The sequence below is a fragment of the Pedomonas mirosovicensis genome (assembly GCF_022569295.1).
In the GTDB taxonomy this organism is placed as follows: Bacteria; Pseudomonadota; Alphaproteobacteria; order Sphingomonadales; family Sphingomonadaceae; genus Pedomonas; species Pedomonas mirosovicensis.
Genome location: NZ_JAKFIA010000001.1, coordinates 2444341 through 2499759, shown reverse-complemented (window position 1 = coordinate 2499759; position 55419 = coordinate 2444341). Strand labels below are relative to the sequence as shown.

General features: G+C 66.1%; 53 protein-coding genes and 3 pseudogenes (1 of these 56 only partly in view). 24 read left to right on the top strand and 32 right to left on the bottom strand.

Going from position 1 to position 55419, the window contains the following annotated elements:
* Positions 1-22 precede the first annotated feature (22 nt).
* The 7 genes from L0C21_RS11930 to L0C21_RS11900 all read right to left on the bottom strand — a co-directional run bounded on the left by L0C21_RS11930 (position 23) and on the right by L0C21_RS11900 (position 5597).
* Positions 23-352 (bottom strand): SEL1-like repeat protein, encoded by a 330-nt coding sequence (locus L0C21_RS11930; protein WP_259278565.1) that lies wholly within the window; start codon positions 350-352, stop codon positions 23-25.
* A 337-nt stretch (positions 353-689) separates the two neighbouring features.
* Positions 690-1868, bottom strand: coding sequence for a GNAT family N-acetyltransferase (locus L0C21_RS11925; RefSeq protein ID WP_259278564.1), 1179 nt, complete (start codon positions 1866-1868; stop codon positions 690-692).
* 10 nt (positions 1869-1878) lie between these two features.
* Complete coding sequence (locus L0C21_RS11920; protein WP_259278563.1) at positions 1879-2691, bottom strand: glycerophosphodiester phosphodiesterase family protein; 813 nt, start codon at positions 2689-2691, stop codon at positions 1879-1881.
* Positions 2692-2773: 82 nt separating this feature from the next.
* On the bottom strand, positions 2774-3235 hold the full coding sequence (locus L0C21_RS11915; protein WP_259278562.1) for a RidA family protein: 462 nt from the start codon (positions 3233-3235) through the stop codon (positions 2774-2776).
* A 102-nt stretch (positions 3236-3337) separates the two neighbouring features.
* Positions 3338-4666 carry a DNA polymerase IV gene (locus L0C21_RS11910; RefSeq protein ID WP_259278561.1) on the bottom strand — a complete coding sequence of 443 codons (1329 nt, stop codon included), beginning with the start codon at positions 4664-4666 and terminating at the stop codon, positions 3338-3340.
* A gap of 24 nt (positions 4667-4690) precedes the next feature.
* Positions 4691-5296, bottom strand: a complete 606-nt coding sequence (locus L0C21_RS11905; protein ID WP_259278560.1) for an HAD family hydrolase — start codon at positions 5294-5296, stop codon at positions 4691-4693.
* A 19-nt stretch (positions 5297-5315) separates the two neighbouring features.
* Complete coding sequence (locus L0C21_RS11900; RefSeq protein WP_259278559.1) at positions 5316-5597, bottom strand: DUF3572 family protein; 282 nt, start codon at positions 5595-5597, stop codon at positions 5316-5318.
* Between the two features lie 114 nt (positions 5598-5711).
* Between L0C21_RS11900 and L0C21_RS11895 the strand changes: the two genes are divergently transcribed.
* The 3 genes from L0C21_RS11895 to L0C21_RS11885 all read left to right on the top strand — a co-directional run bounded on the left by L0C21_RS11895 (position 5712) and on the right by L0C21_RS11885 (position 7364).
* Positions 5712-6074, top strand: coding sequence for a response regulator (locus L0C21_RS11895; protein ID WP_259278558.1), 363 nt, complete (start codon positions 5712-5714; stop codon positions 6072-6074).
* Positions 6075-6312: 238 nt separating this feature from the next.
* Complete coding sequence (locus L0C21_RS11890; RefSeq protein WP_259278557.1) at positions 6313-7044, top strand: hypothetical protein; 732 nt, start codon at positions 6313-6315, stop codon at positions 7042-7044.
* 71 nt (positions 7045-7115) lie between these two features.
* The gene (locus L0C21_RS11885) at positions 7116-7364 is read left to right on the top strand and encodes a hypothetical protein (RefSeq protein ID WP_259278556.1); all 249 of its coding nucleotides are present in this window, start codon (positions 7116-7118) and stop codon (positions 7362-7364) included.
* 46 nt (positions 7365-7410) lie between these two features.
* Here the strand turns inward: L0C21_RS11885 and L0C21_RS11880 are convergent, their stop codons facing one another.
* The 5 genes from L0C21_RS11880 to motA all read right to left on the bottom strand — a co-directional run bounded on the left by L0C21_RS11880 (position 7411) and on the right by motA (position 13595).
* Positions 7411-9432 (bottom strand): elongation factor G, encoded by a 2022-nt coding sequence (locus tag L0C21_RS11880; RefSeq protein ID WP_259278555.1) that lies wholly within the window; start codon positions 9430-9432, stop codon positions 7411-7413.
* 219 nt (positions 9433-9651) lie between these two features.
* Entirely contained in the window at positions 9652-10860 is a 1209-nt protein-coding gene (locus L0C21_RS11875; protein ID WP_259278554.1) for a DUF418 domain-containing protein, read from the bottom strand.
* 137 nt (positions 10861-10997) lie between these two features.
* A complete protein-coding gene (locus L0C21_RS11870; protein ID WP_259278553.1) occupies positions 10998-11522 on the bottom strand; it encodes a gamma carbonic anhydrase family protein in 525 nt (174 codons plus the stop codon).
* Positions 11523-11541: 19 nt separating this feature from the next.
* Entirely contained in the window at positions 11542-12591 is a 1050-nt protein-coding gene (gene argC / locus L0C21_RS11865; RefSeq protein WP_259278552.1) for an N-acetyl-gamma-glutamyl-phosphate reductase, read from the bottom strand.
* A gap of 131 nt (positions 12592-12722) precedes the next feature.
* Positions 12723-13595, bottom strand: a complete 873-nt coding sequence (gene motA / locus L0C21_RS11860) for a flagellar motor stator protein MotA (RefSeq protein ID WP_259278551.1) — start codon at positions 13593-13595, stop codon at positions 12723-12725.
* Positions 13596-14063: 468 nt separating this feature from the next.
* Between motA and L0C21_RS11855 the strand changes: the two genes are divergently transcribed.
* On the top strand, positions 14064-14939 hold the full coding sequence (locus L0C21_RS11855; RefSeq protein ID WP_259278550.1) for a THxN family PEP-CTERM protein: 876 nt from the start codon (positions 14064-14066) through the stop codon (positions 14937-14939).
* A 145-nt stretch (positions 14940-15084) separates the two neighbouring features.
* On the opposite strand, the gene L0C21_RS11850 is transcribed toward L0C21_RS11855, so the two are convergent.
* From L0C21_RS11850 to L0C21_RS11810, 11 genes and pseudogenes are all read right to left on the bottom strand, one after another.
* Positions 15085-15633 carry a hypothetical protein gene (locus tag L0C21_RS11850; RefSeq protein ID WP_259278549.1) on the bottom strand — a complete coding sequence of 183 codons (549 nt, stop codon included), beginning with the start codon at positions 15631-15633 and terminating at the stop codon, positions 15085-15087.
* A 146-nt stretch (positions 15634-15779) separates the two neighbouring features.
* A complete protein-coding gene (locus tag L0C21_RS11845) occupies positions 15780-16388 on the bottom strand; it encodes a thioredoxin family protein (protein ID WP_259278548.1) in 609 nt (202 codons plus the stop codon).
* Between the two features lie 95 nt (positions 16389-16483).
* Positions 16484-16951 carry a thioredoxin family protein gene (locus L0C21_RS16915; protein ID WP_374940262.1) on the bottom strand — a complete coding sequence of 156 codons (468 nt, stop codon included), beginning with the start codon at positions 16949-16951 and terminating at the stop codon, positions 16484-16486.
* Positions 16952-17077: 126 nt separating this feature from the next.
* A pseudogene (locus L0C21_RS16910) lies at positions 17078-17686 on the bottom strand (cytochrome c biogenesis protein CcdA); the annotation flags it as partial.
* A 531-nt stretch (positions 17687-18217) separates the two neighbouring features.
* Positions 18218-18667, bottom strand: a pseudogene (locus L0C21_RS16905) (protein-disulfide reductase DsbD domain-containing protein); the annotation flags it as partial.
* A 123-nt stretch (positions 18668-18790) separates the two neighbouring features.
* Complete coding sequence (locus L0C21_RS11835) at positions 18791-19849, bottom strand: acyltransferase family protein (protein ID WP_259278546.1); 1059 nt, start codon at positions 19847-19849, stop codon at positions 18791-18793.
* Between the two features lie 531 nt (positions 19850-20380).
* Positions 20381-20863, bottom strand: a complete 483-nt coding sequence (rpsI, locus tag L0C21_RS11830) for a 30S ribosomal protein S9 (protein ID WP_259278545.1) — start codon at positions 20861-20863, stop codon at positions 20381-20383.
* On the bottom strand, positions 20863-21327 hold the full coding sequence (rplM, locus tag L0C21_RS11825) for a 50S ribosomal protein L13 (RefSeq protein WP_259278544.1): 465 nt from the start codon (positions 21325-21327) through the stop codon (positions 20863-20865). Before rplM ends, rpsI begins: the two co-directional genes overlap by 1 nt.
* A gap of 157 nt (positions 21328-21484) precedes the next feature.
* Complete coding sequence (locus tag L0C21_RS11820) at positions 21485-21877, bottom strand: DUF2237 family protein (RefSeq protein ID WP_259278543.1); 393 nt, start codon at positions 21875-21877, stop codon at positions 21485-21487.
* Between the two features lie 42 nt (positions 21878-21919).
* Positions 21920-22255 carry a divalent-cation tolerance protein CutA gene (gene cutA, locus L0C21_RS11815; protein ID WP_259278542.1) on the bottom strand — a complete coding sequence of 112 codons (336 nt, stop codon included), beginning with the start codon at positions 22253-22255 and terminating at the stop codon, positions 21920-21922.
* Positions 22256-22295: 40 nt separating this feature from the next.
* Entirely contained in the window at positions 22296-23363 is a 1068-nt protein-coding gene (locus L0C21_RS11810) for a COX15/CtaA family protein (protein WP_259278541.1), read from the bottom strand.
* 176 nt (positions 23364-23539) lie between these two features.
* Between L0C21_RS11810 and L0C21_RS11805 the strand changes: the two genes are divergently transcribed.
* The 10 genes from L0C21_RS11805 (at position 23540) to L0C21_RS11760 (ending at position 32971) form a co-directional block, all read left to right on the top strand.
* The gene (locus tag L0C21_RS11805) at positions 23540-23992 is read left to right on the top strand and encodes a MerC domain-containing protein (protein WP_259278540.1); all 453 of its coding nucleotides are present in this window, start codon (positions 23540-23542) and stop codon (positions 23990-23992) included.
* A 76-nt stretch (positions 23993-24068) separates the two neighbouring features.
* Positions 24069-24533: a Fur family transcriptional regulator gene (locus L0C21_RS11800; RefSeq protein ID WP_259278539.1), complete on the top strand. Its 465-nt coding sequence runs from the start codon at positions 24069-24071 to the stop codon at positions 24531-24533.
* 129 nt (positions 24534-24662) lie between these two features.
* The gene (locus L0C21_RS11795; RefSeq protein ID WP_259278538.1) at positions 24663-25526 is read left to right on the top strand and encodes a mechanosensitive ion channel family protein; all 864 of its coding nucleotides are present in this window, start codon (positions 24663-24665) and stop codon (positions 25524-25526) included.
* 158 nt (positions 25527-25684) lie between these two features.
* A complete protein-coding gene (dxs, locus tag L0C21_RS11790; protein WP_259278537.1) occupies positions 25685-27601 on the top strand; it encodes a 1-deoxy-D-xylulose-5-phosphate synthase in 1917 nt (638 codons plus the stop codon).
* A complete protein-coding gene (locus L0C21_RS11785) occupies positions 27598-28341 on the top strand; it encodes a TlyA family RNA methyltransferase (protein WP_259278536.1) in 744 nt (247 codons plus the stop codon). Before dxs ends, L0C21_RS11785 begins: the two co-directional genes overlap by 4 nt.
* Before the next feature lie 5 nt (positions 28342-28346).
* Entirely contained in the window at positions 28347-29588 is a 1242-nt protein-coding gene (locus L0C21_RS11780) for a class I SAM-dependent RNA methyltransferase (RefSeq protein ID WP_259278877.1), read from the top strand.
* A gap of 47 nt (positions 29589-29635) precedes the next feature.
* A complete protein-coding gene (locus L0C21_RS11775) occupies positions 29636-30007 on the top strand; it encodes a hypothetical protein (RefSeq protein ID WP_259278534.1) in 372 nt (123 codons plus the stop codon).
* Positions 30008-30831: 824 nt separating this feature from the next.
* Entirely contained in the window at positions 30832-31404 is a 573-nt protein-coding gene (locus tag L0C21_RS11770; RefSeq protein WP_259278533.1) for a TetR/AcrR family transcriptional regulator, read from the top strand.
* Positions 31405-31637: 233 nt separating this feature from the next.
* Positions 31638-32369 carry a class I SAM-dependent methyltransferase gene (locus tag L0C21_RS11765; protein WP_259278876.1) on the top strand — a complete coding sequence of 244 codons (732 nt, stop codon included), beginning with the start codon at positions 31638-31640 and terminating at the stop codon, positions 32367-32369.
* A gap of 86 nt (positions 32370-32455) precedes the next feature.
* On the top strand, positions 32456-32971 hold the full coding sequence (locus L0C21_RS11760; RefSeq protein WP_259278532.1) for a hypothetical protein: 516 nt from the start codon (positions 32456-32458) through the stop codon (positions 32969-32971).
* An 11-nt stretch (positions 32972-32982) separates the two neighbouring features.
* Here the strand turns inward: L0C21_RS11760 and L0C21_RS11755 are convergent, their stop codons facing one another.
* From L0C21_RS11755 to L0C21_RS11745, 3 genes and pseudogenes are all read right to left on the bottom strand, one after another.
* A complete protein-coding gene (locus L0C21_RS11755; protein WP_259278531.1) occupies positions 32983-34503 on the bottom strand; it encodes a tetratricopeptide repeat protein in 1521 nt (506 codons plus the stop codon).
* 203 nt (positions 34504-34706) lie between these two features.
* A complete protein-coding gene (locus tag L0C21_RS11750; RefSeq protein ID WP_259278530.1) occupies positions 34707-35762 on the bottom strand; it encodes a 1,9-bis(guanidino)-5-aza-nonane synthase in 1056 nt (351 codons plus the stop codon).
* Between the two features lie 150 nt (positions 35763-35912).
* Positions 35913-37111 (bottom strand): annotated as a pseudogene (locus tag L0C21_RS11745) (type III PLP-dependent enzyme).
* Positions 37112-37283: 172 nt separating this feature from the next.
* Between L0C21_RS11745 and L0C21_RS11740 the strand changes: the two are divergent.
* Together L0C21_RS11740 and L0C21_RS11735 are read left to right on the top strand one after the other, a co-directional pair.
* Positions 37284-38288 (top strand): threonine ammonia-lyase, encoded by a 1005-nt coding sequence (locus tag L0C21_RS11740; RefSeq protein WP_259278529.1) that lies wholly within the window; start codon positions 37284-37286, stop codon positions 38286-38288.
* 272 nt (positions 38289-38560) lie between these two features.
* Complete coding sequence (locus tag L0C21_RS11735; protein WP_259278528.1) at positions 38561-38911, top strand: EF-hand domain-containing protein; 351 nt, start codon at positions 38561-38563, stop codon at positions 38909-38911.
* 164 nt (positions 38912-39075) lie between these two features.
* Here the strand turns inward: L0C21_RS11735 and greB are convergent, their stop codons facing one another.
* The 3 genes from greB to L0C21_RS11720 all read right to left on the bottom strand — a co-directional run bounded on the left by greB (position 39076) and on the right by L0C21_RS11720 (position 41943).
* Positions 39076-39537, bottom strand: coding sequence for a transcription elongation factor GreB (gene greB, locus L0C21_RS11730; protein WP_374940261.1), 462 nt, complete (start codon positions 39535-39537; stop codon positions 39076-39078).
* Between the two features lie 275 nt (positions 39538-39812).
* Positions 39813-40361, bottom strand: coding sequence for a lytic transglycosylase domain-containing protein (locus L0C21_RS11725; protein WP_259278875.1), 549 nt, complete (start codon positions 40359-40361; stop codon positions 39813-39815).
* A gap of 703 nt (positions 40362-41064) precedes the next feature.
* The gene (locus L0C21_RS11720) at positions 41065-41943 is read right to left on the bottom strand and encodes a hypothetical protein (RefSeq protein WP_259278526.1); all 879 of its coding nucleotides are present in this window, start codon (positions 41941-41943) and stop codon (positions 41065-41067) included.
* Between the two features lie 134 nt (positions 41944-42077).
* Here L0C21_RS11720 and dapA point away from each other — a divergent pair, with 134 nt between their 5' ends.
* The 7 genes from dapA (at position 42078) to L0C21_RS11685 (ending at position 50433) form a co-directional block, all read left to right on the top strand.
* Positions 42078-42953: a 4-hydroxy-tetrahydrodipicolinate synthase gene (gene dapA, locus L0C21_RS11715; protein ID WP_259278525.1), complete on the top strand. Its 876-nt coding sequence runs from the start codon at positions 42078-42080 to the stop codon at positions 42951-42953.
* A 171-nt stretch (positions 42954-43124) separates the two neighbouring features.
* Positions 43125-43610: an SsrA-binding protein SmpB gene (gene smpB, locus L0C21_RS11710; RefSeq protein ID WP_259278524.1), complete on the top strand. Its 486-nt coding sequence runs from the start codon at positions 43125-43127 to the stop codon at positions 43608-43610.
* Between the two features lie 665 nt (positions 43611-44275).
* A complete protein-coding gene (locus L0C21_RS11705) occupies positions 44276-44842 on the top strand; it encodes a PEP-CTERM sorting domain-containing protein (protein WP_259278522.1) in 567 nt (188 codons plus the stop codon).
* 171 nt (positions 44843-45013) lie between these two features.
* Positions 45014-45673 (top strand): sulfite oxidase-like oxidoreductase, encoded by a 660-nt coding sequence (locus L0C21_RS11700; RefSeq protein WP_259278521.1) that lies wholly within the window; start codon positions 45014-45016, stop codon positions 45671-45673.
* Between the two features lie 236 nt (positions 45674-45909).
* A complete protein-coding gene (locus L0C21_RS11695; RefSeq protein WP_259278520.1) occupies positions 45910-47973 on the top strand; it encodes a M13 family metallopeptidase in 2064 nt (687 codons plus the stop codon).
* Positions 47974-48166: 193 nt separating this feature from the next.
* The gene (locus L0C21_RS11690; protein WP_259278519.1) at positions 48167-48598 is read left to right on the top strand and encodes a BlaI/MecI/CopY family transcriptional regulator; all 432 of its coding nucleotides are present in this window, start codon (positions 48167-48169) and stop codon (positions 48596-48598) included.
* A complete protein-coding gene (locus tag L0C21_RS11685; RefSeq protein ID WP_259278518.1) occupies positions 48598-50433 on the top strand; it encodes a M56 family metallopeptidase in 1836 nt (611 codons plus the stop codon). The genes L0C21_RS11690 and L0C21_RS11685 overlap by 1 nt, the downstream gene beginning before the upstream one ends.
* A gap of 124 nt (positions 50434-50557) precedes the next feature.
* Here L0C21_RS11685 and L0C21_RS11680 read toward each other — a convergent pair whose 3' ends face one another.
* Complete coding sequence (locus L0C21_RS11680) at positions 50558-50977, bottom strand: flagellar export protein FliJ (RefSeq protein WP_259278517.1); 420 nt, start codon at positions 50975-50977, stop codon at positions 50558-50560.
* Between the two features lie 14 nt (positions 50978-50991).
* Positions 50992-52308 (bottom strand): flagellar protein export ATPase FliI, encoded by a 1317-nt coding sequence (gene fliI, locus L0C21_RS11675; RefSeq protein WP_259278516.1) that lies wholly within the window; start codon positions 52306-52308, stop codon positions 50992-50994.
* A gap of 245 nt (positions 52309-52553) precedes the next feature.
* On the opposite strand from fliI, the gene ctrA reads away from it, so the two are divergent.
* Positions 52554-53267, top strand: a complete 714-nt coding sequence (ctrA, locus tag L0C21_RS11670; protein ID WP_259278515.1) for a response regulator transcription factor CtrA — start codon at positions 52554-52556, stop codon at positions 53265-53267.
* Positions 53268-53345: 78 nt separating this feature from the next.
* On the opposite strand, the gene L0C21_RS11665 is transcribed toward ctrA, so the two are convergent.
* On the bottom strand, positions 53346-55419 hold the 3' portion of the coding sequence (locus tag L0C21_RS11665) for a hypothetical protein (protein WP_259278514.1). It continues 473 nt past the right edge of the window; only the last 2074 of its 2547 coding nucleotides appear in the window; its start codon lies beyond the right edge, outside the window; the stop codon is at positions 53346-53348.

Sequence of the window (55419 nt, the reverse complement as noted above, 5' to 3'; positions counted from 1 at the left end):
CTTGGCAGAAAATCAAAGAGCCTCAGTTCCCGATCGCCGCGAGCCACTCGCGGGCGCGGCGCTGGGCTTCGGCGATTTCGGCGGGGTTCATGTCCGCGGCCAGCGCGGCGCGTTCGGCCTGTGCCTCGCGGAGGCCCGCCATGGCGGCGAGGTTGTACCAGCGATGGGCTTCGATGAGGTCGATATCCACGCCCTCGCCCAGCGCGTAGGCCGTGCCGAGGTCGTAATAGGCCTGCGCCTCGCCGCGCTTTGCTGCGGCCAGCAGGCGCTCGACCGCGTCGCTGCGCTCGGCATTGGACTGAAGGTGGGAGGATGTGGTGCTGGCAATGGCGGATGGGGTCATCCCTGGCATTGCGCGTCTCCGTTGTTGCGTTACCCGTGTGAACGAACGCCTCACAACCGTGCGGCCGGGCGCGGCCGCATGCGGTATCGTTTTGGCGGATGGTTCAGAATAAATGGTTAATGCGGCCGGAAGCATAACCCGCAACGCGGCGTGCCCCAAGACGGGGCCCGGCAATAACCTTGGTATTTTCCCCAAGGCGCAGCGGGGGAAGGAAAATATTCCGCCGCATTCCACATCCGGCAGAGGTGCCGCCGTTCATGCAGGGCGCGGCCCGATAAAATGAATGGGAGTGCAGAGGCTCCAGGACCCTCTGCAAGAAAATCCCAATGAAAAAATAACACCCCGCTCAGTCGTGGTCGCCACCCTCGCCGCCGCCGAGCGGGCCGCGGCGGAAGGGCGTGAACTGGCCGAGGTATTCCATGCCCTCGGCGACGGCCTCGCGCTCCTGCTTCAGGAAGGCGGCGACGGCGCGGCGGAAGGCCGGGTGGCTGATCCAGTGGGCGGAGTAGGTGGGCGTGGGCTCGTAGCCGCGCGCCAGCTTGTGCTCGCCCTGGGCTCCGGCCTCCACGCGGGCGAGGCCGTGGGCGATGGCCCAGTCGATGGCCTGATAGTAGCACACCTCGAAGTGCAGGCAGGCGTGGTGCTCGGTGCAGCCCCAGTAGCGGCCGTAGAGCGTATCCGCGCCGATGAGGTTGAGCGCGCCCGCGATGGCCGCGTCGCCCCGGTAGGCCAGCACGAGCAGCACCTTGTCGGCCATGGTTTCGGCCAGCCGGGTGAAGGCGTCGCGGGTAAGGTAGGGGCGGCCCCACTTGCGCGCGCCGGTATGCTGGTAGAAGCGCCACATGGCGTCCCAGTGTTCTTGCCTGAGGTCGGGGCCGGTAAGGCAGCGGATATCGAGCCCGGCGCTCACTGCCTCCTCCCGCTCCTTGCGGATGGCCTTGCGCTTGCGCGAGGCGAGCTGGTCGAGAAATTCCTGAAAGCTGCGGTAGCCCCGGTTTCGCCAGTGGAACTGCTGGTCGGTGCGGAGGAGCCAGCCCGCCGCCTCGAACACAGGCACCTGTTCGGGCGCGATGAAGGTGGCGTGGGCGGAGGAAAGCCCGGCCTCCTCCACCGCCGTGGCAGCGGCGGCCAGCAGCAGCGGCCCGGCTTCGGAGCCCGCTTCCGACTCCGGCAGCAGCAGGCGCGGGCCCGGCACCGGCGTGAACGGCACGGCGCACTGGAGCTTGGGGTAATAGTCTCCCCCGGCGCGCTCGAAGGCATCGGCCCAGCTGTGGTCGAACACATATTCGCCGTTGCTGTGGGATTTGAGGTACGCAGGCAGGATGCCGGCGATGTCGCCGTTTTTCCTGCGCGCCACGATATGCTGGGGCCGCCAGCCGGTCCTGGCGGTGGCGCTGCCGCTTTCCTCCAGCGCCAGGAAGAAGGCGTGGCTAACGGTGGGGTTGGCGCTTCCCGCGCAGGCCTGCCAATCGCTTGCTGGAATGTCGGCAATCCGCTCGACGATTTCCAGCGTCCACTCCGCCATGCCGCCTGCCTTACGACCGGGCCGCGGCGGCGGGCCGGCTGGCCTGCGGCCTTGCCTTGGGCTGCGCGGTCGCGACGGCGAGGTCGGGCTCCTGAATGATGTTGTCGGCGTGGTCGATGGCCGCGACGCGATCTTCCTCGGTTCGCACCGGCCAGGCGAGCACGGGCTTGCCCTGCTGGCGCAGTCGCGTCGCCAGGACGGACGGCAGCGAGGCTACGTCGAACACGGCGAAGTCCGGGTGGGTTCGGCGGATGGCGTGGTTGCGCCACAGGCTGGAGCGCGTCCGCCAGGAGGACCACTCGGGCCTGTCGCTGATGACCAGCCCGCGGGCGACACGGCGGGAATGCTCGCCGAACCAGCCGATGATGCGCGGATGGCGCGCCAGGATGCCGATGGGGCCGCCATAGCCCTCCAGCGCGCGGCGGATGGCGAAGCACAGCGGCAAGGGGTCCTTGGGCGCGTTGCAGGCGTCGATGAGCACGGGAGTGCGCCCGGCGATTTCCGGCAGCAGGCATGAGAGCGAGCGCAGGGGCTCATTCGTGCCCTTCAGCTTTTGCGCCTGAAGCTGGGCCGAGCTGTACTGCCCGACCTCGCCGCTGAGGTCCGTCAGTCGGTCCAGCCTTGCCTCGCCGAATACCACGGCGTCGCCGTCGAAGGTCAGCTGCGCTTCCAGGACGACGCCGAGGCCCGCCTTGATGGCCCGCTCTATGGCGGCCAGCGAATGCGGGACAGCGCCGGCCACGCCTCCGGCCAGCCCACCGCGCACGAACGGTTTGGCCTTGAGCCACGAAGCATAGTCCTGAAGCAGACGCTGTTTTGTCATCAACCCTACTTGACTGTTCTGCTCGCCCGATCGAGGGCCCCGCCGCCCGAGGCGGCGGGGTCTCGACAATCACACGGTAAGATCAGGCGATTTCTACCATGGCATCGATTTCAACGGGAACATCAAACGGCAGGACGTTGGTGCCGACGGCCGTACGGGCGTGCTTGCCCTTGTCGCCGAAGACGGCGACCATCAGGTCGGACGCGCCGTTGACCACCTTGGGCTGGTCCACATAGGTATCGACGCAGTTGACGAAGCCGCCGAGCCGCACCACGCGGGCCACGCGCTCCAGGTCGCCGCCCAGCGCCGCCTTCATCTGGGCGATGAGGTTGAGCGCGCACAGCTTCGCCGCCTCGGTCGCCTGCTCGGTGGTGACGGTGTCGCCCACCTTGCCATGCACTGCGATTCCTTCCGGGCCGAGCGGAAGCTGCCCGGCGATCACCAGCAGGTTGCCGGTGATGACGTAGGGCACATAGTTCGCCGCCGGCGCAGCCGGTACGGGCAGGGTCAGTCCAAGTTCGCTCAGCCGTTGCTCAACGCTCATGCCATCCTCCAAAAAGATGTTACGTCCCCTGTCTATAGGGGAACAACTGGGCCGGGGGCTAGCAGATGTCTTGGCCTGCCGCCAGATCGGCGGCGCGCCTGCTCATTTCCCCCGGTCCGGCTTGCGGGCGGACGGCGGCGGGTCCGCCTTGGGGTTCGGGGCCTTGAGCCCCAGCACCTTGGACCCGAAGCGGGCGCGCACCTGATCGAGCGCCGACTCGAGCTTCAGCCGTCTGTTGTCCGGCGGCGGGCCGAAATCCAGTCCCGGTTCCTGGGTTTCCTCCGGCGGACAGACGGCAACGCCCAGTCCCACAAGGCGAAAACGGCGACCATCGGCCTCGGTTGCGAGCAGCGGCAGGGCAATGTCCAGAAGATCGCGGGCGGTCTGGGTGGGCCGGGCGAGACGGCGGGAGCGGGTAACGAGCTGGAAATTGGCCGTTTTCAGCTTCAGCACCACGGTGGCGGCGGCCAGTTTTTCGGCGCGCAGCTGGCGGGCGACCGTATCGGCGGCCTCGCGCACGTGGCGCTCCAGCACGGCGGGGTCGGAGATGTCCGTGGAAAGGGTGGTCTCGGATGAAAGACTCTTGCGCTCGCGGGACGGCGTGACGACCCGGTTATCCTCTCCCATGGCGAGGCGGCGCAGGCACATCCCGTCCTCGCCCGCCGCGCGCAGGAGCCGGTCGAGCGGCATGTTTTGCACATCGCCGATGGTCTTGATGCCATTCTTGGCCAGCTTCGCCTGGGTGGCAGGCCCCACGCCCCAGATGCGCCCAACGGGCAGGGGGGCAAGCACGGCCTTTGCGTCCGCCTTGCCGATGACGGAGAAGCCGCGCGGCTTGTCCATGTCCGACGCCAGCTTGGCGAGAAACTTGTTGGTGCTGAGGCCGATGGAAATGGTGATGCCCAGGTCCTCCTCCACCTCGCGGGCAAGGCGCATCAGCACGCGGGCGGGCGCCGCGCCGTGCAGCCGCTCGGTGCCGGTGAGGTCGAGAAAGGCTTCGTCGATGGACACCGGCTCGACGAGCGGCGTCAGCGCCTCCATCTTCGCCCGCAATTGGCGGGAGACCACCTTGTAGCGGGCGATGTCGGGCGGCAGCACCACCGCGTGGGGGCACAGCTTCTTCGCCTGGTACATGGGCATGGCCGAGCGCACGCCGTGGATGCGGGCGATGTAGCAGGCGGTGGAGACGACGCCGCGCCCGCCCGTGCCGCCGACGATCACCGGCTTGTCGCGCAGCTCCGGCCGGTCCCGCTTCTCGACCGCCGCGAAGAAGGCGTCGCAGTCAATATGGGCGATGGAAAGCTGGTCCAGCTCCGGATGGCTGACGAGGCGCGGGCTGCCGCAGCCGGGGCAGATCGTGGGCGCGCGGGCGGCGCCGGCTTCCCTCGACGGAGTCTCCCTCAGGCAGTTCCGGCAGAGGTAGGGGTTCATCGGGGCGGGCTCACCGTGTTGCCATCAGCGGGCCAGCGCGCCAAGGGCATAGGGCAGGGCCTCCTCCCACACGCTAAAGCGGGCATGTGCATGGGGGCAGGCCGGCGACAGGGCCTCGATGCGCGGGTCGGAGACGAAGTGCAGCCGGTGCACGTTCGGCGCGGTTGCGGCCACCGATTCGTGGTGGAGCGCCAGATCGTCAACGAACAGCCAGGGCCCGGCGCAGCGGCTGGCCAGCTCCCACACCGCCTTGCCCTTGAGGCCGCGGTTGGAGAGCACCGGATAGGGCATGCCCAGGCCCGCCAGCATCTTTGCCCGCCGCTCGCGGTGCGCCTCGTCGATGTTGGTGAGGATAATCACATCCGCCACCTGCGCGATGGCGCGCAGCGCCTCCGGCGCGCCGGGCATCACGGGCGCGGCCTCCAGCTCGGTCTCGAAGAAGCGGAACAGCAGGTCGCGCACGGCCGCGCGGTCCGGCAGAGTGCCGGTCTCCTCGTGGCGGATGTTGCCTGTGAACTCCAGGCTCTTGAACTCCAGCGTATAGCCCTGTCCCTTCAGCCAGGCCTCGAACGGCTCGATGAACTGGAGCAGAACCTCATCGCAATCGCAGATCAAGAGCGGCCGGGGCATGGTTGGGCTTTCTCGGGGGTCAATATTCGGCGGGGCCGGCGCCGAGCGCGGCAGCAGCCTCTGCAATCTCTTGTGGCTCAAGCCCGGCCCGCTGTGCAACCGCTATAAGGGAGGGTTCGTGCTCAAGCAGGAAGCCGAGGGCGGCGGCCAGCGTCGAGCGCTGCGACAGACTCTCGCGCAGGCCGTCGGCGTCGAGGCCGGTCAGGGCCAGAAAGCGGGGGCCGAGGTCCGAGTCCCCGGCAATTTCGATGATGCAGCGCAGGGCCACCACTTCAGCGGCCTCGATTTTCTCACGGGTCATTGCGAATCACTTCTTAGTGACAGATCCTTAATCTTGATATGTTTACACCCTGACTGGAATAGTATCCTGTGGCCGGCCGCAGACGTGCGATTGGCTGGCAGCAAGGGGAAGGCCGTGTCCAAGACCATACTCGTCGTTGAAGACAACGAGCTGAACATGAAGCTCTTCTGCGACCTGCTGGAAGCCCACGACTTCGCGACGATTCGCACACGCGACGGCAAGGCGGTGCCTGATCTCGCCCGCGCGCACAAGCCGGATCTCATCCTCATGGACATCCAGTTGCCGGAGGTCTCCGGCCTTGAGGTCACCCGCTGGCTGAAGACCGACGAGGAACTGAAGCACATTCCGGTCATCGCCGTCACCGCCTTCGCCATGAAGGGGGACGAGGAGCGCATTCGCGAAGGCGGGTGCGAGGCCTACATCGCCAAGCCCATCTCCGTGCAGCGTTTTATCGAAACCGTCCGCCAGTTCGCCTGAGCGCCCAGGCACCACCCCAGGCGCCACCCCTGGCTCGCCGTGGCCTGCCCGCGCAGCGACTTGCCCGCTCACGCGTTGCCTTTTTCTGACAGCTCCGTTCGGCTTCCTCAAGGCCGCTTCTCTCCGGTTCGCGCGGCGGTGGGGGAAGACGCCGCGCATGCGCCCCTCCGTCTCGTGGGCGCAGATGCCGCGTCCCGTCTGCTTGAATCCGGGCAGGTTTCGTTGCAGGAAAGGTTTCATGCCTGAAAAACTTCAGTTTTCTTCGATTGTTGAGCGCAGTTTCGCCATTTTGGGCCGCAACCTGACCGGGGCGGCGCTGCTGTCCATCGTGCTGGTGGGGGTGCCCAGCGTGTTGCTGAGCCTGCAAGCGCCCATGGCGCTGGGGCAGCCGCCCGAGAATCCCCTGGCCCTCATTCTCTGGATGTTCGTGCTGTTCATGGGGCAGAACCTGCTGGCCGGCACGATGCTCTATCCCACCTTCCGCCATCTGCTCGGCCTGCCCCCGGCGGGCATCGGCCTGCTGCTCAGCTATGGCGCGCAACTGGCCCTGCACGCCCTGGTCGTGGCGGTGGCGATGGCGGCCATCATCGGCCTTGGTCTTTTCTTCTTCATCCTGCCCGGCGTCATCTTCTCACTGGTGTTTTTCGTGACGATGCCGGTTGCCATCGTCGAGCGCCTGCCGGTCAAGGAGGCGCTCAAGCGCAGCGTCTTCCTGACTGAGAAGAACCGCTGGACCCTGCTCGGCTACCAGGTGATCGTGTGGATCGCCTCCATGCTCCTCAGCTTCTTCGTGGGGGTGGTGTTTCACTTTGTCGGCCTTGCCGACGTTGCGACCGTTATCGTCTCCAGCCTCGTCTATGCCTTCACCGCCATCGTCACGAGCGTTGTCTATCACGACCTGCGACGGATGAAGGAAGGCGCGACGGCGGAGGATATGGTACGTGTTCTGATGCAGGAGGCCGGCCGGTAGACCGGGTTCGCCGGTTTATCGCTGTATCCGGGCGCGCGCCTGCGCCGATGGCGTAATTAAGGGATCGTTCGATGGGTCGCATAATCATCGTTGCCGTGCTGCTGGCGCTGCTGGCCGCCGTCGTCACGTTCGTTGTTGTGGCCTGGCGGTCGATGGGCGAGGTCCATATATCAGGCGTTGGCATCGGCGCGCTGATCGCAGGCGTGGTTCTGTCCGTGCTGGTCGGCGGCGGCCTGATGGCGCTGGTGTTCTACTCGTCGCGGCGCGGCTACGACGACCGCGCGAGCACGGACTCGCGTCGGGGCGAGCCGCGGGACTGACGGGGCCCCTTTCTCCTGGCGCTTGCGGCGCCGTCTTCCCGCGCCGCTACTCAGCCGCGGGCTGGTGCTGGATCACAGAATCCGCCAGCCGCCCCACCAGTTCGGCGCGATGGTGGAATTCCGCCTGGAAGGTGCCCGCGCCTTCCGTCAGCGAGCGCAATTCGATGATGAGATCCTGCATTTCCGACTGGGGGATGTGCGCCTCCACCGTATCCCAGCCGGGCCAGCCGGGGCGGGCATCGAAGCCGAGAATCTGGCCGCGCCGGGTGGAGACCACCTGATTGGCCTTGGAGGTGTAGACGGACGGCACGTGCAGCCGGACGGCGAGGATCGGCTCCAGAAGCACCGGCGCGCACTGGGGCAGGGCCTCGGTGATGGCCATGCGGCCCGCGATCTGGAACGCCATGTCCGAGCTGTCGACCGCGTGGAACTTGCCGTCCACCAACGTTACGCCCACATCCACCACCGGAAAGCCGAGCGGTCCGCGCTTCAGCCCGTCGCGCACGCCTTCCTCCACGGCCGGGATATACTGGCGAGGGATGGCCCCGCCGGTGATGGTCTCGGAAAACTCGAAACCGGTGCCGGGCGGCAGCGGGCGCACCTCGATGGTCACGTCGCCGAACTGGCCATGCCCGCCCGACTGCTTCTTGTGCCGCGCGTGATGGCGCACGCCCTTGCGGATGGTCTCCCGGTAGGGCGTCTGGGGCCGGTGGGTCTGGACGCTAAGGCCATATTTGGATTTCAGCCGCTCCATCGCGACGGCGAGATGCACCTCGCCCTGGCCGCGCAGCACCAGCTCGCCGGTTTCGGGGTCATGGCCGAAGGTGAGGGAGGGGTCCTCCTCCACCAGCTTGGCGAGCGCGGCTGTCAGCTTCACCTCGTCGCCCCGGTTGGCGGCGGTGATGGCCAGGCTGTAGACGGGCGGCAGCAGGCCGAAGCGCGTCAGCGCCGGCTGTCCCAGGCTGTCGCCGGTATGCAGGCTCTCCAGCTTGCCGATACCCACAAAATCTCCCGCCTGCGCGGCAGGCAGCTTTTCCAGCGCGCCCCCGCCCAGCCGGAAGATGCCCCCCAGCCGCTGGCCGTCCACCACATCGCCTTCCGTCAATCTGCCGCGCAGCACCCGGCTGGCGGAAATCTTGCCCGCATGGGTGGTCTGGAAGGTTTTCAGGATCAGGCCGAGCGGCCCGCCCTCGGGCGTCAGCCCCAACCGCTTCTGGGTCTGGGAGAAGGCGGGCAGCTCATGGCGCAGGGCCTTGAGGAATCGCCGCGTGCCCTCGTCCAGCGTGGCGGCGGTCAGGAACACGGGCACGATCTTGCCCTGCTGCACGTCGAGCGCCAGGTCGCGGAACACCTCGTCGCTGGAGGGCTCGATATTGTCCAGCAGCTCTTCCAGCAGCCGGTCGTCGAAGTCCGCCAGCTTTTCCAGCATCTCGGTGCGCTCGATCAGGTAGCGATCGCGCACGTCGGCGGGGATGTCGACTTTCTCCGACGGCTGGCCGGGGCGGTAGACGTGGGCGCGCCCGGCCGCCAGGTCGACGAAGCCGGTGATTTGCCCGTTCTCGCGCAACGGAATGTGGCGCAGCAGCACCGGCGCGACGGAAACCTGGGTCAGCGCGTCGCTTGCCGCCCGGATGGAGCCGGGGGCCTTGTCGATCTTGTTGAACACCACGAAGTGCGGAAGCCGCAGGGACTCGACCGCCTGGAAGATGGGAGACAGGGCATGGATACGCGCGGGGTCCGGCTCGGCGACGATGACGGCGGCATCAACCCCCGGTAGCAAGCTCAGCGTTTCCTGGAAGAACTCGATGGAGCCGGGGCAATCGAGAAAGACATAGCGTTCATCAAGGTACGTCGCCTCGGCGATGTTCACCTCCACGCCCATGGTGCGGGCCTTGGCCTCGGGCGAGGCATCGCCATAGAGGCGGGCGCTGGCTCCCCCGCCGCCTCCGCTCTTTCGCGTCAGGCTTCCGCACGCGACCAGGATGCTCTCGAGCAGAGCCGTCTTGCCCGACTGGTAGGGCCCGACCAGCGCAACGACCCGTACTTCCCCCGTACCGAATGAAGCCATGGTTTTTCCTTCCCCTTATGGACAGCACCCGTGACGCAACTGTGTTGATCGCCGGCGCCACGGGGATGCGTGGCCTCTCTTGCGGAACAGTATAGCGCGGGGCGGTGGGAGCGGCGAATCCGCCTGCCGCAGAGAAGGGCAGGCAAGGGAGTCTCTGGTCAGGTAGGCCTGGCCCTTTGCGGCAGGAAGAGGCGGTGCGGCGTCCATGCTCTCACCCCTTCATCTTCGCACCCAGGGCACGCGGGTGAGCCAGCGCCACGCCCATTCGAGCGGACCGGTGCGGAAGTAGTGCAAATAGAGGCCGCTCAGCGTCATCTGCACAGGCCAGATGGCGATGGCCAGCACTGTCAGGCCCGCCCAGCCGTAGCGGCCGAACAGGCCGAGCCCGAAGCCGGAGAACAGCAGGAACTGGCCGATGATTGTCTGGCCGATGTAGTTGGTGAGCGCCATCCGGCCCACCCACACCAGCGGCTCGAAGCGGCGGGTGCCGTCCGGGTGGCGGGCGGCCTGGGTCCACACCAGGAGAAACAGCCCCACGTGGCCGATGGTGGTGGCGCAGCGGCTGATCTGATAGGCGGGCGTGATGGCGACCGGCCCCATGACGAACCCTGCCGCCGTCACCTGCTGCGACAGCCAGACGCGCAGCGACAGGCCGATGCCGTAGCCCACGACCGCCATCAGCGCATAGGTCTGCCACCGGGCGCGGCCTTGCAGGATGTTCCGCTTGGCCAGCCCCGCGCCGATGAGCATCATTGCCAGGGCGTCCGCCACCCACCAGATAACCAGCGGCGTCAGGTTCCACTCCGTTGCCAGCGGTATCAGGTAGCGGGCATTGTCCAGATAACCGCCAAGGCGCGCCTGCCGCTCCGCCGTCAGCGCGGCTTGAAACCGGGCGGCATGGGCTTGCAGGGTCTGTGGCGGCGGGGCCTCGCCGAAGGTGGAGGCGGCCCCCATCAATGCGGCCAGAACGAAGATGAAGATCAGCCCCGTGCCGATAAGGCGGCGGGCCGGCCAGTCGCGCAAGGGATAGAGGGCGAAGGCGGCAAGGCCGTAGATGAACAGAATGTCGCCGGGCCACAGCAGCACGTAGGCGTGAATAAGCCCGAACACGACCAGCCAGAAGGCGCGGCGGTAATAGACGATCAGCGTGTTCAGCGGCGGCTGATCCGGGTCTGCGTCCAGCTTGTTGAGAAACAGGATGAAGCTGGCCCCGAACAGCAGGGAAAGCAGCCCCCGCATGGTCCCTTCAACGAATAGCGACTGGACCCACCACGCCAGCCGGTCGAGCCCCGTCCAGCCCAGCAGCGGCGGATATTCCTCGCCGCGCAGGCTGCCGCCCATGCCGATGATGTTGATGAGGAAGATGCCGAGAATCGCCAGCCCGCGCAGCGCATCCATGCTCCGGAACCGCTTCGATGTGCTGGCCAAATCTGCCTCCGCGGCCATGCGCTTGTCCCCAATCGTACCACGTTAAGGCGATACGCGGCGGGTGCAAGTCGAACACGCGGGGGGATGGTGGGAAGGGCAGGCAAAGGATGCAGGAAGGGCCTGCTACCCCCGGAGCCTTAAACCAGTTTGAGGTCCGTGCGGTAGGTTTGCGCCAGGTCGGCGTAGTGGGCGGCGCCCTGCCGGTGGCGCTCGATTTCCTCTGGTGTCAGGTCGCGCACATACTTGGCCGGGCGGCCGGCCCACAGCTGGCCTGAGGGGATGCGCTTGCCCGGCGTCAGCAAGGCGCCGGCGGCGAGCATGGCGTCCTGTTCGATCACGCAGCCATCCATCACCGTGGCCCCAAGGCCGACGAAGCTGCCGTCCTGCAGCTCGCAGCCGTGGATGATCGCCATGTGGCCGACGAGCACGTCGTTGCCGATGGTGGTGCCGTGGGTCTTGCGGCTGACGTGGACGATGGTGCCGTCCTGAATGTTGGTGCGCGCACCGATGCGAATGGTGTTCACATCGCCGCGCACCACGCAGTTGAACCAGATGGAGGAGCCGGGGCCGATCTCCACGTCGCCGATCACCTGCGCGCCCGGCGCGATGAACACATCGTCGGCGAGGCGGGGCGTCAGGTTTCCAAAGGCGTAGACCGGCATGAAGGCTCCTCCCGGCGGATCAGGGGAACAGGGGCGCCTGCTCCAGCCCCATGGTTTCGGGCAGGCCGAACATCACGTTGAAGTTCTGAATGGCCTGGCCGGAGGAGCCCTTTACCAGATTGTCGATGGCCGACACGACGATGGCGCGGCCCGGAATCCGGTCAGGGAACACGTTGATGACGCAGTGGTTGGAGCCGCGCACCATGCGGGTGGCGGGCGCAACGCCCTTGGGCAGCACGTGGACGAACGGCTCATCCGCATAGCGGGCCGCCAGAGCCTCGCGCAGCGAGTCGGCGCTCTGGCCGTCGCTCAGCTCCACCGTGATCGTTTCCAGCTCGCCCCGGTTGATGGGGACGAGGTGCGGCGTGAAGCTGATGTACAGTTCTTCACCGGCCGCCTTGCCCAGCTCCTGCTCGATCTCCGGCATGTGGCGGTGGTGGCCGAGCCCATAGGGGTGCATGGCCTCGGCGACTTCCGCGAACAGGTTGGTCTCCTTGAGGCTCCGGCCTGCGCCGGAGACGCCCGAGAGCGCATTGATGGTGATGTTGCGCGGGGCGATCAGCCTGCCGGACAGCAGCGGGAGGAGCGCCAGCAGGGCCGCCGTCGGGTAGCAGCCGGGGCAGGCGGCAAGGCGTGCGCCCTTCAGCGTCTCGCGGGCATGCTCGGTGAGGCCGTAGACCGCTTCCTGCTGCAACTCCAATGCCGCGTGCGGGTTGCCGTACCACTGTTCGTAGGTGGCGGGGTCACGCAGGCGGAAGTCGGCGGAGAGGTCGATCACCTTGGGCGGGTTCGCGCCATCGAAGATCTGCTTGATGATCTGCTGGCTGGTGGCGTGCGGCAGGCAGCCGAACACGGCGTCGACGGCGCTGAAATCGATGGATTCAGCCGTTACCAGATCGGGCAGGGCATAGGCCTTGAAGTGCGGCCACACGGCATCGACCGCCTGGCCGGCCTTGCGCTCGCCGGACAGCGCTACGATTTCCATCTGCGGATGCGTCAGCGCAAGGCGGATGAGGTCCGCGCCCGTGTAGCCCGATGCGCCCAGCACCGCGATCTTCAGCTTGGTCATTGGCCGTTATTCCCACGAACGAACTGATAAGAAAACGGCGCGACAGTAGGTCCGTCGCAGGCGCGGCGCAAGCGATCAAGATGGCGGGATTGGCGCGTCAGGCCAGATTGCCCATCAGGCTAGATTGCCCATCAGGCTAGATTGGTGGGCAGCTCGTTCAGCGCCTCTTCCAGCTCCAGGAAGGAGGGGGCGTGCTCGCTCGGCGTGTTGCGGCGGCCGATCTCCACCGCCACCTGCGGTGCAAGCCCCTGCAGGTGGGCGATAATGACGATCTTGGCCAGCGTCATGAACTTGCCCTCGGCCTCCAGCACCTGGCCCAGACGCTGGGCGATGGGGCCGACGATGCAGTAGGACAGCAGCACGCCCAGGAACGTGCCCACCAGCGCGCCGCCGATCATGGCGCCCAGGATTTCGGTGGGCTGGTCGATGGAGCCCATGGTCTTCACCACGCCGAGCACCGCCGCCACGATACCGATGGCGGGCAGGCCGTCCGCCATCATCTGGAGGGCATGCTGGGCCTGGTGCTCTTCCTCGTGATGCTTTTCCAGATCCTTGTCCATGGCGTCTTCCACCTGGTGCGGATCATCGAAGTTCATGGTCATCATCCGCAGGTAATCGCAGATGAATTCGATGAGGTGATGGTCAGCGAGCAGGCGCGGAAACTGCTGGAAGATCTTGGACTCCTCCGGCCGCTCGATGTGCGATTCAATGGCGACGACGCCCTTGGTCCGCACGGTCTTCACCAGCAGGAAGAGAAGGCACAGCAGGTCCTTGTAATCCTGGCCCTTCCACTTCTCGCCCTTGAAGGCGCGGCCAAAGCCCTTGCCCGCCTTTTTGAGGATGGAGCTGGAGTTGGCGATGATGAACGCGCCCAGCGCGCCGCCGCCCACGGCCATCAGCTCGTGCGGCGCGGCATGCGCGATGATCTCGAACTTGCCTCCGGCCAGGATGAACGAGCCGAAGACGCAGGCAAAGACAACGACCAGACCGATGATAATGAACATGGCGCACGCGGACCCAAGTGGTTAACCGCGGCCATTGTGATGGCCTATGCTTAAAGGGACGTTACCGATCCGTCGGTTTTGCCCGGCCTGCGCGCAGCGAGGCTTGACGGTGGGCGGCATCGGCCTACTTGCCTGCGCCAGAAGCATATCCTTATCATCTCTCTTCTGGGCTCTTGGGCTGGAAAACCGGCCCGCCACCGGGTCGCCTCCACGGCCCGGTGGTTTTTTTGCGCGCGGCGCGCCTTGGTCGAGTGCCGAATACGGCGGGCCAGCCCCGTTTTCTGTTACGGCGTCGAATTAATTTACATTTACCATAAATGCCAATATGGTTAAATTTATTAAATATATGAAACACTTACGGTTTCAACATTTGGCACGGCCGTTGCTTAATCTCGGAAATGTAACGGGTTTTTCGATCGGTGGAACTGTCTTCGGTCAGACCCTCCAGAGATTAAAAGGTGCCGTCAAATGTCGAAACTGAAGTTGCTTGCCTCCACTGTCGCGTTCAGCGCGACTGTTGCCGTCTCCGGCCTTGCCGCCGCGTCGCCGATCTCGCAGTGGTCCTTCACCGTCAACCAGTCGTTCGACCCCAGCGGGACGGTGTGGGCGGATGACGGCGCGCCTTCCAATTCCCAAACCTACGGTTCGGGCAAGAAGCTGCCCGACAGCTGGATGAACACGGGCCGGTACAGCTGGATGCAGTGGGGCACGCCCGCGAGCTTTTTCAGCGGCCAGAGCTTCCTGGCGGCGGACACCAAGGTGCATGGCACCGTCACCACCGGCGGCGCGTCCGTTTCCGGCGCGAACTTCTACCACGGCAACTACGCGATCCTGGCGGGCGGCCTGCCTGCGCCGACGCAGATGAGCCTGCTGTCCTCCATCGAGATTGCCGCTGTCGGCCAGCCGGGCCTCAACTTCACGCTGAACAACGTCTTCACGATCGATCTCTTCGAGACGCCCAACGAGGGCCGCCTGAGGAACTGCGAAGGCTACGGCAGCGGCTGGACGGGCAACATGTTCGAGACCGCCTGCCCGGACCGCCTGACCATCGACACGACGCCGATGACCTTCACCACCGACGAAATCGACGGCTATGTCTATGATTTCGTGGTGTCGTTCGATCTCGCCAATTCCGATGGCATCCTGGGCCTCAGCCTTGATGGCGACCTGGCGACCATCTGGACCAGCGAATACATGCGGAGCAACATCGGCACGCTGGTGACCGTCACCGCCCGCGAGATCGTGCCGCCGCCAGCCTCCGACGTGCCGGAGCCCGGCTCCATCGCCCTGCTGGGCGCGGGTCTCACCGGCCTGGGCTTCGGCATGCGCCGTCGCCGCAAGTAATCGCCGGATCCGCCAAGGGGCGGCCAGCCGTACAAGGGAAAGGGAGTGCAGAGGGTCCGCGTGCGCGGGGCGCACAAACAGGGGGGACCCTCTGCCAAGAAGCAGAAGAAATGGCTTCCTGCCCGGCGCTGCGGACTCGCCCCGGTTAATCCTCTTCTTCCGTCGCCTTCTCGGTGATGTCCTTCAGCCACTTGCCGAGGGCGAAGGGGTTGAGCGCGCCGTGCCCCCGCTCCGCGCCGGGGCCGACCGGTGCATCATCGTTGGCCTTCATCACCCGGTTGGCGCGGGCGACGGGCGAGTCCTGCGCCGGGTCGACCGGGCGCGTCACCGCCTCGCCCGGCACGCGATAGCGCTGCTGCGGGTCGCGCTCGGCGCAGACCACGATCTCGTCGCCAATGGTGAGGCTGCCGTTGGGCGCGGCGCAGGCGCGGCGCACCTCGTCGGGCGTGATCGCCTGCCGGATGCGGCGCTGATACTGCTCCGTGCTGGACGCGGCCGTCTGCGCGGCGGCGGCCTGCGCCTGCGGCGCGGCTTCCGGTTGGCGTGTTGCCGGTTGCACGGTGGTCTCGGGACGAGGCGCGGGCGATTGCTGCGGCTCCGTCGTCTGCCCGAACGCGGGGGCGGACAGCGCGGCAAGGCCAAGCGCGGCCACCGCAGACAGCACAGGGGCGGGAAGGAATGGATTGTACGGCATAGGACTCATCTCCACCCGCGAGGTGTAGCACCCAAGGGAAGCGCCGCAAATGGCGGAACGGCAAGGTTCCGCCAGATGTGGCTTTTATGTCTCCCCGTCAGGGCCATCGCCGGGGCCTCGCGCCCCCGGACCCTGCGCCCGCCGGCTTACTTGTACTTGACCGAGCAGCCGTAGGGCTTGGTGGCGGTATCGGCCACCGGCTGGCCGGCCTTCACGCTCGTCAGCGCCGCAGTCACGTAGTTCTTCGCCGTCTTGATGTCGTCCGGGTTGGCGGTCGGCTTGTCATCGATGGCGCCCATGTAGACCAGCGTTCCCTTGGGGTCGATCACATACATATGGGGCGTGGTCTTGGCTTCGTACAGCCGGCCGACGGTCCCTTTCTCATCCAGGAGATAGGCCGCGGGAGCGGCCTTCTGCGTGGCGAGCCACTGCTTGGCCACCTGCGGCTTCATGTTGCCCTGGGTGCCATCGGCGGAGGAGTTGATCGTCAGCCACACCACGCCGTTCTGGCTCGCCGACTTTTGCAGGGCCTGCATGTTGCCGCTGCCGTAGTGCTTCTGCACGAACGGGCATTCCGGGTTGTTCCACTCCAGCACCACGGTCTTGCCCTTGTAGTCGGCAAGGGAGTGGCTCTTGCCGTTGACATCGGTGGCGGTGAAGGCGGGCGCGGGCGCGCCGATCTTCGGCGCGGCCAGTGCCGGGGCGCTGAGGGCGACGGTGACGGCGAAGGCGGAGAGCAGGATTGCGGGCTTCATGCGTAAGCTCCTTGAGCAGCTTTCAACAAAGGGCTGGAAACAGGAACGTCAAACGCAACGAAACATCGAAGGGAAGGCGCGCGCCCGCCCGCTTCTCAGGCGACGGTCTCGACGAGCAGCGAGGGCGTCAGGATCTGCGGCAGAACAACCGGCTGGTCCTTGGCCGCGCCTTCCGGAAAATAGAGGTAAAGCGGCACGCCATCGCGGCCATAACGGCGCAGGACGGTGGTGATCTCATCGTCGCGCCGGGTCCAGTCTCCCACCAGCACGGAAACGCCGGCTTCGCGGAAGGCATCGGCCACCTGCGGCCGCTCCAGCGCCACCCGCTCGTTCAGCTTGCAGGTCACGCACCAGTCGGCGGTGAAGTAGACGAAGGTGGGCGTGCCGCTGGCCAGGAGCGTGTCGAGCTTCGCGTCGGTGAACGGCTGCACCTCCAGCCCCTGGGCGGCCAGCTGCGGCTCGCCGCTGCTGCCGGTGCCTGCACCCTCCGCCCCCAGCTTTGGCGCGGTGAGACCGCCGGCCAGCGCGACGAGCAGCGCGGCCGTCGCCCAGCCGAAGCGCATGGGGCGGCCATTCGCCTGCGCGCGGCCCGCCAGCCACAGGGCAAGCGCCATCAGCAGCGCAATCGCCAGCCCCGCCACCATGGCGTCCAGCCCCACCTGCCGCCCGACAATCCAGAACAGCCACAAGGCGGTGCCGAACATGGGGAAGGCGAGCACGCGGCGGAAAGTGTCCATCCATGCGCCGGGGCGCGGCAGCAGCGCGCGTATGGGGCGCACGAAGCCGAGCAGGAGGAACGGCAGGGCCATGCCGAGGCCAAGGCACAGGTAGACGGCAAGGCCGAGCGCCGGTGGCAGGGTGAGCGCCGCACCCAGCGCCGCTGCCATGAACGGGGCGGTGCAGGGGGTGGCGACCAGCACGGCGAGCGCCCCGGTCCAGAACGCGCCCCTGGCCCCGCCGCTGGAGACGAGGCCCTGCCCCGCGCCCGCAAGGCGGGTGCTGACCTCGAACACGCCGGCCAGGTTGAGGCCGATGGCGGTCATCAGCAGCGCGAGCAGGGAAACGAGGCGGGGGTCCTGTAGGTGGAAGGCCCAGCCGACGGCCTCGCCGCCGGCGCGAAGGACAAGCAGCAGGCCGCCCAGCAGCCCCATGGTGAGGAGCACGCCACCGGTATAGGCGACGGCCTCCTGCTTGGCCTCCCGCTCCGAGCCGCCCGCGCGGGCGAGGCTCAGGGCCTTGAGGCTGAGGATGGGAAAGACGCAGGGCATCAGGTTCAAGAGCAGGCCGCCCAGCAGCGCGAAGCCCAGCGCCAGCGGCAGGCCGATCTTGGCAACGGTATCCGCGCTGCCGCTGTCTGCGCTCTGGCTGCCGTCCACCCCGCCGCCGTGCGGGCCTCCCCCCATGCCGCCGCTGGTGATGACCTTGCCCGGCGGAAGCATCGCGGGCAGGGCCTTGTCCCGCGTGGCGGTGATGAAGAAGGCGTCCGCCTTCGGCGCGCCGCGCAGCTTGACGGTCAGCACGCCCGTCACCCGGTCCGTCGCGTCAGGCTTGTAGCCCGCCTTGGTGGAGAGGCGCAGCGTGCCGTTCAGCACCATGGCGTCCTGCGTTGCGGTGTAGCTGATGAGCCCGTCCTCAACCGGATAGAACAGCACCTGCTCGATGCCGGTCTCGGGCAGGGACCACGGCGCCTCCAGCGTGAACCGCTCGCCCTCGGCGTTGAACTTCACCTCCCAGTCCACCGGGGTCGGCATGGCGGCGCGGGCGCTGGCGAACAGGGCGCTTTTGGCCGGGTTGGCCGAACCGTCGCCCACCGGCAGGGTGAGGGTGAGTTCCGCGCCTTCCGGCACGCACTGCTCGTCGTCGCACACCAGCCAGTCGGCCTTGGCCTTGATGGGCACGGAGGCGCCGGGCTTCAGGTCGGCGGGCGGGGTCAGGGTAACCAGCAGCGTGGACGGCCCCTCGTAGCCGAAGTTCACCAGCTCGCCGCCAAAGGGCAGGCGGGTGGGCGTCGGGTATTGCAGCTCGCTGGCCTTGAAGCCGTCCGGCAGATCCCACGTCACCGTGGTCTCCATGCCGCTGTCCCCTGGGTTCTTCCAGTAGGTGTGCCACTGGGGGATCGGCGTCATGTGAAGCGCCAGCGTCAGCGGCTTGCCGGGGGCGATCGAGGCGCTTTCGGCGGACAGCTCGACGGTGGTGTGCGCGCGCTGGACCGGATTGGCCAGAGCCGCGCCTGTTGCGGTTAAGAGAACCGCGCCTGCGAGAGAGAGTGTCTTCAGCATAGCCCAAGAATAGGTGGGTTTGGTGAAAGGCGAAAGTCCATCAGAGGTTATTACGATCGTTCCGCCTCTTCCCTTCGTCGCTTGGGCGTTTTGGTTACACCGGAGCGCCAGAAAGCCGGACCATCAGAGAGAGGGAGTGGCCGCCGCCGACCGGAAGATCGCGCCCCGGCTGAACGCCCGCCGGTTGCGGAAGGGGGTCTCCACATATTTCCAGCTCAGATAGGCCAGAACGAGCGACGCGGCGGAGAGGGCGAGCATCATCTCGATGGGAGGCGTTTTGAGGCTGTAAATGCGGGCAAAGGCGAGCAGGGGCTGGTGCCACAGGTAGGCGCTGTAGCTGATGAGGCCGATGCCGACGAAGGGGCGCGTGGCAAGCAGGCGGCCGGCCCAGGTGCCGCCTGCCCCGTAGAGGATGACGAGCGCCGTGCCGAGGGTGGGCGCAAGGGCATAGACCGAGGGGAAGGGCGTGGTCTCGTCGTAGCGGAAAATGGCGAACAGGATGAGGCCGAGCCCGAGGGCCGAGAGCCCGTTGCTGCGGCGCTGCGGCTGCCGGAACTGGAGAAAGGCGCAGATCGAGCCGATCAGCAGCTCCCACGCCCTGGTGTGGGCGAGGTAGAAGTTGGCCGAGCCCCAGTGCCGCGATCCATACTCGCTGAGCAGCAGGCTTGCGCCCGCCAGCAGCGCGATCACCCCGAAGACCGGCCTTCGCCCGAAGCGCCAGAGCAGCGCCAGGAGCAGCGGGAACAGGAGATAATACTGCTCCTCCACCGCCAGGCTCCAGGTGTGGAGCAGCGGCTTTTCCTCGGCGGCGGTGGCGAAGTAGTCGTCCTCCCGCCAGAACAGGATGTTCGAGCTGAACAGCGTGACGGCGATCAGGCTCTGGGCGAAGTCCTTGAACTGCCAGGGCAGCATCCAGGCGGCCGCGAACGGAATGCAGCACAGCATGACGACGAACAGGGCGGGCAGGATGCGCCGGGCCCGCCGCTCATAGAAGCGGACGATGGAAAAGCGGCCCTCTTCCAGCTCGTTGATGATGATGCTGGTGATGAGATAGCCGGAGATGACGAAGAACACGTCAACGCCCGCGAAGCCGCCGCTGAACAGGCTAAGGCCTGCATGGAACAGAATGACGGGGATGACGGCCACGGCGCGCAGGCCATCAATTTCAGGGCGATAGTGCACGGATCGGTCCGTTTGATCGTTGCGGCGGCAACCGCAAGGCGCGGGTGCCGCCAGAAGAACGATGGTTGCCCCGTTTGGTTCTCCGCCGAAAGATTATTTAGTAAAATCAACGTGCTTATGACTTTGCTATATGAAGAGCCGGACTTAGGCGCCAGCCGGGCTGGGGCTCGCCTGCCTGCCGGTCGTCATCGTGGAGGAAGGCGCGGGCTCCCGCGTCCGCCTCGACGTACCGTCCCTGCGGCTGGTGCGGATGCTGCCCCTCCTTGGCCGCGAGGAGGCGAAGAAGGGGAGGGTGGCGCGCCAGATGCCCCGTAAAGCCCCGTAGGGGCATGCTACAGCGCGATTCCCTGCCTGCCCGCTACCACCCTAGCGGTGATAGGTAAAAACCTCTCTGTGGGCGTTTAAAGCCGATCTAGAGGCATTCGTGTTTTCGTTGAGTGGCGGGGCCGATTTGCCCCAGCCACAAAAAAAAAAAGGGCGCGGCCCGAAGGCCACGCCCTTTCCAATCGTAAAGGCTTGTCGCCTGACCGCTTAGCGCTTCGAGAACTGGAAGCTGCGGCGGGCGCCGGCCTTGCCGTACTTCTTACGCTCGACGACGCGGGCGTCGCGGGTCAGGAAGCCAGCCGCCTTCACCGGACCGCGCAGAGCCGGCTCGTAGCGGGTCAGCGCCTGGGCGATGCCGTGCTTCACGGCGCCGGCCTGGCCCGACAGACCGCCGCCGACCACGGTGGCGATCACATCGTACTGGCCTTCGCGATCAGCGACCTGGAACGGCTGGTTGATGACCAGACGCAGGGTCGGACGGGCGAAGTAAACTTCCTGGTCCTTGCCGTTGACGGTGATCTTGCCCGTGCCGGGCTTCACCCACACGCGGGCAACGGCGTTCTTACGCTTGCCGGTGGCGTAGGAGCGGCCATACGAGTCGATCTGCGGCTCGCGAATCGGGGCGGCGGTGGCTTCGCCGTCGCCAGCGCCGAGGGACTTCAGGTCCTCAAGGGTTTGCTTCTCGACCATTACGCGCCTCGCTTATTCTTGGCGTTCATCGACGCCACGTCCAGCACAACCGGGTTCTGGGCTTCGTGCGGATGCGAAGCGCCAGCGTAGACGCGCAGGTTACGCATCTGCTGACGGCCGAGCGGGCCGCGCGGAACCATGCGCTCCACGGCCTTCTCGAGCACGCGCTCGGGGAAGCGGCCGCCAAGGGCCTTGTCGGCGCGGATTTCCTTGATACCGCCGGCGTAGCCGGTGTGGCGGTAGTAGAACTTCTGCGTCAGCTTGCGGCCGGTGAACTTCACCTTGTCCGCGTTGATGACGATGACATTATCGCCGCAGTCCACGTGGGGCGTGAAGCTGGGCTTGTGCTTGCCGCGCAGGTGGTTGGCGATGATCGTAGCCAGGCGGCCCACAACGAGACCGTCAGCGTCGATCAGCAGCCACTTCTTTTCCACCTCCGCCGGTTTGGCGACGTAGGTCTTCATGGTGTGCCTCGGTGCTCACAAAATCAAAGGCAACGGAGTTTCCGTCGCCGAACCGGCTGCTAATTGATGCACGCTTGCCGCAAAGTCAAGGATAAAGCGGGTTTATGCTGTGTGGTAAAATAATACCACCAGCAAGGCAGCGGATGGGCCGGTCGCCCTATTCGGCCGCGTGGCGCTTCAGAATCTCCAGCGGAATGAGCAGGAGCGTGGCTTCGTTGGTCGCCTCCAGCACCAGGGGCGGGGCGACGCCCGCCTGCAGCGCCTCCACCCATCTGAGGGCGCACAGGCACCAGCGGTCGCCGGGCGCAAGCCCGTTGAAGTCGTACTTGGGGCGCGGGGCGGTGAGGTCGTTGCCGCGTTTCTTGCTGAATTCAAGGAATTCTTCGGTCATCACCGCGCAGACCAGGTGCAGCCCCAGGTCTTCCGGCCCGGTGTTGCAGCAGCCGTCGCGATAAAAGCCGGTGCGCGGCGCGAAGGAGCAGGCCGTCAGCCGGCCGCCCAGCACGTTGCGCGGGGAGCCATGCCGCTCAACCGGGTCATCGAAGGCCATGGGCGCCTCCAGTTCAGGCCCGGCCCGTTCGAGCTGGGCCGTTCAGGCCTGGGTTTGGGTCTTCACCCACTCCAGATAGGGGGCAAATCCGCCAATAACAGGCCAGGCGACGATGCAGGGCACCTCATAGGGGTGGGCGGCGCGGATGCGGGTGGTGAGCGCCTCGGCGCGGTCCGCCGATGTCTTGAGAATGGCGACGGTTTCCCGGTCGCGCTCCATGCGCCCCTCCCACATGTAGAGGGAGGTTATCTCCGGCAGCAGGTTGGCGCAGGCGATCAGCTTCTCGTCCAGCAGGGAGGCGATGAGGTCCTCGACGGCAAAGCCGGCCGGGAAGGTGACATAGATGCTGATGACGCCTGTCTCCGCCCCGTTTTCCATTCTCGCTCCCCCTCCCGGCCTTGCCTTCCGGCCGCGCGGCCTATGCCACGCGGGTGATGCTGCGCCCGCGGTGCGCGTAGTATAACGCGGCGGCCAGCAGCGCGGCAGCGCCGCCCTGGTGGGCGACGCCGAGCGGAATCGGCACCGCATGGATGATCGTGAGGATGCCAAGCGTGATCTGGGCCGCCAGCGCGATGGCGAAGATCATGGCCCGGTCGCGCATGCCGACGATGCCTGTGCGCCAGCCCGCAAGGATCCAGAGAACGCCCACGATGGCCAGCGCATAGGCGATGCAGCGGTGCACGAACTGCACCACCACGCCGTTCTCGGAGAGGTTGAGCCAGCCGAGCGCGGCCTCCCACATGTGGGGCGGGGCGAAGCTGTCGCCCATCAGCGGCCAGGTGTTGAAGGCAAAGCCCGCGTTGAGGCCGGCGACGAACGCGCCCATCACGATTTGCAGGGCAAGCAGCGCGAAGAAGGGCAGGGCCCAGCGGTTGACGCCCGGCGGCACGTTCTGGCGCGTGCGGTCGGCCAGCAGGTTGAGCGCGGTCCAGATGAGCCCGGCATAGATGGTCAGCGCAACGCCAAGGTGCGTCGCCAGGCGATAATGGCTCACGTCCGTGCGCTCGGAGAGCCCGGAGGAGACCATCCACCAGCCGATCGCCCCTTGCAGGCCGCCCAGCAGCAGGAGGCCGAACAGCGGCTTCTTGTAGCCTTCAGGGATGCGGCGGCGAGCCAGGAACCAGAAGAAGGGAATGGCATAGACGAGGCCGATCAGCCGCCCCAGCAGCCGGTGGCTCCACTCCCACCAGAAGATGCCCTTGAAGTCCTCCAGGGACATCCAGGCATGCTCCTGCTGGTATTCGGGGATCTTCTTGTAGGCCTCGAACTCGGCCTGCCAGTCGGCATCGGTCAGCGGCGGGATCGCGCCGCTGATGGGTTTCCATTCCACGATGGACAGGCCCGACTCCGTCAGCCGGGTCGCGCCGCCCACCACCACCATCAGGAATACAAGGCCGGCCACCAGCAGCAGCCAGGTCGCAATGGCACGCCGGCTCGAGCGCGTCTTCGCGTCCGTCGCAGGCAGGGTTACCAGGGTCTCGCTCATGTCCTGTCACCTAAGCGGAACCGCAAGCCGAGCCAAGCCCCTGCGACATAAGGGCGTGCCGGCGGCGAGAAGGGGCCGACTTTAGAATATTTGCGGAAGAAGGGTTGCTGACGGGCAAGTGTGATAATATATCATGGCTACCGTGAGGAGCTTTATCCATGTTCAGGCCTGACTGGTTGGATCTATCGGCGATCGGCATGTCCGGGCTGTGCCTTGTGCACTGCCTGGCCAGCGGCGTGTTCGTTGCCGGCTTGTCGGCGGTCAGCATGACGGTTCCCGCCAGCCACGAATTCCACCTCTATGCGCTGCTGATTGCCGCCGTGCTGGCGCTGTGGGCGCTGGGGCGGGGCTGGGTGAAGCATCGCCGCGCGGCGCCCATGCTGCTCGGCAGTTTCAGCCTCGGCCTGATGGCGCTCGGCGTGTTGCCGTCCCTGGCCGGCTGGCCGGAGACCGTGCTGACGGTGCTGGGCGTGGCGATTCTGGCGGTGGCCCATGTTCTCAACTGGCGGGGCCTGCACCACCACGGGGCAGAGAGCGGAGCGGGAGCCGGGGCGGCCGTATGCACGCATGACGCGACCGCGGCCACCTGTGATTGTCCCCCGTCCGCGCGGCTTCAGGACGCGGCCTGACGGCATATTCCCTGCGAAACTGCCCGTGAAGATTGCGGCGCGGCCCCAACAGGAGTAATGCTGGGGCGAGGAATTTATGGTGCGAGCACATACCATCGATACAACTTCTGTCGGCCGGTTGGCCGCGGCGGAAGCGGCGCTTGAGCGTCAGGGCGAGCAATGGACTCCCCTGCGCCAGTCTGTCTATGAGGCGCTTGCCAGCTTCGAGCAGCCCGCCAGCGCCTACGATATCGCCGAGCGGGTCTCGGGCAGGGAAGGGCGCCGCATCGCCCCCAACACGGTTTACCGCATCCTCGATCTGTTCGTGGCGACCAACCTCGCCAAGCGGATCGAGAGCCGCAACGCCTTCCTGGCCTGCGACCATCCCGACCATGTGCACGACTGCATCTTTCTGGTCTGCGACAATTGCGGCACCACCACCCACATCGATGACGACGGTATCTCGGGCGAGATTCGCAACGCCGCCAAGGCGCACGGCTTCCAGCCGGAGCATCCGGTGATCGAGGTGAAGGGCCTGTGCGGCTCCTGCTCCGGCCGTTGAATCGCGAGGCGCTGGCCAGCGGCGCCTGGCTCGGCTACCCGAACAACTCCCGCGCATGATACGTAGAGCAGAAACGCAGATGGGGGCGGCGGGCGCGCCCCGACCGCGGCGGGCCTGAACGGAGGGCAGATGAAGCAGTATGAGCGGCTGATGGACTACCCCTGGGTGGAGCGGGCGGTCGATCTTGGTCTTGGCATCGTGGCTGCCCTCCTCATTCTCCTCATCGGCTGGTACGTCTCGGGCTGGATGAGCCGCCGGGCCCGCGCGCTGATGCTGGATCACATCCGCCTCGACGATACGGTGGCCCTGTTCCTCTCCGCCGTGGTGCGCTACGGCGTCATGGTGCTCGTCGTCGTCATGGCGCTGCCGAAGTTCGGCGTGGAGTCCACCAGCATCCTTGCCGTGCTCGGCGCGGCGGGCCTTGCCATTGGCCTTGCGCTCCAGGGCACGCTCTCCAACATCGCGGCAGGCATCATGCTGGTGTTCCTGCGTCCCATGCGGGTCGGCGAGACGGTGGAGATCAGCGGCATCATCGGCACCGTCGTCAACGTCGGCCTGTTCACCACCGAACTCAAAAGGTTCGATGGTCTTTTCGTCTCGGTTCCCAATTCCCAGATCTGGTCCGCGCACATCGTCAACTATAGCCGCAACGCGTCGCGGCGGGTGGAGGTGGTGGTGGGCGTGGCCTATGATACCGACATCGAGCAGGCCCGCGCCTTGCTTCTGGAGGAAGCGCAGGCGCTGCCCAATGCGCTGGCCGACCCGGCGCCCGAAGTGGTCATCGCCGCGCTGGGCCAGAGCAGCATTGACCTCAGCGTGCGCGTCTGGGTGCCCGCGGCGGACTACATGCAGACCTGGTCGTTTATGAACCGCCGGGTGAAGGAGACGCTGGAGAGCCACGGCATCGAAATTCCCTTCCCCCAGCGGGTGCTGCACGTGGTGGGCGGCCATCAGCCGGCGGTAACCGCCGGAGAGAAAGGCGGACGGCAATAGCGAGGCCGGGACTGGGCAGGGAAAAAAAGCCCAGGCCCGCCCTATATCTACCCGCAAACGGGAAGACCGAGAGGACGGAGCGTGCGCTGTTCATTCGACATACAGGCCATTCCCCGTTATGAGAGGCCCATGATTCCTTATCCGAAGTGGAGTTTCGCGTGACCCAGCGTCCGCACACGCCCCTGCTCGATGAGGTTCGGCTGCCTGCCGATCTTCGCCAATTGTCGCCCGACCAGCTTCCCCAGCTGGCCGATGAGGTGCGGCAGGAGGTGATCCATGTGGTCAGCCAGACCGGCGGCCATCTTGGCGCAGGGCTTGGCGTCGTCGAGCTGACGGTGGCGCTGCATTACGTTTTCGACACGCCCCGCGACACGCTGATCTGGGACGTGGGCCACCAGGCCTACCCGCACAAGATCCTGACCGGCCGTCGCGACCGCATGACGACGCTGCGCCAGGGCGGCGGCCTGTCCGGCTTCACCAAGCGCTCGGAGAGCGAGTACGATCCCTTCGGGGCCGCCCACTCGTCCACCTCCATCTCCGCCGCGCTGGGCTTTGCCATTGCCAACAAGCTGGCGGACGCGCCGGGCAAGGCCATCGCCGTCATCGGCGACGGGGCGATGTCGGCCGGCATGGCCTATGAAGCCATGAACAACGCCGCGCAGGCGGGCAACCGCCTCATCGTCATCCTCAACGACAACGACATGTCCATCGCACCCCCGGTGGGCGGCCTGTCGGCGTACCTCGCCCGGCTGCTCTCCTCGGGCTCCTACATGTCGATCCGCGACATCGGCCGGGCGCTCGCCAAGCGGCTGCCGCGCCCGCTGTTCAAGGCGGCGCAGCGGGCGGAGGAGTTCGCCCGCGGCATGGCGACCGGCGGCACCCTGTTCGAGGAGCTGGGCTTTTATTACGTCGGCCCCATCGATGGGCATAACCTCGAGCATCTGGTGCCCGTTCTCGAGAACGTGCGCGACGCCAAGGACGGGCCGATTCTCGTTCATGTGGTGACGAAGAAGGGCAAGGGCTACGCGCCCGCCGAGGCCAGCGCCGACAAATACCATGGCGTCAACAAGTTCGACGTCATCACCGGCGCGCAGGTGAAGCCGCAGGCCAAGGCGCCGCAGTACACCAAGGTGTTCGCGAACGCGCTGGTCGATGAAGCGAAGCGGGACGACAAGGTGGTCGCCATCACCGCCGCCATGCCCTCGGGCACCGGGCTTGACGTATTCGCCAAGGCCTTCCCCAACCGCATGTTCGATGTGGGCATTGCCGAGCAGCATGCCGTCACCTTTGCGGCGGGGCTGGCAGCGCAAGGGTATCGGCCGTTCGCGGCGATCTACTCCACCTTCCTCCAGCGCGCCTACGACCAGGTGGTGCACGATGTGTGCATCCAGAACCTGCCGGTGCGCTTCGCCATCGACCGCGCGGGGCTCGTGGGGGCGGACGGCGCGACCCATGCCGGTTCGTTCGATATCACCTACCTCGCCTCGCTGCCGAACATGGTGGTGATGGCGGCCGCTGACGAGGCGGAGCTGGTGCACATGGTCCACACCATGGCGCTGCACGACAGCGGGCCCATCGCCTGCCGCTATCCGCGCGGCGAGGGGCTGGGCGTCGAGATGCCGGCCGCGCCCCAGCGGCTCGAAATCGGCAAGGGCCGCATCGTGCGCGAGGGCTCCAAGGTCGCCATCCTGTCGCTCGGCGCGCGCCTCGGCGAGGCGCTGAAGGCGGCGGACGACCTGGCCGCCAAGGGGCTGGCGGCAACGGTTGCCGACATGCGCTTTGCAAAGCCGCTGGACGTGGCGCTCATCCGCAAGCTGGCGCTCAGCCACGAGGTGCTGGTGACGGTGGAGGAGGGAAGCATCGGCGGCTTCGGCGCGCATGTGCTCACCTACCTGGCCGATGAAGGCCTGCTGGACGCAGGGCTGAAGATCCGGTCCTTGCGCCTGCCCGATATCTTCCAGGACCAGGACAAGCCGGAGAAGATGTACGACGAGGCGCATCTCAATGCGCCGCACATCGTCGAGGCCGCGCTGTCCGCCCTGCGCCACAATTCCCCCGCGACGGCAACGGCGTGAGCCGGAAGCTAAGGGTCGATCAGCTGCTGGTCGAGCGGGGGCTGGTGGAAAGCCGCACCCGCGCGCAGGCGCTCATCATGGCGGGCCTGGTGTTCGCCGGTGAGCGCAAGATCACCAAGGCAGGCGATACGGTGGCCGAGGACACCGCGCTTGAGGTGAAGGGCAAGGATCACCCCTGGGTCAGCCGGGGCGGGCTCAAGCTCGACCACGCGCTCACCCACTTCGGGTGGGACATTGCGGGCGCGGTGGTGATCGACGTGGGGGCCTCGACCGGCGGCTTTACCGACGTGGCGCTGACCCGCGGCGCGGCCAAGGTCTACGCAGTCGATGTGGGGCACGGCCAGCTGGCGTGGAAGCTGCGGCAGGACGAGCGGGTGGTGGTGCTCGAGAAAACCAACGCGCGCCATCTGACGGAAGAGCAGATCCCCGAGCCGCTCGACCTCGTGGTGTGCGATGCCAGCTTCATCGGCCTTAAAACCGTGCTGCCCGCCGCCATGGCCTTGACCCGGCCGCACGCCCGGCTCATCGCTCTCATCAAGCCCCAGTTCGAGGTGGGCAAGGAGCGCGTGGGCAAGGGCGGCGTCGTCCGCGACCCCGAGCTTCATGCGGAAGTCTGCGCTGATATCGAGGCGTGGATGAGCGAGCAGCCCGGCTGGCATGTGGTGGGCATCACGCAGAGCCCCATCACCGGGCCCGAAGGCAATGTTGAATTTCTGATCGCTGCGGAAAGACAGCCGTGACCACCATGACCGCGACCCGCCTGACCGTGAGCCATCTGGGCGCGCAGGGCGACGGTGTTGCCCCCGCGCCGGGGCTGCCCAAACCTGTCTACGTGCCCGGCGGCGTGCCGGGCGATACGGTGGTGGTGGATGACAAGGGCAAGGTGCTCGACCTCATCCCCGGCCCCAACCGCGCCGAGGCCGTCTGCCTGCATTTCGGCCTGTGTGGCGGCTGTACCCTCCAGCATGTCGCGCCTGAACTCTATCACGGCTGGCTGACGGACCGCATCTTGATGGCGCTCCAGCAGCATGACATCACGCTTGCCCCCGATGCCATCGTCGCGCCGCATGTGAGCCCGCCGCAAACCCGCCGCCGCGCCACCTTCCGCGCCGTGCGCCGGGGCAAGCAGGTCGAGCTTGGCTTCAATGTAGAGCGCGCCCACACGCTGGTGGATTTGAGCGAATGCCATGTGCTCAGCCCCGCCCTGTTCGGCCTGCTTCCCGCGCTGCGTGGCCTGCTGGCGAAAGAGCTGACGGACGGTCATGCCGCCAGCATCGCCGTCACCCTGACGGAGGCGGGCGTGGACCTGACGCTTGGCGGTCTCAAGCGCAAGGGACTGGCGCAGGACGAACTCCTCACCCGCTTTGCGGAGGAGAATGACCTTGCCCGCCTCAGCATCGACACCGGCCTTGGCGTCGATGTCATCATCGAGCGCCGCGCGCCGATCATCCGCTTCGGCGGCGTCGCCGTCCGCCTGCCGGTGGGTGCCTTTTTGCAAGCAACGCCCGATGGCGAGGCGGCATTGCAGGCGGCCGTCATCGAGTCCGTCGGCAAGGCGAAGGACGTTGCGGACCTGTTCGCGGGGCTGGGCACCTTTGCCCTGCCGTTGTCTGCCAAGGCCCGCGTGCTGGCGTCCGACGCGGGCAAGGTGAGCCTGGAGGCGCTGCAGCGCGCCGCCAACGAGGCCCAGAGGCCGGTCAGGATCGAGCACCGGGACCTGTTTCGCCGTCCGTTCACCGCGCTTGAGTTGAAGCGCTTCCAGGCGGTGGTCATTGACCCGCCGCGCGCCGGGGCGCAGGCCCAGTGCGCGGAAATTGCGAAGTCCGCCGTGCCGGTCGTTGTCGCAGTTTCTTGCAATCCCAACACTTTTGCCCGCGACGCGCGTTTACTGATCGATGGAGGCTATCGGCTGGAGCGCCTGTGGCCGGTGGGTCAGTTCCTCTGGTCCGCCCACGTCGAGCTGGTGGCCCGCTTCACGCGGGGCTGATCGACAGGCATGGCGCTTCGGCCCCGAGAGACAAGGGGTAAAGCGCAATGACATGGACGATGTTACGGCTGGAAAAGGCGCGCACCGGCGATCAACCCGAGGGCGACCCCTCCTACGCCTATATCGTTCATGTTGCCCTGACGGAGGATGGCAGCCTTGACGAGGAAGCCATGGGGGCCGACCCGCGCCGCGCCACCGTCACCCGCTACAAGGCAGGCGAAGAGGACTGCCACGGCTGGCTCACCCGCATGAAGGATCGTTCCTGGGGCTTTTCCTACACAGCCGGTGACGATGACGACGAACCCATTGCCGGGCTTGAATTTCACAAGCTGACGACTGGGGAATATGTGACCATCAAGGATCACACGACCGGCGAGGCGCTGCCGTTCCGCATCATTACCAGCCGGCCGCAGCCCTGATGGCGCTCTATTTTTCGGCAACAACCTGAAAACAGAAAAGAAATTATTTTTCTCCTGCGTATTTTCAGGACAGGCGAAAAATATGCTTGGTGAAAATATTGGCCATAGCAAATGATTGCCGGAACTATCGCGAAGTTTTTTGGGCGTTCCGCGGGATACATCCAGCGTTCAGGTTCGTTTAGCTACTCATTGATTTAACCCGTTCTGAAAGGGGCGGGCCAACTGTTGTCGCGTTGGCATTTTTTCTTTCCACCTCAGGGGATACCCTATGTGGCTGAATTTATGTTCGTCGGTATCAACCCTCGTCGCGAATGGCTCGAAGGCATTTTTGCGCCCTTCCGCCCACAAGGCTGCCAAGCGTGCGCGCGGTCCCCGGGGAAGCACGGCTCGCGACCGGGCGCGGGTTCTGGAAAACCTCGGCGTTGATCCTCAGGCGCAGCAGGGGTCCTGGATGTCGATTATCCACTGCGCTTCCCACAACAGCCCGGCGCTGCGCCCCGAACGGCTGGAAGCCATGCTGCGCGCCCGGCGCGATGATCTGGTGGCCGACCGCTGGCCCCGCCTGTCCTGACTGCCTCGCCTTTTCTACTTTTCCATCCCATCCCTCTCTTTGGATGATCTGGCTTGCGCCGGCATTGCGCGCGGGTTTTCGCATCAGCCTTGGTTGATGCGTGCGGACAATTCGGCATAAATAACGAACTAACAAAACAAAATAACGGGGGAGTTGCATTGTGATGAGGGGGGAAGTCGGGGAACCGGCTGCCAGGGGGCTGCGCCATCGGCGCTGCGGGCAGTCTCCCAGGCAGATTTCAAAAAGCGCAGCCATGCGAACCCTGGCGCTGGAGACCACCATCCAATGTCTGGCGGAGAGGCCCTATTCCGAGGTGTCGCTGGCGACCATCGCTGAAAAGGGCGGCTTGTCGCGCGGGGGCATGCAATATCATTTTCCGACGCGGCTCGATCTCCTGAAGGCGACCGTCGATTTTTTGCACCAGCGGCAGCTGGAGAATTTTCGTGATGATCTGGCCAGCCGCCCGGCGGACCGGGACCTGTTCGACCACATGATCGAAACCCGCTGGGCGCGCATGGGGGAGCGGGATTTCCGCGCCTATCAGGAACTGGTGCTGGCCTCGCGCTGCGAGCCCGAACTGGCGGAGGCTCTGGGCTCCAGTCACCGGGCGTTCATTCGCGCCTGGCAGGACATCGCCCGCGCCAGCTTCGGCTGGGACGAGGGCGCCCCCGCCATGGCCCAGGCCGGCAGCATCGCCCACTGCCTGCTGGACGGCATGGCCTTCGGCCGCATTGCTGGTCGTCTGTCCCAGGAAGAGACGGGCCAACTGCTGGGATACGTGAAGGCGATCCTGCGGCAAGCCGCGCAAGGGGCCGTCAGTCATTAGGTTGGATTTTCCAACCCCGTGTGCAAGGGCGCACAAATATTAAGAATGCAAGGGGGCTATAACCCCCTGCCACTCCCATTCGTTTTCATGGGACGCGCCCGGTACAATCCCTTCGCGCCTCTCAAGCGGGGGCAACGATTTCGCCATGCGCGGCCCGATCAAAAAGAACAGGGTGCAGGGGCTGGCCGCCCCTGCAATGAAAGAAAGCACAGGAGGAGTAGGAGCAAGCCGTGATGGACGCCAGCATCCTTGCCTTTTTCGCCCGGCTGCCGCGCCAGTCGCCCGGCAGCGCGGCGCAAACGCTGACGGCGCTCGGGCACCTGCCGGAGTTGCCGCCCGACGCCCGCGTGGCGGATCTTGCCTGCGGCACCGGCGGGGCAACGCTGGCGCTGGCGGAACGGTTGCAAGCGCCCATCCTCGCGCTCGACCAGGCGCCGGAGTTTCTGGAGCGATTGCAGGCGGAGGCCGCCGCGCGCGGCCTGGCCGACAAGGTGGAAGCGGTGGTGGGCGACATGGCATCGCCGCCTGTCCCGGCACGCTCGCTCGACCTGCTGTGGTGCGAGGGCGCGGCTTATATCCTCGGCTTCGATGCGGCGCTGGCGCACTGGCGCGAGCTGCTGAAGCCCACAGGCTTTGCCGTGGTCTCGGAATGCTCCTGGCTGGTGCCGAACCCCGGCCTTGCGGCGAAGACCTTCTGGTATGCGGCCTACCCCGCCATGCGGACGGTGCTGGAGAACATTGAGCGGGCGGAAGGCGCGGGCTATGAACTGCTCGCCACCCACACCCTGCCGTCCGCCTGCTGGGCGGCCTATGCGGACAGTCTGGAGGCCGGGCTGGCGGACCTTGCCACGCGTGGCGAGGCGCTGGATGCGGACTTTGTCCGCGCTCTTGCCAAGGAGATCGCCCTCTTTCGTAATACCGGCGAGGAATTCAGCTACGTCTACTACATCCTCGCCCGCAAATAGCGGCCGGGATTAGGCTTTGGTCGCATTGGCCGATCAGGCGCCCTGTGTTAAGAAATGCCCCATTCGGCAGGAGAGGGGGAAGACGCATGGCGGATCTGTCTGCCGAACAGGCCAGGCTTCAGGAAGCCGAGACCGTGCTGCGACGCCTGCTGACCGAGGAGCACCCCCATCTTGAGCCGCTAACCCCCGCCACGCGGCTGGTGAGCGAAGCGGGGCTCAGCCTGCCGGAACTGGATGAAATTTACTTCGCTGCCCTCGATACCCTGGGCCGCCGCCCGCCGCTGGATGACAGCGAGGTGCACGCGCCCATCAACCTTAACGACCCAAACCTTGAGGAATTGAGCCGCCACGTTGCGCTCAACTGCCCCCTGATGTCGCCGGCGGAGCAGGAGGCCGTGCTGCGCCCGGACCCTACCGTCACCACGCAGGGTGACGCGGGGCTTTCCCCGGTGGAGGAAGGCGCCGGCCTGGTGTCTCCTCCGGGCGATCTCGGCATGGGGGCGGGCCAGCCGGAAGCGGCAGGACATGGCACCTCCCGCACCCTCGTCATCCTTGCCGTTCTGGTGATTCTCGTTGCCGTCTGGCTGGTCGTGAGGGACTAGCCTCGGCAGTTTTAAATCAGTGGTCCTGCGATGGTGAGAAGCCGCCCGGCGGCCTGGACCGCCTGCTGCACCGCCGGACGCTGTAAGACGCGATTCAGCTTTTCGTTGATTGCCGTGTCGAGCGGCGTGTTTCGTTGGCCCTGGAAATCCTGAAGCTGGATCAGCATGTCGCCGCGCTTCTCCTCGTCGGCGAGTTGCTTGAGAACGACGGCTTCAACATCGTCCAGGCGATCATGGCACAGAAGGGCGACGAGGTGGGCGGCATAGTTTTCGGCCTTCTGCTCCGCCATCTGCCGCAGCGTTGCTTCAGCCTCCGCCTGACGGCCGAGCATCTTCAGCGCGCAGGTGCGGTTCGACCAGTTCCACATCCGCCCGTAGGCATTCATCCATTTGCCCGTGTGCTCCTCGGCCCAGTCCGCCGTCCGCAGGGCGTCTTCGTACCGGCCCAGCCGCAGCAGGATTTCCGACCGGTTGATCGCCATGTTGGTCAGCGTCGGGTATTTGTCGATATCAAGGGCCAGCAGCTTCTCCAGTAGCTGGTCCGCTTCCTCGCCGCGACCGGCGGCGAGCAGGGCGTAGGCCTGATCGTTCACGAGGAAGAGCCCGTCGTCGCCCGCTGCCGCCATGGCCTGCAGGTCGCCCGTCACGGGCTCGGCGGCAGCAATGGCTTCTTCGTACCGGCCGAGGGCGCGCAAGGCGTTCATGTAGCGGAGGCGCTGCTTGAGGTTGCCGGGCTCCTGTTTGAACGCTTCGCTTGCCGCCGTCAGGTTTGCCGCCAAGTGCCTGGCCATGTCCGGCCCGGCTTTTTCCTCCAGCCGGGGCCATATGGACTCGAACTGCCGGCTGACCAGCATTTCGAGCATGGCGTAGTTGTCCGTCACGGCGCTCGCCACATCAGCGGCTTCTTCAGGACGGTTGCGTTGCAGCAACCCGGTCGCAGCTTCCATCCTCAGCCAGTCCATCTCGCCGGTTGCCGACCCGCCGTCATAGCCCTGCCAGACGAGGGTGAGGACCAGCCCGAACCGCGCTTCCGTGTGGTTCCCCCGCTTCAGGGCATCAAGCAGGCCGATGACCGCGCGCTTGTCCATCTGCCGCAGGCGCTCAGGGTAATGGCGGGCGACATAGGTGATGTTCTGGCTGGCGGCGACGGTCTGGCCGGCGGCCCACTGCGCCTCTGCCCAATAGATGTAAGCCTGCGGCTCGTTCGGCAGCATCGCCGAGGCCTGCTCAAGGGCGGGAAGGGCTTCCTGCGGCCGCTTGAGCTGTGTCAGAAGCCAGCCTCGCTGCATCTGGATACGCCCACGGGGTTCGCCGGGCAGGGGAACGAGGCGCAGGGCCTCATCGAGCAGCGGTAGCGCCTCTTCAAGCTTCTGCGCTTCCGTAAGCTCGAAGGCCTGCCTGGAGAGCTGTCTTGCCCGTTCCACCCGCTCTATCTCCGTCTGGAGGGTTTCAGGGGCGGCGTGGGTCTGCGCTGAGGCGAGGGGCAGGCTACAGGCGAGGGCAAGCGCGGCAGCGCCCGCGAGCTTCTTCATGGAAAACGCTCCTGATCCGCGTGTCTGGAGGTAGAGTCATCGGTTGCTGGCTGATGCAGCGCCTATGATCTTTGTTACGAAGATGTACCAGCATGGCTAAAACGCGGCAACGGCCCACCCCCAAAACAAAGCGGGGCGCTGTTTCCAGCGCCCCGCCTTGCAGGACCGGGCCACGCATCTCTGCGCGGTTCCGAATTCCGTTCTTACTTGTCGAACAGCTTGCCCCAGGCGCGCTTGGCGCGGGTCTTCCACGCGCCGCGGTGGTAGGCGTCCGATGCCAGCAGCGGCATCACCGAACCGGCTTCCGCGAACACCATCTGCTCCAGCGCGGTGTCCACCTTGCCCCAGCTGGCGGCTTCCTTCAGGGTCGAGGACGAGCAGGCGCCGTCGCGCACGTCGGCCACGGTGATCTGCACCGCGTACTTGTGCATGTCCACATCCTCATGGCCGAGGATTTCGGCGCACACCACGGTGTCCTGAATGAAGTTCTTCGGCACGCCGCCGCCGATCATCAGGAGGCCGGTGGTGCCGGCCTTGATCTTGATGTCGGTCAGTTCGCGGAAGTCCGCAATGGCGTCCAGCACCATGTACGGCTTGCCCGCCTTGGCGCGCTCGACCTGGTGCTTCACCAGGCCGAAACCGGCCGAGGAGTCGACGAACGCCGGGCAGAAGATGGGCACGTCGTTCTCGTAGGCCAGCTTGACCAGCGAGTTTTCCTTCTTGCCGTGCTCGGACAGGTAACGGCCCATCTCACGGATGAAGGCGCGCGACGAGTAGGCCTTCGGCTCCAGCGACTCTGCGATTTTGAAGATGGTGTGATCGCAGTCCTGCAGCTGCTCCTCATCGATGTAGGTATCGTAGATACGGTCGATGTAGAGCGAACGCAGGGTGTTGTCGTCGGGCACTTCCAGCGCCTGATAGTGCTTGTGGCCCAGACCCTCGAAGAAGTCCATGTCGACGATCGATGCGCCGGTGGCGACGATGCCGTCCACCATGTTGTTCTTCACCAGTTCCGCATAGAGGTCCATGCAGCCGCCGGCGGAGGTGGAGCCGGCGATCACCAGGAAGATCGAGCAGTCCTTGTCTTCCAGCATCGTGTTGTAGATGCGGGTCGCCCGCGCCAGATCGCGCGAGGTGAAGGACATGTTCGCCATCTGGTCGATGATCGGACGCGCATCGAACGACTTGATGTCGATGTGCTTCACTTCCTTCGACAGAAGCTCGGCCTTGCGCTGGTCGTTGGCGAGAGGTTGAGTCATGGAATGCGTCTCCATCCTGAGCAACGCGCCGGGGGGCGAGCCGCGTCGGCCCCCTAACGGCTGATAAGGAATTCCGGCGGCGGTTTGACGGGCTACGCCCGCCGCCGGAAACTGGAATGCCCTAACAGTCTAGAGCGAAGGTTGATGCCCTTATTCCGCGGAACGCGCGAAATTCAGGGGCAGCTGCGCCTCATCCTCGGCTTCGTTGCCGTAGAGCGAGTACATCGGCGCATCGCGGACTTCCTGGGTCTTGTCGGACCGGAAGCCGTTGAAGTCGGTCCGCAGGGCCGCGCCATAGGCGCCCAGCATGCCGATTTCGATATAGTCGCCCGCGCGGACATCCGCCGGCAGCTCAAACGGACCCTTCATGAAGTCCATGTCGTCGCACGTCGGCCCGTAGAAGCTGAACTCCGCGGTCTTGGTCTGCGACGGGGTGTCCCGCAGCAGACGAACCGGAAAGCGCCAGTTCACGTGCGCCGCATCGAACAGCGAGCCGTACGAGCCGTCGTTGATGAACAGCACGTCGCCGGTCCGCTTCTCCACGCGCACAACCACGCTCGAGTACTCCGCGCACAGCGCCCGGCCCGGCTCGCACCACAGCTCCGCCGAGTAGGAGATCGGCAGTTCCTCGAACTGGGCCTTGATCGTCTCGAAGTAGGCTTCGAGCGGCGGCGGCACCATGCCGGGGTAGACCGACGGGAAACCCCCGCCCACGTCCACCACGTCAACGGTCACGCCCGCCTGGACGATCGCGGTCTTGGCGATGGCAAGCGCATCGGCGTAGGCCTGCGGCGACATCGCCTGGCTGCCCACGTGGAAGCACACGCCGAGCGAGTCGGCGGCCTGGCGGGTCGCCAGCAGGAGCGACGGGGCCTCGTCCGCGCTCACGCCGAACTTGGAGGCGAGAGACAGCTTGAGTGGCCCGAGGACACCCGCAGACGCACGCACAGGGTCAGGTCCTCGGCGTTGTTGGTCGCCGCCAGGATCTTCTCCAGCTCCTCGTGGCTGTCGAGCGAGAAGGTGCGAACGCCGTGCTTCTCATACGCCTCGACAATGGCCTCGATGGGCTTGACCGGGTGCATGTAGCACAGGGTGGCGTTCGGCAGCAGCTCGCGCACACGGCGCACCTCGGCGATCGAGGCAACGTCGAAGTGCGTGACGCCGTTCGCCCACAGAACCTCGATGAGTTCCGGGGACGGATTCGCCTTCACCGCATAAAGGACCTTGCCCGGAAACTTCTCGGAAAAGAAGCGGGCAGCCTTGGCGGCGGCGTGCGGACGGATGCAGGTGACCGGAGAAACCGGACGAAGGGTAGTGGCTACCCCCAGCGCGCTATGGTCGTTGCGCATCTCATGGGACCTCCAACAGGCTGTTGACACCAATGCTGCCTTGCGGTTGGAAGTCCCCATGGGGCAGCGGGGGTTCAAATAGGGTCTAAGGTCCCCCTTGTAAAGAGTTTTTGACTCAAAAAATTCACATGGCTTTCGCCGGGTTTACCCATTGTTTACAGGAGCTTAACGCATGAGCGGCTTTGTTGGCGCCGAAGCATTTTGCGATATCCCGACCATCGCCGACGTTCGGCTGGCCGCAGAGAGGCTCCGGGGGCGGGTTGTCCGCACGCCGCTGCTGGAAAACGCAGCCCTGAACGAGGCCGTGGGCGGGCGTGTTTTCCTGAAGGCCGAGACGCTGCAGGAAACCGGCTCCTTCAAGCTGCGCGGGGCCACGAACAGGCTGTTGCAACTGGACGATTCGCAGAGGCGCGCCGGCGTTGTGGCCTTTTCTTCCGGCAACCACGCGCAAGGGGTTGCCCGCGCGGCGCAGGTGCTGGGCGTGCCGGCGACCATCGTCATGCCGTCGGACGCGCCCGCGCTGAAGGTGGCCCGCACGAAGGGATACGGCGCGGAGGTGATCTTCTACGATCGCGCCACTGAAAGCCGAGAGGAGATCGCCGCCCGCCTCGCCGGAGAGCGCGGCGCGGTGGTGGTGCCCTCGTTCGATGATCCTGCCATCATCGCGGGGCAGGGCACGGCGGGGCTGGAGGCGGCGGAAGACCTGGCGCGTTTGGGCGTCGCGCCCGACCTGTTCATCTCCAACTGCGGCGGCGGCGGGCTCGCCTCCGGCTGTACGCTCGCGCTACGGGAGGCCTTTCCGGGCATCCGCGTGGTGCTGGTCGAGCCGGAGCACTACGATGACGCCGGCCGCTCGCTGCTTGCTGGCGAGCGACTGCCCATCGAGGGCTATGCGCCGACCCTGTGCGACGCGCTGCAAACGCCGATGATCGGCGCCTATACCTTCCCCATTCTGAAAGCGGCCGGGGCGAGGGGCATCTTCGTCACCGAGGCGGAGGTGATGAGGGCCGTCGCCTTCGCCTTCCGCGAGCTGAAACTGGTGGTGGAGCCGGGCGGGGCGGTGTCGCTGGCGGCAGTACTGGCGGGCAAGGTGGAAGTAAGGGACAAGGCAGCCGTGCTCACCCTTTCCGGCGGCAACGTGGATACGGAAACCTTCATCCGCTGCCTGTCCGCCTGAGATGGCGGGGTGAAGGCGGAGCAGATGCCGCCTGCCGGTACATTCCTTATCCGGAGATTCCTTGCGCTGCCGATGGCCCGTTGCGGGTGAGCGGTAACCCGAGCCCCTGGGGCTTTCGAGACGCGAAGGCTGTGGATCCGACGGGACGTATAAAGGGTTAAGGGGTGATTGAAGAAGGCGCCGCGGGCGCCTCGCCAAGCCCGAACATCAGGCAGGCAACCGGTGGCCAATCCCTGTCCACCGCGCAATCTCCAGAGTCAGGAGTGAGACCGATGAAGGCATTTCTGATTTCAACCCTCGCCATGGGCCTGTCCCTTTCCGCAACCGTGGCAATGGCCCAGACACAGGATACGACGACGCCCCCGTCTCCGCCGCCCTCGGGCGGGAAGATGGGCAAGATGATGATGGGCCCGATGACCAAGGAACAGCATCGGCAGCACGCGGAGCAGATGTTCAAGGAATGGGATACGGACGGTAACGGCACCATCACCCGTCAGGAGTTTATGGCCGCTCATGACGCGAAGTTCGACAAAATGGACACCAACAAGGACGGTACGGTGTCGATGGAAGAGCACCGCTCGGCCATGCGCGAGAAGAAGCAGAGCAAGGCTCAGCAGCAATAGACCTTGGCGGCGCCGGGGCGGGCCATCCCCTGGCCCCGCCTCACGGGCCTGTCGCCAGGCAGGCATCACGATTTGAGTATCGTTGCGGAGCGTTCGTGTTGGTTGCGTCGGTTTGTTCCCGCCCGCCCGGTCATCTGGCCGTGGCGGGCGGTTGAGGGGCGGGTTCAGCCGTCGTAGCGGATGTCGAGCACTTCCAGTTCAACCGGCCCGCGCGGCGTTGTCAGCGTCACCACATCGCCCACCCGCGCCTTCATCAGCGCCCGCGCGACCGGCGAGACCCAGCTGACGTGGCCGCGGGACGTGTCCACCTCGTCCTGGCCGACGATCTTTACCGTCCGCTCCGTATCGGTATCGTCCACGTAGGTGACGCTTGCGCCGAAGAAGACCTGCGTCTTGTTGGGCTGGTTGGCAGGGTTCACCACCACGGCCGATTCCAGCCGCTTGGCGAGGTAGCGCAGGCGGCGGTCAATCTCGCGCAGCCGCTTCTTGCCGTAGAGATAGTCGCCGTTTTCGGAGCGATCTCCATTGCCTGCGGCCCAGGAGACCGTCTCCACCAGCTTGGGCCGTTCCACCTTCAGCAGGTGTTCACGCTCCTGCGAGAGCCTGTGCCAGCCCTCGGGCGTCATGTAGTTCTTGCCACCGGGAGGAGGGGGCGCAACCGCCTCCTCGTCTTCCTCGTCCCGTTCCTTGACGAATGCCTTGCTCATAAACTCCTGGTTAGAGCATTTTGCCCCCGCGTGGGAACAGGCTGTTCGTTGGGCTCCCATAAACAGGCGATAACCGGCGCGCAGCCGCGCCCATGAGGATACGCCCGGCTCGATACCGGCAAGGGAGCGCACCCCCCCCCTGCACGTCACATCCCTTGCACATCTCAGAACCGAACGATTTCAGCCGCCCAGCCTCAGCCACCCAGCGCGCTGGTTTTCCCGCCTTCGCCGGTAAGGCCCAGATGGCGGGAGAGCAGGCGCGTCTGCCCGGTTTCCCGCGCCTGGGCCTCCTGGCCGCCATCCTGCCGGCTGGCCACCAACGACTGGCTGCCGTCCGTCTTGAGAAGGGCGTAGACCACCGCATTCTCAAGCACGCGCTGCACGTAGTTGCGCGTTTCGCTGAAGGGGATCTGCTCGATCCAATCGATCACATCCACCCCCGGCTGGCGGGGATCGCCGAAGCGGCGGAGCCACTTGTTCACGTTACCCGGCCCGGCGTTGTAGGCGGCAACGGCCAGCACATGGTTGCCGTCGAAGTAGGTAATCATCCGCTGCAGGTAGGATGCGCCAAGCTGCAGGTTGTAGTCCTCGTCGTACAGCCGCTGCGGGGCGTAGGGCACGCCCAGCCGCGTGGCCACTTCCTTGGCCGTGCCGGGCATCAGCTGCATGAGGCCGCGCGCGCCGGCCGGGCTGACGGCGTTGGGGTTGAACAGGCTCTCCTGCCGGGCGACGGCGTGGAGCATCACCGACATCTCGGCCACCTCCCGCGGCACATCCACCTGGGGGAAGCTGGCGTAGTGCATGGTCAGGCCATCGCCGCGGGCGTTCTTGGCCAGCGCCACGGCGATATCCACCCGTCCCATGGCGCGGGCCTGATCGAGAATCAGGCGCAGCTGGCCAGGCGTTTTCGTCTGCGCGGCGGCCTGCCGCAGGAACATGGACTGGAGGCCCGGCTGGCTCAGCTGGTTGAGCATCTGCGCCACCACCAGCATCCGGTTCGATTGCACGGCGGCCGAATCCTCGGCGGTGAACTCCGGCGGGGTCATGTCCAGCTGCGTCAAGGGCTGGCCCAGCTGCTCCTGCGCCAGAATGCCGTAGAAATAATCCGGCGCGGCGGCGGCCGTCTCATACCACTGGCGCGACTGGTCCGGCTTCTTCATCGCCTCGGCGGCCCGCCCGGCCCAATAGGCGGCTCTGCTTTGCGTGATCGGGGTCTGGCCGACGGTGTAGACGTTGGTGAAATGGCGCAGCGCCGCCTCCGGCTTGTTCAGCACCCTGAGCGCCAGCCAGCCGGCCCGCCATTCCACGTCGGTATAGGCAATCCGGTCCGCGGTGGAGGCCTTGGCCATCTTCTCGGGCGATTCCGCCATGCGGTTCTTGTCGAGCAGCTTGTAGGCCAGCTCCGGCTGGCCCTGCTCCCGCGCCCAGTCCGACAGGATCAGCAGCTCATCGGCCCACTTGCCGCGATTGACCACCGCCTTCGGGCTGGCGTCGGCCGCCAGCAGAATGTCGGCGGCGGCGCCCGGCAGTTCCTGACGGTTGCGGAGCCAGCGGGCGCGGTCGTAGGCCAGGCCCGCCTCCAGCTTCAGCAGAATCCGGCACCGCCGAGACATAGCTCGGCGAGCGCGGGTCGCGGGTCTGCAGGGCGATGCGCGCCGTCGCCCAGGCCTGCCGGTCCGCATCCAGCAGCGGCACCATGCGCCGGGCGGCGGTGATCTGCCCGCTCCACAGCTGGCGGTTGGCGCGCTCCACATGGTCGTCATGCTTCAGCGCCTCGCCGAACTGGCGCAGCAGCTCCAGCTCCTGGTCGCCGTCGAGCCCGCCGCTCAGCCAGGCCTCGCGGGCCAGCGCATCAGCGCGCGTCTTCTCGCCGGTGGCGGCCAGAGCCTCGGCGTGGCGCAGCCGGCCCACGGCGGTGATAGCCGGGAAGCGCCGGAAGTAATCCAGCCGCTCGGCATAGGGGATGTCCGCCGTCATGGCCTGCTCCGCATTGCTGCGGAAACGGGCCTCCTGCGGCCAGCCGGGGTTGGCCTTCAGGAAATCGGTGATCTCCTGATAGGTGGCGGTGTTCAGATTCTGCCGCAGCCGCTGCCAGGTGACGATCGATTCGGCCAGCGGGTTGAACACGTCCTGCGGGGTCGGGGGCAGCGGCGCATTGCGACCCGCAACCGCCAGCCGCGCCGCGTACCAGCGAATCTGCTCGGTGGTCAAAGCCGGGCTCGGCGCCTGGGCCTGCGCCGCGTCAATGGCGGCGGGAGAAGGGGTGCGCGGTGACGCCAGGGTGGATTGCGCTGGTAACAACGTGCTGGCCAGCGCTGCCAGCATTACAAAACCTTTGCCCTGATTAAACCGATTCAACACGCCGGGATTGCCTCTACCGCTTGTTTGGTACAAATGAAGGCTGCACGGGGCCGCCCGCTCAGATGCGGTACCCATCGCTGATAATGAGGATAGCATCAATGATCCGAGGGTCCATTCCCGCCCTTGTCACGCCGTTCCGTGACAGCGTTGTGGACGAGCCGACTCTACGCGCCCTGATTGAGTGGCAGATCCAGGCCGGAAGCCATGGACTCGTTCCGGTGGGAACCACGGGCGAGTCGGCGACTCTGAGCCATGATGAGCACCAGCGGGTCACGGAAATCGCCATCGAGGTGGCGGCCGGGCGCGTGCCGGTTATCGCCGGCTGCGGCTCCAACTCCACGCAGGAGGCCATCAGCCTCATCCGCCACGCGGAAAAGGCCGGCGCCGACGCGGCGCTAGTCGTCTGCCCCTATTACAACAAGCCGAACCAGGAGGGCCTCTACCTCCATTTCAAGGCTCTGGCCGAGGCGAGCGACCTGCCCATCCTCATCTACAACATCCCCGGCCGCTCGGTGGTGGACATGACGCCCGAGACCATGGGGCGCTTGGCCGAACTCAAGACCATCATCGGCGTGAAGGATGCCACCGGCAACATCGCCCGGGTCAGCCAGCAGCGCATCACCTGCGGCACGGACTTCATCCAGCTCTCCGGCAACGATGAGACCGCGCTGGCCTTCAACGCCTCGGGCGGGAAGGGCTGCATTTCGGTGGCCGCCAACGTGGCGCCCGAGCTGTGCGCGAAATTCCAGGAAGCCACCCTCGCGGGTGACTATGCGACCGCTCTCGCGCTCAACGACAAGCTGTTCCCGCTCCATATGGCGCTGTTCTCCGACGCGTCGCCGGGGCCGACCAAATACGCCCTCTGGAAGCTGGGCCGCATTTCCAGCCTGGAGGTACGCCTGCCCATGACCCAGCCGTCGGAGGCCGCCCGCGCGAAGGTGGACGCCGCCCTCGCGCACGCCGGGCTGCTCTGATTCCGCACCGCCGCTACGAACGGCAGGTGCATTGGAGGCTCGGGCGGCACTTGCCTTCTGGGCATGGGTTGCTTTACCCATGCCCGCCCCGGACCGTGGACCTTGCGCGCCGTCCGGGCGTGACCGCAAGCCGATGCCCGACAGCAAGCCGATGAAGGACGAGATCGCTCTATGGCCCGCCCGCACCTCTCCAAGCCGCTGACCAAGCGGAAGGTGGTCGCCGAGAACCGGAAGGCGCGGTTCGAGTATTTCATCGAAGACACCTTCGAGGCGGGCATTGCCCTGCAGGGCACGGAGGTGAAGAGCCTGCGCTTTGGCGACGGCAACATCACCGAGAGCTATGCGGAAGTGAAGAACGGCGAGGTCTGGCTGATTAACGCCAACATCCCGGAGTACACCTTCGGTAACCGCGAGAATCATCAGCCCCGTCGGCCGCGCAAGCTGCTTCTGCACGGGCGGGAGATCGAGAAACTGCACGGCGCGGTCAACCGCCAGGGCATGACGCTGGTGCCGCTCAGCGTCTATTTCAACGACCGGGGCCGCGCCAAGGTCGAGCTTGCGCTGGCGAAGGGCAAGAAGCTGCACGACAAGCGCGAAACCGCAAAGCAGCGCGACTGGCAGCGCGACAAGGCCCGCCTGCTGCGGGACCGAGGCTAGCAAGGTCGCCGGCGCAACCGTTGTCGGCGCAGCCACAACCGCGGCGTATCCCGCGTTCTTCTTCGTAAACGCGCCAGGGCCAGCCGTGTCGGCTCGGGAAGCCGCGACCGCCTCGCTGGCGGCTGCGTCCAGCGTCGGCGCCGGCCGGACCGTGCGGGCTCCCTGCGCGCTGACCAGGCCAGCGGCCACGCCCACGAGGGCCGCGAGCACCAGCAACGCTAGCGTTATCAAGATGAGCGCTGCCAGGGCGGCGGCAGTCGGGCCGTTGGCCGGCGGCCTGCCGATGCTGGGCTGAAGCCTGGCCTTGTCCTTCGCCGTGAACATGAAGCGCCCCCCTTTCGTCCATCTCCCCACGGTCGCGATTTATAATAGTTTTTGGTTAATAATTATATATTAAAACGAACCGAATGGGTTATTACTTGGTTGGGGGCCGCCTCCAGAGGCGGGAGCCCAAAAGGGCTTTTGGCCTGCGCGTTTCTCCGCTGTGATTGTCGGTATAGTTTACATTGTTTCTAGATATTTTATTCCGGCGTGTCGGTGGGTCCTTTAAAATCAGCGGCTTAATGTGTTGCGCCGCCTGGATTTTGTTCTGGCACCGTTATTGCTTTGGCAGGGCCGTTGCTGAGCAAGCGGGCTCAGCAGAGCATCGATGCAGGAACTGTCTTATGCGCGAACTTTTTGCGGCTGCCCTGGCCGCGCTCACGCTTTCGTCGGCGGCACAGGCCACGATCATCACGGGCGCCGTTACGGCGAACGGCAACTATAATCCCGCCGCCACCCTGTCCAACCTGTCGGACGGCATCACCCCGGCCAATGGCACCGGCTACAATACCCCTGGGCAAACCGTCTGGTGGGGCGGATCGAACACCTTCTTCACGATCGACTTTGGTGATCTGGTATCGTTCGATCAGGCGCTGCTGTCCGTCGATCACAACGATAACTACCTGGTGTCCTACTCAACGGACGGCGTCTCCTTCACCGACCTGTTCTCGGTTCTGCGGACCGAAGGGACGGTCAACTGGGGCATCGAGGCCTTCGAGAAGAGCTTTGACGCGGTCACGGCGCGTTACCTGCGCGTCAGCGCCTCGGGCGGGGACAACCTCTTTGCGGTAGGTGAGCTGCACGTGACGGCTGCGCCGCCGGTCACCGACGTTCCGGAGCCGGCGATTGTCGGTCTGCTCGGCGTCGGCCTGGCCGGCGTTGCGGCGCTGCGTGGCCGTCGCCGGGGCTGACCGGCACGCCCGCCTGTCGGCAAAACGGGAAAGGCCGCTCTTTGGAGCGGCCTTTTTTGTGCCCGAAGCGGAGGATGGCCAGGGCTCTGCTCTGGTTATTCGCGCATGGCGGGCTTATCTCCGGAACACAGGCAGTTTGGTTTTGTGGCTGAAAAGGCCAAGGCGGGTGTTATGTCGGGCGATAATGGCCAGATGAAAGACAAGCTCATCAAGTCCAAGCAGCAATGGGCCAGGGAAGGCCGGCTGCTGACCGGCAAGACCGGCGACCGAACGGTGGAGCGCCTGCCGCCCGGCCAGCGACTGGTGGAGACATGGCCGGTGCTCGACCTTGGCATCCAGCCGCACATCCCGAGGGAGAAGTGGACGCTCACCATCGACGGGCTGGTGGAAAACCCGGTGACATGGGACTGGGACGCCTTCATGGCCCAGCCGCAGTTCGAGGATGTATCGGACATCCACTGCGTGACCCAGTGGTCGCGTTACGACAACCGCTGGAACGGCGTTTCCACCCGCCACATCCTCGATGTGGTGAAACCCCGGCCGGAGGTTCGCCACGTCATTCTCCACGGTTACGATGGCTATACCACCAACGTGACGCTGGAGCATTTCGCCGACGCGGACTGCCTCGTTGCTCACACTCATGATGGCGAGCCGATCTCGCGCGAGCACGGCGGCCCGGCGCGCCTGGTCATTCCGAAATTCTACTTCTGGAAGTCGGCCAAGTGGATCCGGCGCATCGAGTTCGCGGCCGAGGACAAGCCCGGCTTTTGGGAAGTACGCGGCTACCATAACGAGGGCGATCCCTGGAACGAGGACCGCTACTCCTCCTGACCGGTCCATCGCGGGTGCGACAAGGCGAAGGCTGGGTGCGGCAGCCGCGCCCGGCCCTTTCTTGCTCCGGGCAACCAGCAGGTCTACCGTTCCGCACCTACCGGCAGCGGCGCGGGCCGTCGTTCGCCCTTGTAACCGTTGCGCGACGCGGCGGTGGCCTTTTATTGTCGTGTCACATGCAATCGAACCCAGCGGTGGCAGCCCATCCGTCCGCCGCTTCTGAACGGGGGTAATTGATGAACCGTTTCCGCTCTCTCACCCTGGCCAGCACTCTGGCGCTCAGCTTCGGGCTCGGCCTTGCAGGGCCGGCGCTGGCCGCCAGCAACATGGCCAAGCCCACCTTCGGCGTTTACGGCTTCGATGCGGCCGGCATGGACGCCGCGGTGAAGCCGGGCGACAACTTCTACGAATATGCCAACGGCGGCTGGCTGAAGAACACGCCGATTCCGGAGGACAAGTCCAACTACGGCATGTTCGTGGTGCTGGCGGATCAGGCGCAGCAGCAGATCCACGCCATCGTGGAGGAACTGGTTGCCGCCAAGCCGGCACAGGGCACCGAGGAGTGGAAGATCGCCACCCTCTATTCCGACTTCATGAACGAAGCCGCCATCGAGAAGGCGGGCCTTGCTCCGGCCAAGCCGGAGCTGGCGAAGATCAACGCCATTCAGTCCCAGAAGGACGTGGCGGCCGCCTTCGCCCGCCTCACCACCATTGGCGTTGGCACGCCGCTGGCCACCGGCGTCGGGCAGGACCGCAAGGCCCCGGACACCTATGTGATCTACATCCGCCAGAGCGGCCTCGGCCTGCCGGACCGGGACTTCTACCTGTCCGACAATCCGAACTTCGCCAAGGTGCGCGAGCAGTACAAGCAGCACCTGGCCAATATGCTGGTGCTCTCCGGCGTGGCGCAGGCCGACGCCGCAGCGCGCGCCGAGAAGGTGTACGCGCTGGAAGAGGCCATCGCCAAGGTCCACTGGACCCGCGCCGACAGCCGCAATCGCGACAAGACCTATAACAAGCGCACGCTGGCCGAATTGAAGGCCGAAGCGCCGGGCATTGACTGGGACGCCTACTTCACCGGTCTGGGTCTGGCCGGCCAGCCGTTCTATCTGGTCAACCAGCCGAGCGCGGTGGCCGGCACCGCCGGCGTGATCGCCCGCACCCCGGTCGACGTGGTGAAGGACTACCTGACGCTGCACTACCTCAGCGCCTATTCCGAGGTGCTGCCGAAGGCGATTGCCGATGAGGAGTTCAACTTCTCCGGCCGTGTCCTCTCCGGCATCCCGGCGCAGAAGGAGCGCTGGAAGCGCGGCATGGACCTGCTCGAGACCGCCATGGGCGAGGCGGTCGGCAAGCGCTATGTGGAGCGTCACTTCCCGGCCGAATCCAAGGCCGCGGCGGACCGGCTGGTGAAGAACATCGTCGAGTCCTACCGCATCCACATCAGCAATCTGGACTGGATGGGCGCCGAGACCAAGGCGAAGGCGCTGGACAAGCTGGCCAAGTTCAACCCGAAGATCGGCTACCCCAACAAGTGGCGCGACTACACCGCCTACGAAGTGAAGGCGGGCGACGTGCTGGGCAACCTGCAGCGCGCTGCCGAGTTCGAGTGGAAGCGTGACCTGAATCGCCTGGGCAAGCCGGTGGACCGGGACGAGTGGTTCATGACCCCGCAGACGGTCAACGCCTACTATAACTCGGTGAACAACGAGATCGTGTTCCCGGCCGCCATCCTCCAGCCGCCGTTCTTCGATCCCAACGCGGATGACGCCGTGAACTACGGCGGCATCGGCGCGGTCATCGGCCACGAAATCGGCCACGGTTTTGACGATCAGGGCTCGAAGTCCAACGGCGACGGCGTTGAGGTCAACTGGTGGACCGATCAGGACCGCCAGAAGTTCGACGAGCGCGGCAACGCCCTCTCGGCCCAATATGAGACCTACTGCCCGTTCCCCGGCGAGTGCGTGCGCGGCAAGCTCACCCTCGGCGAGAACCTGGGCGACCTCGGCGGCCTCAATGTCGCCTACACCGCCTACAAGCTGTCGCTGGGCGGCAAGGACGCTCCGGTGATCGACGGCACCACGGGCGACCAGCGCTTCTTCTACGGCTGGGCGCAGGTGTGGCGTCGCGCCTACCGCGAGGCGGAGCTTCGCAATCGCCTGGTCACCGATCCGCACTCGCCGTCCGAGTTCCGGGCCAACGGCATCGTCCGCAACATGGACGCCTGGTACAAGGCGTTCGACGTGAAGCCGGGCGACAAGCTGTATCTGGAACCGAACCAGCGCGTCCGCGTTTGGTAAGTTCGCCAGCGAAACAAGTTGGCGTCGCCAGTGGTCAGTGAGCCAGTGGTTTGGGGAGGGAGGGGCAGCTTCGGCTGCCTCTCTTTTTTGTGCCATCTCCCCTTTTTGATGCTCGGCCAAAAAAAACCGTTACAGCCTCGCTTGCGCGATCTACGACATTGTAGTAGTACTACGACGAGTTCGGAGATTCGTGATGCCAACCATTCCAGACTTGTCCAAGGCCGAGTATGACGTGCTGCGCGTGCTCTGGCGTTTGCGCCAGGCCAGCGTGCGGGAAGTGCACGATCAGCTGGAGGCTGATACCGGCTGGGCCTACACCACCACCAAGACCGTGATGGACCGTATGGCCGCCAAGAGCCTCCTGGCGCGGGACAATCTGCATGGCGCCTTTGTCTATCGTCCGCTGGTCTCGCGGGCGGCCGGGTTGGCGCGCTTCGTCCGCTTCTTCGCCGACCGTGTGGTGGAGCGCGATCTGGGCGTGGTGCTTGGCCTCTTTCGCAACAGCGAGGCGCTGAACGACGACGAACTGGCCGAACTGGAGCGTCTGGTCCGGGAAGAGGATGAGTCTGAAAAGGCCGACGCCGAAGCTGAGAATGCCAACGCCGCAGCTGGGGAGAAGCGGTAATGGATACCGGACTATTCGCAACCCTCACCGGCCTGTCCGGCCACGTGCTGGATTTCCTGGCGCAGCAGTCCCTCTATGCCGCGGCAGTTGCCGTGGTGGTGTGGACCGTGCTGGCCATCGTTCGCCCACGCCACCCGTTCCTGCATCTGGCGCTGTGGTGGTTCGTGCTGGCGCGGCTGCTGCTGCCCGCTGATTTCGCCACATCCTGGAGTCTGCGGTCCACGGGCGAGACCCTGCTGGCGCAGATCGTCTGGCCGCAGGGTGAACCGCACGTCAACGTGGTTGGCGCGGAAGGCTCGGTTCCCGTCTCGTCCTTGGCGGCGGAGCCGCCGGCAACGGAGCCGGAGGCCCTGGCCATGCCGGTTGAGGAGGGCGCCGCCACGGACATCCTGCCGCTGGCGCTGTTCCTGTTCTGGCTGGGCGGCGCGGCGGCAATGACCATTCTGCTCGTGCGGGCGGAGCGCTCGGCGCGCCACGCCATCTCCATGGCCGAGCCGGCCGAGGAGCCCCTGCTTCTGCAACTGGTGGACGGCTGGGCCAGGCGCTTCCGCGTGTCCCGCCATGTGCGGCTGCTCATCACGGCCGAGGCGACCGCTCCCTTCACGGCGGGCCTGTTCCGCCCGGTCATCGTCCTGCCGCGCCAGCTGCTGAGCAAGCTTGATGTGGTGGAGATGAGCGCGGTCATCGGCCATGAGATGTCTCATATCCGCTCGTTCGATGTCGCCTGGCGGATGGCGGAGCGGGTGCTGCTGGTGCTGTTCTTCTTCCATCCGCTGGTGTGGATGGCCGTGCGCCGGATCGACACGGCGCGGGAAGCCGCCTGCGACGTGGCGGCGGCCAACAGCGGCATGGTCGCCCGCACGTCCTACGCCAAGGGGTTGCTGGCCGCGCTCAAGGCCTTCCGCATCGAGCCCGAGACCGCCTTTGCCCGCACGCTCAGCATCCAGGGCGGCACGAGCGATGGCCTCAAGACCCGCCTGATCTGGCTGAAGGGAGAAACTCTGATGTCTACCCGCTCCAAGCTGCTGGGCACCGTTGGCATCGTTGGCCTTGGAATGCTGGTCCTGCCCATGGCCCAGGCGCGCCATGCCGTGCCGGACCTGAAGGAGGACACCGCCCTTGCGCTGGTTGCGCCGGAGGTTCCTGCCGCGCCAGTGGCTCCAGCCGCGCCGGTTGCTCCTGTCGCGCCGGCCGCGCCCGCTACTATCAAGGCTGTGCCGGTTCCGCCCTCCGCGCCTGCCGTGAAGGCGGCCCAGGCCCCGGCTGCGCCCCGCGCGCCCAAGGTCGTGGTCGAACCGCAGGTGCCCGATGTGCCTGACATCAGGCCCGCGGTCGAGGTGGACCTTGGGGAAGACTTTGGCCGGGACATCGAGCGTGAAGTCCGTCTCGCTGCGGCCGAGGCGCGCCGGGAGGCCCAGCTTGCGGCCGCCGAGGCCCATCGTGAATCGCTGCAGGTGCAGATGGAGGCCCGCCGTGCCGCCGACGAGGCACGCCGCGATGCGCTGCTGGAAGCAGCCGAGGCCCGGCGCGAAGCCTTGCAGGAGGCGGCGGCAGCCCGTCGCGAGGCCCGGCAGGAAGCCGAGGAAGCCCGCCGCGAGGCTGCCGACCTTGAACGGGAAGCGCGGCAGATCCGTAGCCAGGCCATGCGCCAGGCCGTCACCCACCTCCGCCAGACCGCCCAGCGTCTGCGGACCAACCCCGACCTCTACCTGAACAATGGTATCATGATCTCAGGCACCAAGGCCGCCTCTAACCGTGAGGAGCTGAACCAGGCCGCTGCCGAGCTGGAGGCCGAGGCCAATCGGCTGGAGCGGGAGATAAAGGCCCAGAATTAAGCTCGCGCACGGGCCTGACCGGGTGCCGCGCCAAACACGACAGGGGGTCCCAAGAGGCCTGTAACCCCTTGGTAAGTTCATAAGCTTCAACGCTTGAAACTGCTCTTCCTGCTCTGGGCGCCACTCACTCCGGCGGCGTAAAACGCATCAGGGCCGCCTCGTCAGCTTCCAGCTGTTCGAGGCGGTCTGCTTCCTTCTTGGCGTTTTCGATGAAGCGGGCGCTGGCGATGTCGAGGGTTTTGAAGTCAGCGAAGGCCTCGGCCAGCTTCTCCTGAAGCTTGTCCATCTCAGCTTGCAGCTTGGCCATTTCCTGCTCAACCTGATGCCGCGCCAGCCGCTGCCGCCCAAGATAAGCGCCGAAATCAGACAGGCCGACGAGCGCCTCTGGCAAGCCCAGCTGCGCCTCGCTGGCGATCTCCCCGTCGATGGCCTTGAGCTTGCCCTCCAGCGCGTCCTGCTTCGCATAAAGCGCGCCGATCTCGCGGCGCAGCTCATCCAATTCATTTTTCCGCAGGCGCAGCCCGGCATCGTAGGGCGTCTTCATCGAGGTGTCTCACCTTAGCCCAGAATCTTGGCCAACTGCTGGAAGCTTTCGCCCGCGCGGGTGTGCTCGCCCTTGCGCTGGTTGAGGAAGGCCTCGATCTTCGGCGCGAAGGTGAGCGCCGCGTCCACCTCCGGGTTGGAGCCGCGCCGGTAGGCCCCGAGGCGAATCATCTCTTCCATGTCCGCATAGACCGACAAATGCGCCTTGGCTGCGCGCATCAGCCGGTTTTCCTCCTCCGTGTGAGCGGCGGGCAGGGTACGCGAGACGGATTTCAACACGTTGATCGCCGGATACCGGCCACGCTCGGCAATGGCGCGCTGCATGACGATGTGGCCGTCGAGAATGCCGCGCACGGCGTCCGCCACCGGCTCGTTGTGGTCGTCGCCATCCACCAGCACCGTGAACAGGCCCGTGATCGCCCCGCCGTTGCCGGTGCCGGGGCCGGCCCGCTCCAGCAGCTTGGGCAGCTCGGCGAACACGGTTGGCGTATAGCCCTTGGAGGCGGGCGGCTCGCCCGAGGCAAGGCCGATTTCGCGCTGGGCCATGGCGAATCGGGTGACGGAATCCATCATGCACAGCACATGCTGGCCCTGGTCGCGGAAGTGTTCGGCCAGCGCGAAGGTCAGATAGGCTGCCTGACGACGCATCAGCGCGGGCTCGTCTGAGGTCGCTACGACGACGATCGAGCGGGCGAGACCCTCGGGGCCGAGATCGTCCTCAAGGAATTCCTGCACCTCGCGGCCGCGCTCGCCGATGAGGCCGATGATCGCCACGTCGCAGTCCGTATAGCGGGCGAGCATGGAGAGCAGAACCGACTTGCCGACGCCCGAACCCGCGAAGATGCCAAGGCGCTGCCCCTTGCAGCAGGGGGCGAACACGTCGAGCGCGCGCACGCCGAGATCGATCTTGGAGCCCACCCGGTCACGCGCATGGGCGGCAGGGGGCTTGCCGCGCACGAGCCTGGGGAGGGGCCCACGAGGTAGGGCCCCCTTGCCGTCCACCGGCTCGCCGAGGCCGTTGACCACGCGGCCAAGCCAGCCGTGGGAGGGGCGCACTTCCGCCTCGCTGGCCAGCACATAGGCCTTGCTGCCCACGCCCACGCCATCCAGCGCGCCATAGGGCAGGCACAGGGCCCGGTTGTCGCGAAAGCCCACCACCTCCGCCTGAATGATCGCGCCGTCCCGCCGCAGAAGGCCAAGGCGCGCGCCGACGCTGGCGGCCTGCCCGATGCCTGCCACCTCTACCATCAAGCCCTTCACGGCGGAGAGACGTCCATAGATCTCGCCACGAGAAATGGCTTTCAATTCATCGGCCAGAGAGTGGAAGTACATGCGTGGGTCCTTGCCAAGGTTAAGCCATGGTCACCAAACAGGCTTAAGGAAGCGTGAATGCTTGCCTGAGGGCTGAATTGAGCCCCCAATTTTCTTTTTCTAGCCAAGGTTGCGTTTGGGACAGTTCTCGTTCATAAAGATTAACGGCTTTAATATTTCGGTAACCTCTTCTGTTAAGAATGTTGCCTGGGCTGGTGGATTATCACGCTGTCGCCTGCCCGGGGGCATTTATCAGGGGGAAGAAAATGCGTGTACTTCTGATTGAAGACGACGCCTCTACCGCCAAGAGTGTCGAACTGATGCTCAACGCGGAAGGGTTCAACGTCTACACCACGGATCTGGGCGAGGAAGGCCTCGATCTGGGCAAGCTGTACGACTACGACATCATCCTGCTGGACCTGCACCTGCCGGACATGCACGGCTACGACGTGCTGAAGAAGCTCCGCATGGCCAAGGTCTCGACGCCCATCCTCATCCTCTCGGGGCTCTCCGAGCCCGACACCAAGGTGAAGGGCCTGGGCTTCGGCGCGGATGATTACGTCACCAAGCCCTTCCACAAGGAAGAACTGATCGCCCGCATCCACGCCGTGGTGCGCCGCTCCAAGGGCCATTCCCAGTCGGTCATCCGCACGGGCAAGCTTGCCGTCAACCTCGACACCAAGACGGTGGAGGTCAACGGCCAGCGCGTGCATCTGACCGGCAAGGAGTACGCCATGCTGGAGCTGCTGTCCCTTCGCAAGGGCACCACGCTCACCAAGGAGATGTTCCTCAACCATCTCTACGGCGGCATGGACGAGCCGGAGCTGAAGATCATCGACGTGTTCATTTGCAAGCTTCGCAAGAAGCTGGCGGCCGCCTGCGAGGGCGAGAACTACATCGAGACGGTCTGGGGACGCGGCTACGTTCTGCGGGATCCGGATGCGGAGGCCATTCCGCCACGGGCGGCGGTCGGCCAGTAAGCGGCACGCGGGAGAAGGCTCTGGCGGTGGGGCACCGCCTGTCCTTGGCCCGGCCCCTGTCCCCGTTGATGAAGAGCGTTACCGGCCCTGGCGGTGGCGGAAGACGAGCGTTCCCGTCATCCCGCCCGCCTCGACGGCCGTATTGAAATCCTGGGTGGCGCTGCGCTGAAGCGCCATATCCAGCGGCCGTTCTGTCTCGACGCCAAGCTGCAGATGCCGCGGCGTCACCGCGCCGCGCAGGCGCAGCAATCCCAGTTTCTCGAAATCCACCTCGACGGCGAAGCAGACCTCCCGGCCTGCGCCTTCCGGCGTGCCGTCGTGTCCGCCATCCTCCTCCGGCCGCAGCGGCTGCCATACCAACAGCGTCAGCGGCATGGCCCCATGCGGCGTTTGCAGCGTCACGCTGACAGGCAGGGCATCGGGCAGCCGGTCGCCCGCAAGCGCGTCCCGCGCGGCGGTGGGGCGGGCCTCGGCAACTGGCGCGGAGGCAAGACGCGCCACGGCTTGCAGCGCGTCTGCTGCCTCTGCCGGTTCTGCCTCACCGGCATGATCCGATGACGGGTGGGCGGAAACGCCGAAGCCCTTACGCCCCAATGCCTGCATCACCGCCAGCAGCAGGACCTCGCCCGGGTGGGTTGGGAGGGGCTGCGTGCTCGTGAGGATTTGCGGCGCGTTCATGCCCGGCATCCACATCATCCCGGCAGGCGTGAGCGCGAGGGGCGCCGCGGGCGCTTTTCCCCGCGCGCCTTCGATTGGGGCCAAGTCACCCGAGGCCGCAGCTATCGGTGCTCGCCTGGTCTCGACCGCACGCGGCGGTGCCGGAGATTGCGCTGCGGCCTCGTGCGCGGCGGCAGGAGGGTCGGCTTTCCCAGTGCTGGCCTGTGTTGCCAGGGTGAGGGGGGATGCCTGGTGGGGTATTGCTGCCGTGTGGGGCACCGCGCTGGCGCTATGCGCTGGCGGCGCAGCGGGAGGCTGAGCCGTTGTCATGGCCGAAGCGCGCGCAGGCGCGACCGGTGCGTTGTCCGGCGCATGCGGCTGGGGTGTTTTGGGCGGTGCGGCAGCGCTTGGATTTTCGCCGATGGCAGGGGCAGGGCGCGTCTGCGGCCTGGCTTCCATCGTTGCGGCGGGCGAGGGCGGCAGGGCCTCGCGGCCCCTGGTCACCAGAAAGACGAACTGCGTACCCGCTGCTGGCCGGGGCGCGCTTGCGGGTAGATCAAGCTGCATCACCACGCCGTTGGCGCTGAGCCGCAACGGTTGCGCCTGAGACAAATCTAACCGGTGCGCGGGCGCCTGCGGTGCGCGGCCTTGCTCGCTTGTCGCCGGGGAGGCCGCAGCCGGGGCAGGGCGCGTCGTGGTTCCCCCTGGAGTTAAAGGCGGGTTGGCATCCTGCGGCCGGGCGGATGGCGCGGGGGCGCCCATATCTGCCGGCGCTGTTGGCGCAGGCGACGGCGTTGATGCCGGAGCTGTGGGCGAAAGGCTTGCCGTCTTGCTGGATGCCGGGGCAGGGGCGGCTTCTGTTTTCTGCGCGGGCGGCGGGTTGCCGGGCGGGGCCGTCGCAGCAGAAGCAGCGGGGGCGGGGCTTGCGGGCTCTGCCGTCATTGCCCCGGCCTCGCCTCCTGTCAAAGGCAGGACGGTGGCGGTGATAAGGCGGCCGCTTGCTGCCAGCCGGGCCAGCGGCGAGCCTTCGGCAGGGCGCGTGAGCGGAGTGATTTCATCCGCTTCGGCAATGGCGATCAGGCTGGCGGAAAGGTGCGTCTGTCCCTTTACAGGTGTTTCCAGCCGCAGGGGCAGAACCCCTTCTTCAAGCAGTGTTGCCAGCGCCGCTGCAGGTTGGCCGCCAACGGCAGGGGCGGGCGGTATCCCAAGGTTCAATGCGCGCGGCACCGATGGCGCAAGCGCCGGCCCCGGTGCCGGTGACAGCAGGGTTTGAGCGGTGGGCACGGCCGGTTTGGGCGGTAATGGCTGCGCCGGATTGGGGGATGCCCCCGTAAGCGTGCCGCTGCCCCTGAGCGGCAGGGCCTCACCCGGCAACAGGCTGTTCAACGCTGCGCCGTCCGCCGTCAGCGCCGGGACAGGCATGGGTTGGGGCTGCGCCGATAGCGCCTTGGCCGGAGCCGCAGGCACCGGCTGCTGGCCTTGCGCTTCTTCGGGC

Excerpts from the sequence above, each read along its gene's own strand:
- L0C21_RS11770 (WP_259278533.1), top strand. The coding sequence starts at position 30,832 with ATGCGAACCCTGGCGCTGGAGACCACCATCCAATGTCTGGCGGAGAGG.
- rpsI (WP_259278545.1), bottom strand. The coding sequence starts at position 20,863 with ATGGTCGAGAAGCAAACCCTTGAGGACCTGAAGTCCCTCGGCGCTGGC.
- L0C21_RS11905 (WP_259278560.1), bottom strand. The coding sequence starts at position 5,296 with ATGCCCCGGCCGCTCTTGATCTGCGATTGCGATGAGGTTCTGCTCCAG.
- L0C21_RS11850 (WP_259278549.1), bottom strand. The coding sequence starts at position 15,633 with ATGCCGTACAATCCATTCCTTCCCGCCCCTGTGCTGTCTGCGGTGGCC.
- cutA (WP_259278542.1), bottom strand. The coding sequence starts at position 22,255 with ATGGAAAACGGGGCGGAGACAGGCGTCATCAGCATCTATGTCACCTTC.
- L0C21_RS11690 (WP_259278519.1), top strand. The coding sequence starts at position 48,167 with ATGCCAACCATTCCAGACTTGTCCAAGGCCGAGTATGACGTGCTGCGC.
- L0C21_RS11700 (WP_259278521.1), top strand. The coding sequence starts at position 45,014 with ATGTCGGGCGATAATGGCCAGATGAAAGACAAGCTCATCAAGTCCAAG.
- L0C21_RS11800 (WP_259278539.1), top strand. The coding sequence starts at position 24,069 with ATGGTGCGAGCACATACCATCGATACAACTTCTGTCGGCCGGTTGGCC.
- L0C21_RS11680 (WP_259278517.1), bottom strand. The coding sequence starts at position 50,977 with ATGAAGACGCCCTACGATGCCGGGCTGCGCCTGCGGAAAAATGAATTG.
- L0C21_RS11890 (WP_259278557.1), top strand. The coding sequence starts at position 6,313 with ATGCCTGAAAAACTTCAGTTTTCTTCGATTGTTGAGCGCAGTTTCGCC.
- L0C21_RS11725 (WP_259278875.1), bottom strand. The coding sequence starts at position 40,361 with ATGCTCCACGCCGTCGCCCGGCAGGAGAGCCTGTTCAACCCCAACGCC.
- dapA (WP_259278525.1), top strand. The coding sequence starts at position 42,078 with ATGATCCGAGGGTCCATTCCCGCCCTTGTCACGCCGTTCCGTGACAGC.
- L0C21_RS11765 (WP_259278876.1), top strand. The coding sequence starts at position 31,638 with ATGGACGCCAGCATCCTTGCCTTTTTCGCCCGGCTGCCGCGCCAGTCG.
- L0C21_RS11880 (WP_259278555.1), bottom strand. The coding sequence starts at position 9,432 with ATGGCTTCATTCGGTACGGGGGAAGTACGGGTCGTTGCGCTGGTCGGG.
- L0C21_RS11855 (WP_259278550.1), top strand. The coding sequence starts at position 14,064 with ATGTCGAAACTGAAGTTGCTTGCCTCCACTGTCGCGTTCAGCGCGACT.
- L0C21_RS11795 (WP_259278538.1), top strand. The coding sequence starts at position 24,663 with ATGAAGCAGTATGAGCGGCTGATGGACTACCCCTGGGTGGAGCGGGCG.
- L0C21_RS16915 (WP_374940262.1), bottom strand. The coding sequence starts at position 16,951 with ATGCGCTTCGGCTGGGCGACGGCCGCGCTGCTCGTCGCGCTGGCCGGC.
- L0C21_RS11845 (WP_259278548.1), bottom strand. The coding sequence starts at position 16,388 with ATGAAGCCCGCAATCCTGCTCTCCGCCTTCGCCGTCACCGTCGCCCTC.
- L0C21_RS11775 (WP_259278534.1), top strand. The coding sequence starts at position 29,636 with ATGACATGGACGATGTTACGGCTGGAAAAGGCGCGCACCGGCGATCAA.
- L0C21_RS11740 (WP_259278529.1), top strand. The coding sequence starts at position 37,284 with ATGAGCGGCTTTGTTGGCGCCGAAGCATTTTGCGATATCCCGACCATC.
- greB (WP_374940261.1), bottom strand. The coding sequence starts at position 39,537 with ATGACGCCCGAGGGCTGGCACAGGCTCTCGCAGGAGCGTGAACACCTG.
- L0C21_RS11930 (WP_259278565.1), bottom strand. The coding sequence starts at position 352 with ATGCCAGGGATGACCCCATCCGCCATTGCCAGCACCACATCCTCCCAC.
- L0C21_RS11910 (WP_259278561.1), bottom strand. The coding sequence starts at position 4,666 with ATGAACCCCTACCTCTGCCGGAACTGCCTGAGGGAGACTCCGTCGAGG.
- argC (WP_259278552.1), bottom strand. The coding sequence starts at position 12,591 with ATGACCAAGCTGAAGATCGCGGTGCTGGGCGCATCGGGCTACACGGGC.
- L0C21_RS11820 (WP_259278543.1), bottom strand. The coding sequence starts at position 21,877 with ATGGCCTTCGATGACCCGGTTGAGCGGCATGGCTCCCCGCGCAACGTG.
- L0C21_RS11780 (WP_259278877.1), top strand. The coding sequence starts at position 28,347 with ATGACCGCGACCCGCCTGACCGTGAGCCATCTGGGCGCGCAGGGCGAC.
- L0C21_RS11735 (WP_259278528.1), top strand. The coding sequence starts at position 38,561 with ATGAAGGCATTTCTGATTTCAACCCTCGCCATGGGCCTGTCCCTTTCC.
- L0C21_RS11920 (WP_259278563.1), bottom strand. The coding sequence starts at position 2,691 with ATGACAAAACAGCGTCTGCTTCAGGACTATGCTTCGTGGCTCAAGGCC.
- L0C21_RS11760 (WP_259278532.1), top strand. The coding sequence starts at position 32,456 with ATGGCGGATCTGTCTGCCGAACAGGCCAGGCTTCAGGAAGCCGAGACC.
- fliI (WP_259278516.1), bottom strand. The coding sequence starts at position 52,308 with ATGTACTTCCACTCTCTGGCCGATGAATTGAAAGCCATTTCTCGTGGC.
- L0C21_RS11755 (WP_259278531.1), bottom strand. The coding sequence starts at position 34,503 with ATGAAGAAGCTCGCGGGCGCTGCCGCGCTTGCCCTCGCCTGTAGCCTG.
- L0C21_RS11925 (WP_259278564.1), bottom strand. The coding sequence starts at position 1,868 with ATGGCGGAGTGGACGCTGGAAATCGTCGAGCGGATTGCCGACATTCCA.
- rplM (WP_259278544.1), bottom strand. The coding sequence starts at position 21,327 with ATGAAGACCTACGTCGCCAAACCGGCGGAGGTGGAAAAGAAGTGGCTG.
- L0C21_RS11750 (WP_259278530.1), bottom strand. The coding sequence starts at position 35,762 with ATGACTCAACCTCTCGCCAACGACCAGCGCAAGGCCGAGCTTCTGTCG.
- L0C21_RS11705 (WP_259278522.1), top strand. The coding sequence starts at position 44,276 with ATGCGCGAACTTTTTGCGGCTGCCCTGGCCGCGCTCACGCTTTCGTCG.
- L0C21_RS11900 (WP_259278559.1), bottom strand. The coding sequence starts at position 5,597 with ATGACCCGTGAGAAAATCGAGGCCGCTGAAGTGGTGGCCCTGCGCTGC.
- L0C21_RS11685 (WP_259278518.1), top strand. The coding sequence starts at position 48,598 with ATGGATACCGGACTATTCGCAACCCTCACCGGCCTGTCCGGCCACGTG.
- L0C21_RS11810 (WP_259278541.1), bottom strand. The coding sequence starts at position 23,363 with ATGAGCGAGACCCTGGTAACCCTGCCTGCGACGGACGCGAAGACGCGC.
- smpB (WP_259278524.1), top strand. The coding sequence starts at position 43,125 with ATGGCCCGCCCGCACCTCTCCAAGCCGCTGACCAAGCGGAAGGTGGTC.
- L0C21_RS11695 (WP_259278520.1), top strand. The coding sequence starts at position 45,910 with ATGAACCGTTTCCGCTCTCTCACCCTGGCCAGCACTCTGGCGCTCAGC.
- L0C21_RS11915 (WP_259278562.1), bottom strand. The coding sequence starts at position 3,235 with ATGAGCGTTGAGCAACGGCTGAGCGAACTTGGACTGACCCTGCCCGTA.
- ctrA (WP_259278515.1), top strand. The coding sequence starts at position 52,554 with ATGCGTGTACTTCTGATTGAAGACGACGCCTCTACCGCCAAGAGTGTC.
- motA (WP_259278551.1), bottom strand. The coding sequence starts at position 13,595 with ATGTTCATTATCATCGGTCTGGTCGTTGTCTTTGCCTGCGTCTTCGGC.
- L0C21_RS11885 (WP_259278556.1), top strand. The coding sequence starts at position 7,116 with ATGGGTCGCATAATCATCGTTGCCGTGCTGCTGGCGCTGCTGGCCGCC.
- L0C21_RS11870 (WP_259278553.1), bottom strand. The coding sequence starts at position 11,522 with ATGCCGGTCTACGCCTTTGGAAACCTGACGCCCCGCCTCGCCGACGAT.
- L0C21_RS11720 (WP_259278526.1), bottom strand. The coding sequence starts at position 41,943 with ATGCTGGCAGCGCTGGCCAGCACGTTGTTACCAGCGCAATCCACCCTG.